This window comes from Bacillus sp. DX3.1 (assembly GCF_030292155.1).
In the GTDB taxonomy this organism is placed as follows: Bacteria; Bacillota; Bacilli; order Bacillales; family Bacillaceae_G; genus Bacillus_A.
On the sequence record NZ_CP128153.1, the window covers coordinates 4,833,358 to 4,891,028 of the forward strand.

At 38.2% G+C, this 57,671-nt stretch carries 47 protein-coding genes, 3 pseudogenes and 1 riboswitch (1 of these 51 running past the window's edge); of the genes and pseudogenes, 13 read left to right on the top strand and 37 right to left on the bottom strand.

Features of this window, described 5'->3' with window-relative positions; genetic code table 11:
• Window positions 1-244 precede the first annotated feature (244 nt).
• Window positions 245-358: riboswitch (TPP riboswitch) on the bottom strand.
• Window positions 359-628: 270 nt separating this feature from the next.
• Window positions 629-1,959, bottom strand: a protein-coding gene (locus tag QRE67_RS24360) for an IS3 family transposase (RefSeq protein ID WP_286122723.1) whose coding sequence is annotated in 2 segments (ribosomal slippage) — window positions 629-1,587 and window positions 1,587-1,959 — 1,332 coding nt in all. Because the reading frame shifts where the segments join, the coding sequence is not laid out codon by codon here.
• Between the two features lie 241 nt (window positions 1,960-2,200).
• On the opposite strand from QRE67_RS24360, the pseudogene QRE67_RS24365 reads away from it, so the two are divergent.
• Window positions 2,201-2,878 (top strand): annotated as a pseudogene (locus tag QRE67_RS24365) (N-acetylmuramoyl-L-alanine amidase family protein); the annotation flags it as partial.
• A 1,481-nt stretch (window positions 2,879-4,359) separates the two neighbouring features.
• Here QRE67_RS24365 and lldP read toward each other — a convergent pair.
• The 3 genes from lldP to QRE67_RS24380 form a co-directional block, all read right to left on the bottom strand.
• Window positions 4,360-6,021: an L-lactate permease gene (gene lldP, locus QRE67_RS24370; protein ID WP_286122724.1), complete on the bottom strand. Its 1,662-nt coding sequence runs from the start codon at window positions 6,019-6,021 to the stop codon at window positions 4,360-4,362.
• Between the two features lie 606 nt (window positions 6,022-6,627).
• A complete protein-coding gene (locus QRE67_RS24375) occupies window positions 6,628-7,122 on the bottom strand; it encodes a metal-binding protein (RefSeq protein ID WP_286122725.1) in 495 nt (164 codons plus the stop codon).
• Between the two features lie 49 nt (window positions 7,123-7,171).
• Window positions 7,172-7,537 (bottom strand): YkvA family protein, encoded by a 366-nt coding sequence (locus tag QRE67_RS24380; protein WP_286122726.1) that lies wholly within the window; start codon window positions 7,535-7,537, stop codon window positions 7,172-7,174.
• Window positions 7,538-8,083: 546 nt separating this feature from the next.
• Between QRE67_RS24380 and QRE67_RS24385 the strand changes: the two genes are divergently transcribed.
• From QRE67_RS24385 to QRE67_RS24405, 5 genes and pseudogenes are all read left to right on the top strand, one after another.
• Window positions 8,084-10,012 carry an LTA synthase family protein gene (locus QRE67_RS24385; protein ID WP_286122727.1) on the top strand — a complete coding sequence of 643 codons (1,929 nt, stop codon included), beginning with the start codon at window positions 8,084-8,086 and terminating at the stop codon, window positions 10,010-10,012.
• A gap of 881 nt (window positions 10,013-10,893) precedes the next feature.
• Window positions 10,894-11,766, top strand: coding sequence for a D-amino-acid transaminase (locus QRE67_RS24390; RefSeq protein ID WP_286122728.1), 873 nt, complete (start codon window positions 10,894-10,896; stop codon window positions 11,764-11,766).
• 326 nt (window positions 11,767-12,092) lie between these two features.
• Window positions 12,093-13,868: a C40 family peptidase gene (locus QRE67_RS24395; RefSeq protein WP_286122729.1), complete on the top strand. Its 1,776-nt coding sequence runs from the start codon at window positions 12,093-12,095 to the stop codon at window positions 13,866-13,868.
• Window positions 13,869-14,499: 631 nt separating this feature from the next.
• Complete coding sequence (locus QRE67_RS24400) at window positions 14,500-15,711, top strand: NupC/NupG family nucleoside CNT transporter (protein WP_286122730.1); 1,212 nt, start codon at window positions 14,500-14,502, stop codon at window positions 15,709-15,711.
• 35 nt (window positions 15,712-15,746) lie between these two features.
• Window positions 15,747-15,950, top strand: a pseudogene (locus QRE67_RS24405) (glycosyltransferase family 2 protein); the annotation flags it as partial.
• Window positions 15,951-16,108: 158 nt separating this feature from the next.
• On the opposite strand, the gene QRE67_RS24410 reads toward QRE67_RS24405, so the two are convergent.
• A complete protein-coding gene (locus tag QRE67_RS24410; RefSeq protein ID WP_286122731.1) occupies window positions 16,109-16,243 on the bottom strand; it encodes a hypothetical protein in 135 nt (44 codons plus the stop codon).
• A 293-nt stretch (window positions 16,244-16,536) separates the two neighbouring features.
• Window positions 16,537-18,066 (bottom strand): glycine betaine transporter OpuD, encoded by a 1,530-nt coding sequence (gene opuD, locus QRE67_RS24415; protein ID WP_286122732.1) that lies wholly within the window; start codon window positions 18,064-18,066, stop codon window positions 16,537-16,539.
• A gap of 620 nt (window positions 18,067-18,686) precedes the next feature.
• On the opposite strand from opuD, the gene QRE67_RS24420 reads away from it, so the two are divergent.
• Entirely contained in the window at window positions 18,687-19,562 is an 876-nt protein-coding gene (locus tag QRE67_RS24420) for a cell wall-binding protein EntA (RefSeq protein ID WP_286122733.1), read from the top strand.
• An 87-nt stretch (window positions 19,563-19,649) separates the two neighbouring features.
• A complete protein-coding gene (locus QRE67_RS24425) occupies window positions 19,650-19,961 on the top strand; it encodes a DUF3910 family protein (RefSeq protein WP_286122734.1) in 312 nt (103 codons plus the stop codon).
• Between the two features lie 56 nt (window positions 19,962-20,017).
• Here QRE67_RS24425 and QRE67_RS24430 read toward each other — a convergent pair whose 3' ends face one another.
• The 3 genes from QRE67_RS24430 to QRE67_RS24440 all read right to left on the bottom strand — a co-directional run bounded on the left by QRE67_RS24430 (window position 20,018) and on the right by QRE67_RS24440 (window position 24,266).
• Window positions 20,018-21,397 carry a zinc ribbon domain-containing protein gene (locus QRE67_RS24430; RefSeq protein ID WP_286122735.1) on the bottom strand — a complete coding sequence of 460 codons (1,380 nt, stop codon included), beginning with the start codon at window positions 21,395-21,397 and terminating at the stop codon, window positions 20,018-20,020.
• Between the two features lie 836 nt (window positions 21,398-22,233).
• On the bottom strand, window positions 22,234-23,769 hold the full coding sequence (locus tag QRE67_RS24435) for a zinc ribbon domain-containing protein (protein ID WP_286122736.1): 1,536 nt from the start codon (window positions 23,767-23,769) through the stop codon (window positions 22,234-22,236).
• A gap of 5 nt (window positions 23,770-23,774) precedes the next feature.
• Entirely contained in the window at window positions 23,775-24,266 is a 492-nt protein-coding gene (locus QRE67_RS24440) for a zinc ribbon domain-containing protein (protein ID WP_286122737.1), read from the bottom strand.
• 154 nt (window positions 24,267-24,420) lie between these two features.
• Between QRE67_RS24440 and QRE67_RS24445 the strand changes: the two genes are divergently transcribed.
• Together QRE67_RS24445 and QRE67_RS24450 are read left to right on the top strand one after the other, a co-directional pair.
• The gene (locus QRE67_RS24445) at window positions 24,421-26,040 is read left to right on the top strand and encodes an SWIM zinc finger family protein (RefSeq protein WP_286122738.1); all 1,620 of its coding nucleotides are present in this window, start codon (window positions 24,421-24,423) and stop codon (window positions 26,038-26,040) included.
• Window positions 26,024-28,780, top strand: a complete 2,757-nt coding sequence (locus QRE67_RS24450) for a DEAD/DEAH box helicase (protein ID WP_286122739.1) — start codon at window positions 26,024-26,026, stop codon at window positions 28,778-28,780. The genes QRE67_RS24445 and QRE67_RS24450 overlap by 17 nt, the downstream gene beginning before the upstream one ends.
• Before the next feature lie 243 nt (window positions 28,781-29,023).
• Here the strand turns inward: QRE67_RS24450 and QRE67_RS24455 are convergent, their stop codons facing one another.
• On the bottom strand, window positions 29,024-29,509 hold the full coding sequence (locus tag QRE67_RS24455; protein ID WP_286122740.1) for a VanZ family protein: 486 nt from the start codon (window positions 29,507-29,509) through the stop codon (window positions 29,024-29,026).
• Between the two features lie 121 nt (window positions 29,510-29,630).
• Between QRE67_RS24455 and QRE67_RS24460 the strand changes: the two genes are divergently transcribed.
• Both QRE67_RS24460 and QRE67_RS24465 read left to right on the top strand, forming a co-directional pair.
• A complete protein-coding gene (locus tag QRE67_RS24460; RefSeq protein WP_286122741.1) occupies window positions 29,631-29,855 on the top strand; it encodes a DUF1659 domain-containing protein in 225 nt (74 codons plus the stop codon).
• A 37-nt stretch (window positions 29,856-29,892) separates the two neighbouring features.
• Window positions 29,893-30,108: a DUF2922 domain-containing protein gene (locus QRE67_RS24465; RefSeq protein ID WP_286122742.1), complete on the top strand. Its 216-nt coding sequence runs from the start codon at window positions 29,893-29,895 to the stop codon at window positions 30,106-30,108.
• A 19-nt stretch (window positions 30,109-30,127) separates the two neighbouring features.
• On the opposite strand, the gene QRE67_RS24470 is transcribed toward QRE67_RS24465, so the two are convergent.
• Window positions 30,128-30,526: a DUF4359 domain-containing protein gene (locus QRE67_RS24470; RefSeq protein ID WP_286122743.1), complete on the bottom strand. Its 399-nt coding sequence runs from the start codon at window positions 30,524-30,526 to the stop codon at window positions 30,128-30,130.
• Window positions 30,527-30,719: 193 nt separating this feature from the next.
• Between QRE67_RS24470 and QRE67_RS24475 the strand changes: the two genes are divergently transcribed.
• Window positions 30,720-31,205 (top strand): competence protein ComK, encoded by a 486-nt coding sequence (locus QRE67_RS24475; RefSeq protein WP_286122744.1) that lies wholly within the window; start codon window positions 30,720-30,722, stop codon window positions 31,203-31,205.
• Window positions 31,206-31,254: 49 nt separating this feature from the next.
• Here QRE67_RS24475 and QRE67_RS24480 read toward each other — a convergent pair whose 3' ends face one another.
• The 26 genes and pseudogenes from QRE67_RS24480 to QRE67_RS24605 form a co-directional block, all read right to left on the bottom strand.
• A complete protein-coding gene (locus QRE67_RS24480; protein ID WP_286122745.1) occupies window positions 31,255-31,725 on the bottom strand; it encodes a sigma-70 family RNA polymerase sigma factor in 471 nt (156 codons plus the stop codon).
• Window positions 31,726-31,941: 216 nt separating this feature from the next.
• Window positions 31,942-32,616: a YknW family membrane protein gene (gene yknW, locus QRE67_RS24485; RefSeq protein ID WP_286122746.1), complete on the bottom strand. Its 675-nt coding sequence runs from the start codon at window positions 32,614-32,616 to the stop codon at window positions 31,942-31,944.
• Between the two features lie 329 nt (window positions 32,617-32,945).
• On the bottom strand, window positions 32,946-34,145 hold the full coding sequence (locus QRE67_RS24490; RefSeq protein ID WP_286122747.1) for an ABC transporter permease: 1,200 nt from the start codon (window positions 34,143-34,145) through the stop codon (window positions 32,946-32,948).
• Window positions 34,142-34,822 carry an ABC transporter ATP-binding protein gene (locus QRE67_RS24495; protein WP_286122748.1) on the bottom strand — a complete coding sequence of 227 codons (681 nt, stop codon included), beginning with the start codon at window positions 34,820-34,822 and terminating at the stop codon, window positions 34,142-34,144. Before QRE67_RS24495 ends, QRE67_RS24490 begins: the two co-directional genes overlap by 4 nt.
• A complete protein-coding gene (locus QRE67_RS24500; RefSeq protein ID WP_286122749.1) occupies window positions 34,819-36,009 on the bottom strand; it encodes an efflux RND transporter periplasmic adaptor subunit in 1,191 nt (396 codons plus the stop codon). The genes QRE67_RS24495 and QRE67_RS24500 overlap by 4 nt, the downstream gene beginning before the upstream one ends.
• 202 nt (window positions 36,010-36,211) lie before the next feature.
• Window positions 36,212-36,655, bottom strand: a complete 444-nt coding sequence (locus QRE67_RS24505) for a hypothetical protein (RefSeq protein ID WP_286122750.1) — start codon at window positions 36,653-36,655, stop codon at window positions 36,212-36,214.
• 247 nt (window positions 36,656-36,902) lie between these two features.
• On the bottom strand, window positions 36,903-38,243 hold the full coding sequence (locus tag QRE67_RS24510; protein ID WP_286122751.1) for an MFS transporter: 1,341 nt from the start codon (window positions 38,241-38,243) through the stop codon (window positions 36,903-36,905).
• A gap of 19 nt (window positions 38,244-38,262) precedes the next feature.
• Complete coding sequence (locus tag QRE67_RS24515) at window positions 38,263-39,297, bottom strand: ABC transporter substrate-binding protein (protein ID WP_286122752.1); 1,035 nt, start codon at window positions 39,295-39,297, stop codon at window positions 38,263-38,265.
• Window positions 39,294-40,076, bottom strand: coding sequence for a DUF3919 family protein (locus tag QRE67_RS24520; RefSeq protein ID WP_286122753.1), 783 nt, complete (start codon window positions 40,074-40,076; stop codon window positions 39,294-39,296). The genes QRE67_RS24515 and QRE67_RS24520 overlap by 4 nt, the downstream gene beginning before the upstream one ends.
• Before the next feature lie 66 nt (window positions 40,077-40,142).
• Complete coding sequence (locus QRE67_RS24525) at window positions 40,143-41,573, bottom strand: HAMP domain-containing sensor histidine kinase (protein ID WP_286122754.1); 1,431 nt, start codon at window positions 41,571-41,573, stop codon at window positions 40,143-40,145.
• 11 nt (window positions 41,574-41,584) lie between these two features.
• The gene (locus QRE67_RS24530) at window positions 41,585-42,256 is read right to left on the bottom strand and encodes a response regulator transcription factor (RefSeq protein WP_286122755.1); all 672 of its coding nucleotides are present in this window, start codon (window positions 42,254-42,256) and stop codon (window positions 41,585-41,587) included.
• Between the two features lie 121 nt (window positions 42,257-42,377).
• A complete protein-coding gene (gene manA / locus QRE67_RS24535) occupies window positions 42,378-43,322 on the bottom strand; it encodes a mannose-6-phosphate isomerase, class I (RefSeq protein WP_286122756.1) in 945 nt (314 codons plus the stop codon).
• An 18-nt stretch (window positions 43,323-43,340) separates the two neighbouring features.
• Window positions 43,341-45,290 (bottom strand): PTS fructose transporter subunit IIABC, encoded by a 1,950-nt coding sequence (locus QRE67_RS24540; RefSeq protein WP_286122757.1) that lies wholly within the window; start codon window positions 45,288-45,290, stop codon window positions 43,341-43,343.
• 154 nt (window positions 45,291-45,444) lie between these two features.
• Window positions 45,445-47,394, bottom strand: coding sequence for a BglG family transcription antiterminator (locus QRE67_RS24545; RefSeq protein WP_286122758.1), 1,950 nt, complete (start codon window positions 47,392-47,394; stop codon window positions 45,445-45,447).
• A 184-nt stretch (window positions 47,395-47,578) separates the two neighbouring features.
• Window positions 47,579-48,490, bottom strand: a complete 912-nt coding sequence (gene tagU, locus QRE67_RS24550) for a polyisoprenyl-teichoic acid--peptidoglycan teichoic acid transferase TagU (protein ID WP_286122759.1) — start codon at window positions 48,488-48,490, stop codon at window positions 47,579-47,581.
• A 247-nt stretch (window positions 48,491-48,737) separates the two neighbouring features.
• Window positions 48,738-49,754: a UDP-glucose 4-epimerase GalE gene (gene galE / locus QRE67_RS24555; protein WP_286122760.1), complete on the bottom strand. Its 1,017-nt coding sequence runs from the start codon at window positions 49,752-49,754 to the stop codon at window positions 48,738-48,740.
• Window positions 49,755-50,579: 825 nt separating this feature from the next.
• Window positions 50,580-50,750 (bottom strand): hypothetical protein, encoded by a 171-nt coding sequence (locus tag QRE67_RS24560; RefSeq protein WP_286125394.1) that lies wholly within the window; start codon window positions 50,748-50,750, stop codon window positions 50,580-50,582.
• Between the two features lie 168 nt (window positions 50,751-50,918).
• The gene (locus tag QRE67_RS24565) at window positions 50,919-51,608 is read right to left on the bottom strand and encodes a CpsD/CapB family tyrosine-protein kinase (protein WP_286122761.1); all 690 of its coding nucleotides are present in this window, start codon (window positions 51,606-51,608) and stop codon (window positions 50,919-50,921) included.
• A 358-nt stretch (window positions 51,609-51,966) separates the two neighbouring features.
• Window positions 51,967-52,062, bottom strand: a pseudogene (locus tag QRE67_RS28725) (3-hydroxyacyl-ACP dehydratase FabZ); the annotation flags it as partial.
• 107 nt (window positions 52,063-52,169) lie between these two features.
• Window positions 52,170-53,972: an ABC transporter ATP-binding protein gene (locus tag QRE67_RS24575; protein WP_286122762.1), complete on the bottom strand. Its 1,803-nt coding sequence runs from the start codon at window positions 53,970-53,972 to the stop codon at window positions 52,170-52,172.
• A 2-nt stretch (window positions 53,973-53,974) separates the two neighbouring features.
• Window positions 53,975-55,159 (bottom strand): nucleotidyltransferase domain-containing protein, encoded by a 1,185-nt coding sequence (locus QRE67_RS24580; protein ID WP_286122763.1) that lies wholly within the window; start codon window positions 55,157-55,159, stop codon window positions 53,975-53,977.
• Window positions 55,160-55,181: 22 nt separating this feature from the next.
• A complete protein-coding gene (locus tag QRE67_RS24585) occupies window positions 55,182-55,634 on the bottom strand; it encodes a lasso peptide biosynthesis B2 protein (RefSeq protein ID WP_286122764.1) in 453 nt (150 codons plus the stop codon).
• A gap of 237 nt (window positions 55,635-55,871) precedes the next feature.
• Window positions 55,872-56,171 carry a lasso peptide biosynthesis PqqD family chaperone gene (locus QRE67_RS24590; protein ID WP_286122765.1) on the bottom strand — a complete coding sequence of 100 codons (300 nt, stop codon included), beginning with the start codon at window positions 56,169-56,171 and terminating at the stop codon, window positions 55,872-55,874.
• Window positions 56,161-57,099, bottom strand: coding sequence for an aldolase (locus QRE67_RS24595; protein ID WP_286122766.1), 939 nt, complete (start codon window positions 57,097-57,099; stop codon window positions 56,161-56,163). The genes QRE67_RS24590 and QRE67_RS24595 overlap by 11 nt, the downstream gene beginning before the upstream one ends.
• Window positions 57,100-57,206: 107 nt before the next feature.
• Window positions 57,207-57,338: a paeninodin family lasso peptide gene (locus QRE67_RS24600; protein ID WP_286122767.1), complete on the bottom strand. Its 132-nt coding sequence runs from the start codon at window positions 57,336-57,338 to the stop codon at window positions 57,207-57,209.
• Window positions 57,339-57,352: 14 nt separating this feature from the next.
• Window positions 57,353-57,671 carry the 3' end of an asparagine synthase-related protein gene (locus QRE67_RS24605; RefSeq protein ID WP_286122768.1) on the bottom strand. 1,616 nt of this gene lie beyond the right edge of the window, so only the last 319 of its 1,935 coding nucleotides appear in the window; its start codon lies off the right edge, out of view — the gene reads right to left on this strand; the stop codon is at window positions 57,353-57,355.

Genomic DNA, 57,671 nt, shown 5'->3' on the forward strand with positions numbered 1-57,671 from the left:
ATTTCGCCGCTTCGGCTTTTCTTGAGATCCAGCTCCAGCGGCTAGAACAGTCGGTGGCTTCGCTTCTTCCGCTGAGGCAAACTACGCCTCTTCGGCTGAAGCTCCATCCCCCTCCTGTTCTGATCGAGCCGCTTCTGCTTTACACGTGACAAGGACGAGAATAAGAACTAGTGACCAGCGCATGCCAAAATAAAAAGAGCCAGGTCCATAGTAAAACAAGGACCTGGCTCATAAAGACATAGTTATGTAAAGCCGTTAACTTCCCTACGCTGGTACGAGCCAGATCAGGTCCAGAGGGTTAAGAAGTTCTCGCACTTCTCTCTCAGCCCAGCTTGCTTGGGCACCCCTAGTTTATCACTGATTTAATTTTCAATACTTTCTCATCATACATGATAATCTGAAAAATGCAAAGAGATTAAACCATTTTATCCCTCAACAAATATCACTGAAATGCGTTGGTTAATCGATATTCTTTGTCGAATGGCCGACATATACAAAAAGATGTCGCGATGTTACAAGAAATACTCAATCACAACACACCACTTAACAGTATTCCCTATATCTAGAAACCTAGAAAAGTCCCTTCAGATCTAAAATGTACCCTTTGTAAAGGACATTTAAAAAAAGCCTAGGCAGCTTGAAGAAGATGATCTCTGTATTGCACAGGAGTCATCTTTTTTAAATTCCATTGATATCTGTAATAATTGTAGTAGATCATATATTGTTTAATTTCTTTTTTTAATTCATCTAGAGTTGTACATGCTTGAATAGAAGCTTCATCTTTAAGATGGCCAAAGAAAGATTCTTGGGGAGCGTTATCCCAACAGTTTCCTCTTCTTGACATGGATTGTTGTAATCCTAGTTTCTTAACTGCTTTTTGAAAATTAGGGTGCGTATACTGAATTCCCTGATCTGAGTGAATCAAGGCATCTTTGGCTTTCTGAAAGTTTTTGTTCCTTTTTAACTTTAGAAGAGTATCTGTAGCTAATTTTACAGTCATACGTTCTGATATATGATGGGCTAAAATTTCATCAGTTGAACCATCTTTAATGACTGATAAGTAGGCTTTCTGACCTTTTCCATAAAATAAATATGTGATATCTGTTAGGAGGACTTTACCAGGGATTCCTTGCTTAAATTGGCGATTCAATAGGTTTGGCACAACTCGATGTTCTTTTGTAGCTTTCCTAATTCGTCTATAAGGATTTGCCTTTCTAATTGGGCATATAATGTCGTATTTCTTCATGATTCGTCGTATACGTTTCAAATTGTAGACAACCTGAAATTGACCCGCCAAAGTCATTTTGATTTGGCGAGCCCCTTTCTTACGACCTTTGAAATGGAAGGCTTTTAGGATGAGCCCTTTTACTACCTCATCCTTTTCATCTTTTTGATGTCTTCGTTCCTGTGATTTCACAGAGAAATAGTTATAATAACCGCTTCTTGAGACACCGGCTATTCCACATAGGTATTTCACCATATGTTTGAGTTGATATGTTTCTATCACTGAACAAATCAGGATATATTTTTGGCTAGAAAGAAGGACTACTTTTTTAGCCCCCTTTCTATCAAACGAATCTTTTTTAACAGTTCATTTTCTGCCTTTAGTAAGTTAATTTGAGCTTCTAAGCGAGCGTTTTTCTCCTCTAGAGTCAGTTCTCTTTCTCTAGAACGCTTTGAATTTCCAAATCTAGTGTCACGTAGGCCGCTAATCCCATTTTCATTGTAAGCCTTTTTCCATCTTTTACTCGCTGCCTTAATTCTATCCATTCCTAAGATTTCTACATCAAACCCACATTCTTCAAAGATTTGTCTTGGAAACTTGCCTTTCTCTTTTTCCTCAATACATATACGCTTAAATTTATCCGTATATGTGATACTTTTTGAACTGACAGATTTAACATATTGATTAGATGATAACAGCTTAATTTCTTTCTCTGTAAAAACCTTTTTACTCATAAATTTCCCCAGTCTTTATGTTTTTCTTAATTATATACAAAAACCCTATAGGGAGACTTTTTTAGTGTCTACTCTATAGGGTACATTTTAATCTCTGAAGGGACTTTTCATTCACATAATCGCTCATTATCAGAAGTAATATTAGGCTATTAAATCAATTTTCTATTAAACTACGTTTGTCCATTTCCTTTTTTTTGATTATTACATAAGATAGCATAAAAACATTAAAGGAGGACAAGCTTTGTTTAAATTATATTTAGATCCTGGGCATGGCGGTACTGATAGCGGCGCAATAGGGAATGGATTATTAGAGAAAGATCTCACTTTAGATATTGCTCTTCGCATTCGTTCTCTACTGCTAAATAATTATGAGAACGTTGATGTGAAGATGAGCCGTGAGACTGATGTATTTGTTTCATTAACTGAACGTACAAATGCGGCAAATACTTGGCAAGCAAATTATTTTCTCTCTATTCACATAAATTCTGCGGATAGTAATAGCGCAAAGGGATATGAAGATTTTATATATAATGGGCTTACCGATTCTTCACAAACAGCAACTTATCAAAATATCTTGCATGAAGAAATCACAAAAATAAATGAACTATTTGATAGAGGCAAAAAAAAGGCGGATTTTCATGTGCTGCGCGAAAGTTATATGCCAGCATTATTAACAGAAAATGGATTCATCACGAACGTAGAAGATGCTACAAATTTAAAAGATGCAAACTGGCGCCAAAAGGTTGCAGAAGGTCATGCAAATGGTTTAGCTAGAGCTTTTAATCTAACAAAAAAGTCGAATATCTATCGTGTCATTGTAGATGGGATTCAAGTAGGGGCTTACGCTAAGAAAGAAAATATATTAGCAACTGTTCAAGATAACTTAGACCAGTCCCAAGAAATTCTCATACAAAAAATTCAATCTCAACTGACTGTTGCACCACTTGCACCACCTGCACCACCTTCTTCACTTAGCCGATTTATGAGTACAGTGGACACAAGTACGCTTTATTTAGAGGGGAAGCAACTGGGAGAAGCTTCGGGGATGCGAGATGATATCGTGGTGTTAGACTTTGGTTGGCCTGAATATGTCAGGAAAACTAAAGTATACGGTACACTTCTTTTCAGCGGTTTTGGAGCGGGGAATACCTTTGCTTCGACCACGGACATCGCCAACGCGGTGAAAGCTTTTGCCCAGGGATATCATGATTATAATGTAAATGATTCACAGGTGGTCATTGCCATTGGAACAAATAATAAGAAAGGCGCTTCCTCTCAACACGCTCAAGCGTGGGCATCCATGGTTGAGCAGGTAAAATTATGGGTTCAAAGCCAGGGTTACTCTAACATCACAATAGCCGCTGCAAGCGATATGGAGATGGGATGGAATACTCCAAGAAACACACGAGCATGGGTTGATAGCTATAAATCATACTTTTTAAATAGCGGCAAACCTTTCATTACACTATACAATTATGGTGATGCAGCAGGATGCCCACCTTATGGAAATTGTAATAACGGATGGACTCAGGACGATGTCTGGTATATATCCTGGGGATCCGGGATTTCATCTCCACTTCCGGAAATCTATACCACAAATAGTGCACAGGCAAAAGAATGGGCCAACCTAGTTAAATACTCTTTCACGAAGAATCCTAGCAATCCTATGATTATCGCAGGAGTCATGACACAATACCAAGCCTGTCTGGACCAAGGTGGCTGTTCGGGGACGAACAATACACCTGAGCAAGGATGGACACAACTTTGGAATGCATTAAACTCCGACAGTCAAACCGCCCAAACACTCCTCAATCCTCAAACGCTTCGCTGGGTTACTGATATTACCTGGCAAAACTAAAATTGTGAGATTTATGGGGTTCTATATAAATACAAATTAAAAAATCGATATAAAGTGAAACTTTAATCAGTGGGGGTTTTCTTCATCCCCCACTGATTATTAGCCCTCACCAATCGGGCTTTTATGGGCAGTTTATCCCCCACCTAACTTCTTTGCTTTCTGCAGAAATTTGAGGTGGGGGTATTACTGCCCGCAAATAGCGGGATAAAACCCTTCTTTTTAGGTGGGAGAGAACATCCGGCCATGCATAGAAGCGGTCAGATCCTTTTCCTGCCCCATGCCAAGTGAAAACAAAGAGAGAAAACGAGTGCAGGTCACCTTTTGTTATCCATAGCCGCGCTATATGTCGAAAAATCAAAATGGATTTATATAGATGGATCAAAAAAATTGGAAGGATATTATTCGAGGATGAATAGTCTTTCATGCTGTGCATAGCCATCGAGTTAAGATTATGTATAAAAAAACAAGCCAGGTGCTTTCAGCACCTGGCTTGTTTTTGTTAAGTTGATGGCTATGCCCATCTAAAGGGCATCTTTTCTTGCTTAAGGTATCATCCACGTTAAATAGTATGCTTGTACATATGTCATAATACCCACAATAGTAACGAAGAATAAGCTATGTTTTACTGTAAATCGAAACAGGTCAGATTCTTTTCCTGCTAGTCCTACTGCCGCACACGCAATAGCAATCGATTGCGGTGAAATCATTTTACCCGTTACACCACCTGTTGTATTTGCAGCAACAAGTAATACTTCTTCTACGCCAACTTGCTGGGCTGTAATCGCTTGCAAGTTGGAGAATAATGCGTTGGCAGATGTGTCTGATCCAGTTAAGAATACACCAATCCAGCCAAGGAATGGCGAGAAGAATGGGAATAGGCTCCCTGTTCCTGCTAGCGCTAAAGCTAACGTAGATGATAACCCAGAATAATTTGCGATGAATGCAAAGCCTAATACAAAACCAATAGATAAGATTGGCATTTTTAACTCTTGCAATGTTTCTTTAAATGTTTCGGCTGCTTGTTTTGCGCTCATTTTGAGCACAAACATAGAAATGATACACGCAATTAAAATCGCTGTTCCCGTTGCCGATAAAATATCAAGCTTTAATACTGCATCATAAGGTGTTGGTTTATTTACAATTGGCTCTGCCTTCATAACCAAATTGTGCAGACCAGGAATTTCAAATTTAAAAACAAGACTTTCTAATGCCCCGCCCGGAACAAATAATGCTTTAAAGAAATTTTGACTCCAAATGACTACCATAACCGTTAAAATAATGAACGGTGACCAAGCCTTAACAACTTTTCCTGCTGTTAACTTCGGCATAGATGAAACCGTTGTTGTCGCCACAGCTTCTGCATTTGCCTGATTCGTTTGATAGATTTCTTTTGGCTGCCATACTTTTAGGAATAATGCTAAACAGACTAAGCTGACAAGTGCTGATGTAATGTCCGGAAGTTCCGGTCCTAAAAATGTCGCTGTAATAAACTGTGTAATTGCAAATGAACTACCGGCTACAAACAGTGCCGGCCATGTTTGTTTTACACCTTTGAAACCATCCATTAAAAATACGATAAAGAACGGCACAAACATGGATAAGAACGGTAATTGATGTCCTGCCATTTGTCCGATTTTATGCGGATCAATACCCGTTACTTGCCCCGCAACTGTAATCGGAATCCCCATCGCTCCGAATGCTACCGGTGCTGTATTGGCAATTAAACATAATCCTGCTGCATATAGTGGATTCAGTCCAAGCCCTGCAAGGAGCGCTGCTGTAATTGCTACTGGTGCACCAAATCCCGCTGCTCCTTCTAAAAATGCACCGAATGAGAAGCCGATTAAAATCACGAGTAGACGGTGGTCATTCGTAATGGAAAGAACTGATGCACGAATGACATCAAACTGTCCTGTTTTAACAGAAATTTTATATAAAAATACCGACATAATAATAATCCAAGCAATTGGCCATAACCCATATGTAAAGCCATATCCGGTTGCTGCCATCGCCATTGTAAACGGCATTTTATACGCAAAAAGCGCGACAAGAATTGTTAATACAACTGTGATAAATCCTGCAACATACCCCTTCATGCGAAAAACTGCTAACGCTAAGAAAAAAAAGATAATTGGAATAAGTGCTACTGCTGCAGAAACCCAGATATTCCCGAATGGGTCGTAAACTTGTGTCCATGTACTCATTGTCCTTCTCCCTTTCTGTAATCCTCCTGTTTTCAAATACCTATAACCTTATCAATAGACTATCCGGTCATCATACCTTTAAGCCCGAAAATAGAAAACGTTTTCTGAAAACGTTTTCTATTTTTACTTTACCATATCATTTTCGTTTTACAAAGATGTTTTTGACGAATTTTCTAATTTTTTCGTTAAATTAAGTGTTCTTTCATCCAAAACTATCTTTTTTATCATGATTGGAGCGTGATAACATACTATAGATTGGCTGCATACATTACTACCCATTAAGGTTTTATATTATTACAATCTTAATTTTCAGAACGCCCCACGTAATAGAGGTCAAAGAAAGATTCTAACAAAAGACTGTTTGTCGAGTTTTGGTGTTTCAACTTCACTTCATATATCAGCCGTTCTAAAACATACTCTCTATCAAAAGACATTTATATAGGAAAAAAAGCGATTTAATTCCTTTTTCGTTTTTTAAACAAACGTTTGATTAATTGTGAGAAAGGCTTATCAACACTACACATTTCGTCTTAAACAAACGTTTGATTAAAAGCCTCACTACCTGCTCAGCACGGTACAAAAAAGCACTTGCAATATGCAAGCGCTCTACCTTCTTCTTCTTTTTTTCTTTCTTCGCATAAGCCTTTTTCGGCGCGTATTCAATCGATCCGCCAAAATATGTAACGTACTTGCAGCGATGACACCAATAACAAATGTCACTAGAGAAACACCATGCTCCTTGGCAATCGCAAGTAGCTGTCCGTCTAATACCGTTTTATTTAAGATGTATAAAAACGGAGAAAAGACAATAAGCATGTACAGAATACGCAGCAAATCACCAAGAATAATCGTATGCGTTAACACAGAACGATGCGGCATTACAGTTTGATACGGATACCAAAAAATACGTAGCAAGCCCCATTTATTATAGGCTGAACTATGAATATCCAAATCGGGTGTTAAAAAAAACGTACCGGCTAAGAAGCCAATTGCAAAAGTAAGTAAAAAATCAAAATTTGTTAGTCCATACGAAACAAGCATAAACAAAACAATCGGAAGAGAAAGTAGGTTTATTTTTGTATGGGTTTTTCCTGATGGCATAGTCCACTTCCTTGCTTGTGTTTCCCCTGCCAACTTCAGCAGTTTTCACCTATTGATCTAATTTTTGATCGATAAACGATGTGTCTATATCAGAACCAAACCAACCTGCTAATTTCATCCGTGCTTTTTCTTTTACATCTTCATTTACATACATTGATGCTTGCAGAAGTGCAGCTGTTAGCGCACCTAAATCATCTGTATAACCAATGCCAGCTATAAAGTCAGGAATCGCATCAATTGGAGCAATAAAATAAGCAAGCGCCCCAATAATTGTCGCTTTTACACGCTTTGGAACATCTGGTCTTTGCAACACATACAGCAGCAATAAGCTCGCATAGACAACGGATTGTCCTGCTTGTTTTGCCACATGTTTCACTTTATTCCAAAACGCTTCGACTGAAAACTTTCGTTCCATGTAAAAGCCCCCTTGCTTTATGTTCTTCGTTTACGAGAAAGGTAGATGTATCTTCAAAAAGAAAAGATTTGCGTAGTCCCTATACAGTTCATCAAATATACACATAGCCCATCTATGAAAGTCTATTGTAACAGACAATAAACGAAGGAACAAGTGTTCGTAAGTGTTTTTCACTCTCATAATTTCATATTTCTCAATATGAAATGTTCTATTTCTCTTAAAATTCTCTCTTATCTTTGTTATATTTTCTAGTTGACGAGCATATAAACGAATGTTAAAGTTTTCTCTGTCAGCAACATTTAAAAATACAAAAACTGTAAAATGTTATAGGTTCCTAAGAAGTGAATTTTGTTGTATAATACAAAAATGACGTTATGCTTATGAACAACAAAAGACATGGCAGGAAAACAAAAGGGTATGCATAGTTAAAGTCGTATATGGGAGATATAAAAAATTCTACTCATGGCAAAGAAAACTATGTATTTTTTATTTTAGCAGTTTTCGCTCAAAAATCGACCAAGCCTGATAGAGAAAGGGTGAGAATGAATGAAGGAATCTTTAAAGTCACAGTTTGCAAATGTGCGCTTTACTTTGTTCGTTGCTTTGGCCGTATGGCTAAAAACTTACATTATTACGCGCACGAGCTTTGATTTAAAACTCGAATCTTTTATGCAAGAGTTTATCTTATTTATTAGTCCACTAGCAGCATCTTTACTTATAGTGGGCCTAGCATTATTTGCAAAAGGGAAAAAACGTAACTATATAGCACTTGGAATTGATTTTGTTTTAACAATCGTTCTTGTCGGTAACGTAATGTTCTACGGATTCTACAATGACTTCGTTACTTTACCGGTACTTGGGCAAACATCCAACTTTGGACAGCTCGGATCCAGTGTGAAAGAACTACTTAATTACAAAATCATCGTTGCATTTGCTGATATTGTTGTCTTTTCTGTTCTATTAAAGAAAAAGAAAAGCTTTGCAAAAACAGAACGTGTGTCACGTCCAATGCGTTCTCTATATTTCGTAACAACAGTAGCAGTTTTCTTCGTAAACTTAGGTCTTGCAGAAACAGAGCGTCCAGAACTATTAACACGCTCATTCGACCGCGTAATGCTCGTGAAAAACTTAGGTTTATATACACACCAAGTATACGACCTTGGCTTACAAGCAAAATCAAGTTCACAAAAGGCTTTTGCTGATGGTAGTAAATTACAAGAAACAGAAAACTATGTAAAAACAATACAAAGCAAGCCAGATCCAAATATGTTCGGCACTGCAAAAGGGAAAAACGTAATTGTCGTTTCTCTTGAATCACTGCAAACATTCTTAATTGGTGCAACTGTAAACGGTCAAGAAGTAACACCATTCTTAAACCAATTTACAAAAGAAAGCTATTACTTCGATAACTTTTTCCACCAAACAGGTCAAGGAAAAACATCGGATGCTGAATTCTTAGTAGATACATCCCTATATCCATTAGACCGCGGTGCTGTATTCTTTACACACGGTAATAACGAATATACGGCAACACCAGAAATTCTGCGTCAGCAAGGGTATTACACATCTGTATTCCATGCAAACAACGCAACATTCTGGAACCGTAACATTATGTATCCTGCACTTGGTTACGATCGTTACTATAACGAACTTGACTACAAAATTACACCAGAAACAAAATTAAACTGGGGATTAAAAGATATCGAGTACTTTAATCAATCAGTGGATATGTTAAAAGAAGTGAAACAACCATTCTATTCACGCTTTCTTAGCTTAACCAATCACTATCCATTTACGTACGACGATAACACAAAATTAATTGAACCTTATAACTCTGGTGATCGCGTATTTGACGATTACATGGTAACAGCACGTTACTTAGACGAAGCGATGAAAAACTTCATTGAACGTCTGAAAGCAGAAGGTCTTTATGATAATTCTGTCATCGTCTTCTACGGTGACCATTATGGTATTTCTGAAAATCATAACCGTGCGATGGCACAGTTCTTAGGAAAAGAAGAAATTACTACATTTGATCATATGAACTTACAACGTACACCAATGTTCATTCACGTTCCTGGTCAAACAGAAGGAAAAACAATTTCAAAACCAACTGGTGAAATTGATATTAAACCAACAATTCTAAACTTACTTGGTGTTGATTCAAGCAATGACATTCATTTTGGTCACGATGTATTCTCACCAGATAATACAGGATTCGTTGTCCTTCGCGATGGAAGCTTTGTAACAGACAAATATATGTATGCAAACAGTACATTCTACAACCGCACAACTGGTGAAGTAGTAGAGGTACCAAAAGCAGAAGCACAAGCAATGATTGATCGTGCACAAAATGAACTGCGCATGTCTGATAAACTCATTGAAGGAGATTTACTCCGCTTCTCTGAAAGCAACAAAATTAAAACGGGTCAAGTAAAAACAATTATTAAAGAAGACAAAAAAGGCGCTGAGTAATCTCAGTGTCTTTTTTTGCCTGTTCCATCTACGTTTAGCATTACATCACAGCAATAAAGTGAAACTTTGATTAGCTTAGGGGTCTTTATCCTCCATCTAACTATATAAATACAAATTAAAAAACCGACATAAACTCCTTCTTTTTAGATGGGAGAGAGCATCCGGCCATGCATAGAAGCGGTCAGATCCTTTTCCTGCCCCATGCCAAGTCAAAACAAAGAGAGAAAACGAGTGCAGGTCACCTTTTGTTATCCATAGCCGCGGCTATATGTCGAAAAATCAAAATGGATTTATATAACTTTTTGATTTCCTACTAAATTTTGAGATGGGGGTATTATTGCCAGCAAATAGCGGGATAAAATTACACAATCTTCACCAAATTTTTACAATAAATTCACGAAACTTCTCTATAATAAGACTTGTACACAATGTTCTGCTCATCCCCTACTTATCATTTCACAATTTTGTGGAAGGTCCCCTTTGGGAGGACGGTACCATTTGTGTAATAAGCTTTCTGATGTTGCTGAAAAGCAGCATCCATTGTCTGAGTAGAGCCGAGTCAGTTTACTGTTTATATTTCTAGGCTATACCAGGGCAATATCCCTATGCAACATAGCTACCCTCCTTAAGCAACATTCTATATGAATGTTGCTTTTTTTATGTACAAAAGCAGGATTCTCATTTCCCACTTGCGAATTTGTATATGCGAAATACAGTAAAATCCCCATCAATTAAGTAGCTTTCTGATGATTAGTTGAACCAATCGGGCTTTTACGAGCAGTTTATCCCCCAACAATCTTCTTCGATTTCCTTAGAATCTTGAGGTGGGGGTATTACTGCACGTTAATGCGGGATAAAATCGAGAAGGGACGGGAAGTAAAATGGCATACGAACGGTTTGTATTATGGAATGACGCAATTATCGATACAAATAAAAATCAACCTTACATACAATTAGAAGAGCGTGGTTTACAATTTGGAGACGGCATATATGAAGTAATCCGCATCTATAAAGGGTCCTTCCACCTATTAGATCCTCATCTAACAAGGCTATACCGCTCAATGGATGAAATAGAATTAACATTACCCTTCTCTAAAGCACAACTCATTACATTGCTCTACAAATTGCTTGAAAACAATAACTTTCAAGAGGATGGAATTGTCTACCTACAAGTTTCTCGAGGTGTTCAAGCTCGTGCACACGCATTCTCTTTTGATGTAACCCCAACAATCTATGCCTATATTGTGACAAAGGAACGCCCTGCTTTATGGATTGAATATGGCGTTCGTGCAATATCAGAGCCTGATGTACGCTGGCTTCGTTGTGATATTAAATCCCTTAACTTATTGCCGAATGTGTTAGCCCATACAAAAGCAGAACGAAAAGGATGTAAAGAAGCGCTCCTTGTTCGTAACGGAATCGTTACAGAAGGCAGCCACTCTAACTTTTTCCTTGTAAAAAATGGCGTACTCTATACACACCCTGCCAATCACTTAATCTTAAACGGTATTATTCGGCAGTACATTCTATCTTTAGCCAAAACACTGCAGATTCCCTTACAGGAGGAATTGTTCAGTATTCGTGATGTTTACAGTGCGGACGAATGCTTTTTTACAGGAACAACTTTGGAAATCCTGCCTATGACACACCTGGATGGAACAGCTATTCAAAATGGTCAAGTCGGTCCTATCACCAAATTACTACAAAAAACGTTTATCCAAAGCTTTTCTACTTCTCACATCCCTTTTCCTTAAAGTACGTGTTCAAAAAGGAGGATACGGAGTGTAGATGGAACTACATGAGTACCGGAGTGGCGACGTAACGAAGAAATACGACAGCTATCTTTACCGGACTTTTTGAACATCTTATTAAAACGGACATTCATGTCCTATCAATTCCTAATATATGTATTTCCATTAAAAATCAGGGTGGTATTTGGCACCTTGATTTTTTTTGTATTCTTTTTGTCATATTCGGATTCCTTCATAAGCCTTGACATCAATCGACAAGCACCTTAAAATTTTTAACAGTTGGTAAATATTTCATCAATTTAATTACAGACAGAAAGGAATCGACAAACATGAAAAAATACCTTGCCGGCCTTGCGGCAGTGTCTGTAGCAGGAGGAGCAGTTCCTACATTGGATACCGTTCAGGCATCAGCTAACGAAAATGCTCAACCACCTGTTACACAAACTGTTCAAGCAACGCCACAAAACAATTCAGATTACACAGTAACTGCTGACGTATTACACGTTCGCACAGGCTCTAGCACTTCTCATGACATTATCTCTCGTGTATATGAGGATCAAAAACTAAACGTAATTGGGGAAGAAAATGGTTGGTTCAAAATTAACCATAATGGAAAAACTGGTTACGTTAGTGGCGAATTTGTCGCAAAGAATGGTGCACAAGTAAGCACAAGCGGAAACAAAAAAGTAACTGCTGACGTATTGCGTGTTCGTACAAGCCCAAATACTTCTGGTTCTATTATGGGACGCGTATATGAAGGTCAAACGCTACAAATTGTTAGTGAGGAAAACGGCTGGTACAAAATTAACCATAATGGAAAAACTGGTTATGTTAGCGGACAATTTGTATCTGGTGATTCTTCAAATGCTGGTTCTACAAACAACAACAACAACAATACAGTTGTTCAACCAGCAAGCGGAAACTATACAGTAAATGTATCTTCCCTTCGTGTTCGTACAGGTCCTAGTACTTCTCATACCACTTTAGGTTCTGTTCATAAAGGACAAGTTGTAAAAGTTGTAGGCGAAGTTCAAGATTGGTTTAAAATCAACTATGCAGGACAAACAGCTTACGTTAGCAAGGACTACTTAACAAAAGGCGGTTCTAACACAGATATCGTTGACGGTAACAAACCAGATCAAGGACAAAATAATAATGTAACGGTTCAAACTGGCGGTACATATGTTGTAAATACAACATCTTTACGCGTTCGTACAGGTCCAGCTTCTTATCATAGTGTTATTGGCGGTGTATTAAATGGCCAAGCATTAGACGTAACTGGCGTTGAAAATGGTTGGTTCAAAATTAATCACCACGGAAAAACTGGCTATGTAAACAGCGAATTTGTGAAGTTCGTAAAAGGTGGAACAGTGAACCCGACTACACCTGAGCAACCAGAACAACCGGACCAAGGACAAGAACAAAAGCCACCAACAGTTGTTGGCGACTACTACATTAATGCAGCTGCATTAAATGTACGTAGTGGCGAAGGTACGAATTACAGTGTAATTGGTGCTCTTCCACAAGGTCAAAAAGTGCAAGTTCTATCTGAGCATTACGGATGGAGCAAAATTAACTATAACGGTCGTACTGGTTATGTAGGAACTCGTTTCCTATCTAAAACACCAGTTTCTGGTGTTCAAGAAAATAAACCTAACAAACCAGGTAGTGGAACAGACAACAACAACAACAACAATAACAATAACAATAATAATAACAATAATAATACAGGCAACAACGGTGGAGATACATCATCTCTACTTGGATATGCAAAATCGATGGCAGGCGTACCATATGTATGGGGCGGCACTTCTGCTAACGGTGTTGACTGCAGTGGTTACATTTTCCACGTATTTAACAAATTTGGTCACGATATTAGCCGTCAAAGTGTAGCAGGATATTGGAGCAGCTTCCAAAAAACTTCAAATCCACAACCAGGCGACTTAATCTATTTCCAAAACACTTATAAAGCTGGTCCTTCTCACATGGGTATCTACCTTGGTGGCGGATCATTTATTCAAGCTGGCGACAGTGGCGTAAAAGTAGCTTCATTAAGTAACTCTTATTGGAGCAGCCACTTCTTAGGTTACACAAAAGCTCCTTAAGTTATAGTTTAAGAGTCTTCTAGATTACTAGAAGGCTCTTTTTCTATTTTTATAGATTGTAAACCATTCCCGCACAGACTATATAAATACAAATTAAAAAACCGAAATAAAACCCTTCTTTTTAGGTGGGAGAGAGCATCCGGCCATGCATAGAAGCGGTCAGATCCTTTTCCTGCCCAGACATAGTGAAAACAAAGAGAGAAAACGAGTGCAGATCACCTTTTGTTATCCATAGCCGTGGCTTATATGTCGAAAAATCAAAATGGATATATACTCCGAATAAAGTGAAACTTTAATCAGTGGGGTTTTCTTCATCCCCCACTGATCATTAGTTGAACCAATCGGGCTTTTACGGGATAATGTTTGGCTTTTTCTTTATTTCATACACTATATTTCGCTCAAATATGCTATAACGCCGTAATAATCATGTATTTTTTCGAAAATCGTAACAAATTTCATTATTTTAGGATAGATATGTGCTTTTTTGTTGAATTTTCTTTCTATTTCAACTTTTTTGTAGACGTTTGACCTCCGATGTCTGGTGTGATACGTTACTTAAGATGCTATTTTCATGGAAGTATATACATCTACTATATATACTTCTGTACGATGAGAGAGGAGATTACACTGCATGAATGTTTTATGGGGAATTGGCGGCGTGCTTGGAATTTTAGCAATTGCTTTTTTACTATCTTCCAACCGCAAAGCTATTAATTGGCGCACAATTTCAATTGCGCTAGCACTACAAATGGCTTTTTCATTCATCGTTTTACGATGGGATGCCGGAAAAACAGGTTTAAAATATGCCGCTAACGGTGTTCAAAACCTAATCAACTTTTCTTATGAGGGGATTCGATTCGTTGCTGGCGATTTAGTAAACGCAAAAGGTCCTTGGGGATTTGTTTTTGTTATTCAAGCACTACTTCCAATTGTATTTATTAGTTCATTAGTAGCAATTTTATATTATTTCGGTATTATGCAATGGTTTATCAGTATCGTCGGTGGTGCACTAAGCAAACTTCTTGGTACTTCTAAAGCAGAAAGTTTAAATGCTGTAACAACTGTTTTCTTAGGACAAACAGAGGCACCAATTTTAATCAAACCTTACTTAACACGTTTAACAAATAGTGAATTCTTCGCAATTATGGTAAGCGGTATGACAGCCGTTGCTGGATCGGTTCTTGTCGGTTATGCAGCAATGGGAATTCCGCTGGAGCATTTATTGGCAGCAGCCATTATGGCAGCCCCATCAAGCTTATTAATCGCAAAACTAATTATGCCAGAAACAGAAAAAGTAAATAATGATGTAACGCTTTCTACAGAGCGTGAAGATGCAAACGTCATTGATGCAGCAGCACGCGGAGCATCTGAAGGAATTCAGCTCGTTATCAACGTTGCAGCAATGCTAATGGCATTCATTGCATTAATTGCCGTGCTAAACGGTCTTCTAGGATGGGTTGGATCTTGGTTCCACATTAAGCTTAGCCTAGATTTAATTCTTGGTTATCTATTATCTCCATTCGCCATCTTAATTGGTGTGTCACCAAGCGAAGCCGTACAAGCAGCTGGCTTCATTGGACAAAAACTTGCAATCAACGAATTCGTTGCGTATGCAAACTTAGGACCACACATGGCAGATTTCTCAGATAAAACAAATATGATTTTAACATTTGCAATCTGCGGTTTCGCAAACTTCTCTTCTATCGCAATCCAGTTAGGTGTAACAGGAACACTCGCTCCTTCACGCCGTAAACAGATTGCACAATTGGGAATTAAAGCAGTACTAGCAGGTACGCTAGCAAACTTCTTAAACGCAGCAGTTGCTGGTATGATGTTTTTATAGAAAATACAGAGCTGACCCGAATTTTCGGGTCAGCTTTTTTTATAGCCTATACCACATACACATCGCAGCTTTTTAGTGCACAAAGTGTCGAAAACACATTCACACCGCTGAACATATTCATCAGCATCATCATGTACTTCACCTACGCACAGCTCTTCACGTACCTATTCATCCGAAGTCTCATTCTATACTTGCGTGCCAAAAATAAAAAACAAATTATCGGAGGGAACTTCTGTTAGAGTACTGTTAAATATAAAAAATAAGCACAGAGCGCCGTATGCTCTGTGCTTATTTTTGTCTTGAAATATATATCGGACAATACCCCTTAGTCGAAAGCTATTTCACGTCCATCCCCCAACGAACGAGTTACTTTCATTTATATACGAAAAAGTGACCGCTATTTTTGTAAAACCAACTGCTTGTCTTGTTGTTCTGTATATTTCTCAGTTTTTGGTTCCGTGTTTTCTTGCACATTACGATGTGCCACACGTTTCAAACAAATATGCTTCCACTTTCTTTCGTAACGCTTCATTATTCTATATGTCCCCCTTGATACGCTTAAAACTCAGTTTGAAATCGCTTACAGGAAATAATATAACACATATACGGAAAAGTGACAACACATTTCCGACAATATTTTGTCAAAAATATGGATTGCTTTTGACAATATATTGATGATATTGAGGATATATCAGTGGTTCGACACGGCTTATCGATCATTCGACATTTTAGGACAATACACGTACAAAAAAAACGAGCTGATTCAAAATTAGCTCGTTTCTTCTATTATATGTCCCGCTATTTGCGGAAGTAATACCCCACTGATTAAAGTTTCACTTTATGATGATCGTGATGACGACCTTCCTTTTGCAATTCCTTAAATAACGAAACAACCATAAAGAAGATAACAAATACAAACGGAAAGGCTGCGATAATCGAAGCTGTTTGCAGCGCTGTTAATCCACCGACATATAGTAGAGTGGATGCTAATGCAGCCAGTACAATACCCCAAACTAATTTAATGCGATTTGGTGGGTTTAAACTCCCATTTGTCGTTAACATACCGAGAACAAATGTCGCAGAGTCTGCTGATGTAATGAAGAATGTTGAAATCAGTAGAATCGCTAGAACAGATAATGCTGGGCCAATACTACCCATTTCATGTAATACAGCAAACAGACCGACTTCTGTACCCATTTCTTTAATTTGACCATAAATATTTGCACCCTCAAATAGCTCCATATGAATACCTGTTCCACCAAATACAGAAAACCAAAGCGCACCGATCAGCGTTGGAACAAGTAATACACCGATTACAAACTCACGAATGGTACGCCCTTTTGAAACACGGGCAATGAATGTACCAACAAATGGTGACCATGCAATCCACCATGCCCAGTAGAAAATTGTCCATGACTGAATCCACTGGTTCCCGCCTTCATTTAACGGACTTAAGCGGAAGCTCATGCTTGGCAATTCTTGAATATACGAGCCAATTGTCGAAGTGAAATAATTCATAATAAAGTTTGTTGGACCAGCAAATAATAAAATACCCATAAGTGCAAAGGCCAATATAATATTTGCATTACTTAAATACTTAATTCCTTTATCTAATCCTGTTTGCGCCGATAACATATATAGAACCGTTACAATCGCAATAATAATGAGCTGCGTTGTTAATGAGTTTGGAATTGCCGTTAAGTAGCTGATGCCACCTGCAATTTGTTGTGCTCCTAGCCCTAAAGAAGTGGCAACACCAAATACTGTCGCAAATACAGCTAGTACATCAAATGTACGTGCAATACGTCCATTCTCACCGCTCTTAAATAAAGAACCAACTGTCGCACTAATTGTACTTGGCTTTCCTTTTCGGAATGTAAAATATGCGATACACAGTGCAACAAGTGCATATAAGCCCCATGGGTGTAATCCCCAGTGGAAGAATGAAAAACGAAGTGCAAGGCGCGCACTCTCCTCCGTTGTACTTTCTCCGAACGGCGGCGTGTATAAATGATTTAACGGTTCCGCAACGCCCCAGAACACCAAACCGATTCCCATACCCGCACTAAATAGCATAGCAAACCATGTCATATAACTATAATCTGGTTCATCATCATCTTTTCCTAAACGGATCGAACCATACTTTGAAACGATTAAAAAGATCGTAATTCCTAAGAAAATCGAAACAGAAATAATATAGAACCAACCGAACTTACTAACTAACACGGTTTGAATCGCAGTCGTTACATTGCCTAAACTACCTTTTCCCATTATAGATTCGGGAATAATCCCCCAAATTGTAAATGTCATACATAATGTTAATGAGACGATAAATGTTCTTGTCAGTTTTCTCATCAAATCCCCCTTTATAGGTTTCTTTTTTTTGTGAAATCAATTCAATTCCAATATGATAAATCGGATAAAGTGAAACATTGAAATTTTTTCAGTAGAGTCTTTTTCATCTCCTACCTAACCTCTTTACTTCCTGCCGGACTTTGAGGTATGGGGATAAATGCGGGTGGAAAGTAGAATTTTTCCCAAAAAATGGTGTGTCACAGTTATAAAAAGGGCAAATTTGTTCATTGCAACCCTTTCTTTTTGTAACAATTATGCGGTTATTTTGTCGGGATATAGTACTTCTTTGTGAATACATGAACAAATTGTTTATGTTTATATAACTATTTTAGACATAGATAGACATAATACTCAAGGAATGCAACACTTCAGTAAACCTTTTGTAACATCACAGAAACATTAGTATCTCTATTGAAAAAAACTACGCGTGTTACAAACGCGAAAGATGTCTTTTAAACTACCTAGGGCATTAGCTAGAAAACCGCTTTCTTTCATTCCTGTTTATATTACAAAGTATTAATGCCTTATTACGAATGGTTTGTAATTGTGTGATTTCCCAAATCGGCGAAAAAAGTGTTGCTATAATGAGGACACGAAAACAAAAGCATAGGAGGCTATTCATGAAAAAATTAATTGGTATAGCAACAGCAGCAGTTTTTGGTCTTGGGATTTTCACATCTTCTGCACAAGCAGAAACTATTGTCACAACAGACGTATTAAATGTACGCGAGAACCCAACTACTGAATCACAGGTTGTAGGAAAATTACTAGATGGTCATAAATTAGATGTTACAAATACACAAAACGGATGGTTACAAGTTAAATTAGACGGTAAAGACGCATTCGTAAGCTCAGAATTTACAAAAAGCATCTATTATGTAACAGCAAACGTATTAAATGTACGTGCTGAAGCAAACACAAACTCAGAAATTCTTGGTACGTTGAAAAAAGATGATATCATCGAAACAACAAATCAAGTACAGAACGGTTGGTTACAATTCGAATATAATGGAAAAACGGCTTACGTTCATGTTCCTTTCTTAACAGGTACAGCACCTGTTATTGAAAAACAAGAAACGCCAGCTCCTGCTAAAGCTGAAGCTCCAGCTAAAAAGGATCAGGCTCAAGCACAAGCGCAACCAGCAGCTAAGCCTACTGTAAAAGGAGCAACAAGCGCACCTGCAGGTGGCCGTGAGCTAACAGTTGAAGCTACAGCATATACAGCTCATCCAAGCGAAAATGGCGGCACATATGGTGGCCGTGTATTAACTGCAATGGGTCATGACCTAACAGCAAACCCGAACATGAAGGTGATTGCTGTTGACCCGAAAGTGATTCCACTTGGATCAAAAGTATGGGTAGAAGGATATGGAGAAGCAATCGCTGGTGACACTGGCGGTGCAATTAAAGGAAACCGTATCGACGTTCTACTTGGTTCTGATTCAGCTGCTGAAAAATGGGGTCGTAAATCTGTCAAAGTGAAAATTTTAAAATAATCAATTATTGCTAAATACTAAGCCAGCTCTCTTATATTGAGAGCTGGCTTTTATTTTTCTATAATAGAACAATAAGGAGGTCATGTAATGAATATAAACGCAAAAGTAGACTGGATTGGCACACCCAAACCATACATATACAAAGACGACGTAACATATGATGCGACCGCAATTGATTTTTCACTCGAACATGATGACAATCGCTATAAGTTCATCGTGTTCAAGCACGATACATCTGTTCAATATAAACTTGTGCAATACGGCATCAAACCGGGTTCCCAAAAACCATTTCCGATTGAGATTCCATTCCAAGCTGAAATGCTCCCGTTAATAGAAAAAATTCTACAAGATCCCTACGTACAAGCTATATTAGGGAGAAAGACCGACAGCCGTTCTTAAAGGATCAGATCACAAAAAAGACTACCTCTTTCTAGCAGAGATAGTCTTTTCGTACATTACTGCGTTGGCCCAGATATTTCTTCTGATTTCAATGTATTGTTTGCAGCAAGTGAATGATACAATAATTTCCCATCCCCATTTACTGTAACAATATGTTCGTTACTAAAGCTTTTGAATTTCACAGATCCATCACCGTAACGAATCTTATATTCTTCATATGTCGTTACTTTATATTTTGTGGAATCTTGGCGTTCAACGTTACGCACTTCAAATTTTAATAAATCCTCAGTAATTCCTTTTTTCTTTAAATACTGCAAGTAATCACGATCTTCTTTATATGATTTTCCGCTCTTATCATAATCATTTTCAATTAAGCTAAAGTCATTTAAAGAAATGGCACGCACACTGTTATAAATGTGCTTTCGAACAAAATCACCAACTGCAGTATCAGATGTCTGTTTTGGGAATTTTAAATAGTACGAGCTTTTGTCTCCAATCTTTATGCTTTCGCTTTTTATGACTCCAAAATCTGTTTGTTTTTCTAAATGTACTTCAACAGTTTCATCTGTCGGTACAGGACCAAGCTTATAACTACCATAATCTAGCTTTCCGTGCTTTTTACCATTTACGAAAACATCTGCATTATTTTCATCAGAGGAAATGGTAACATAGTTTCCTTTAAGCGATAATTTCACATCCACTTTTCCTTTTTTTTCTCCAGCTAACTCAATTTCCTTTTCTGTTTCCAGTTCAGTAAGCTCTGCCTTTGCTTTTGCTTTCACAACATACGTCCCAGGGAAATAAGGTCCGATTTCTTTAGAAGACTTTTCACTAGAAATATCAGTCGCTTTTTTACCATTTACATATACTTCAGCAGATTTTGCAGTTGTACTGACAGTCATGAAATACGACTTCATGCTGAACTTATATTTCGGATACAAGAACCACTCTTTCCCATCTTCTACAATTTGTCCATCCACAAAATTCTCTTTACTATCTACTAGTTTTTGATCGACCGTTTCCTTTTGTAAGTAAGATAATAAATTTTTATTGTAAGAAGGATTATCCTTTAAATAACGTAAATAGGATTTAATATCTTCTGTTGTTATTTTTAATCCCGGATTATCCGATTTTATAAAAGAATCAATTGCATTTACATCTTTTTTATTAAATGCTTCTATTAATGCATTGATTTGCTTTTCTTTTGAAAATTTATAGGCACCAAATTTATATGTACCAAACAATACAGCAACAAACAAGGCAAATACAAGCAAGAGCACGATGTTTTTCTTTTTCTTCTGCGGCTGTACTTCCCGTTTTACTTCCGCTCGCAAAACAGCTTCATTTTCTTCGATCACTTCCACCTTATTTCCGCATTCAGAACAAAAATTCAAGTGATCTGCGACCTGTTTTTTACAGTTTCCACAAAACTTCACAATGCTTTCCTGGTTTAAAAAATCATACTAAAATACACCAAAACGTAACATAACGCAGAAAAACCAGGATAAAATTCTACTTCTATAACGATTCTCACGTCTCATGCAGGAAAGAAACACTACGTCATATACCTATTATAGCGAACATTAGTCCTTTACGAAAAATTCCCGTTTTGATTTTTCTGATTTTTAAACCAGGTTCCACCTCCTTCTTTGTTATATAAACCCATTTTAATTTTTCGACATATAAGCCGCGGCTATGGATAACAAAAGGTGACCTGCACTCATTTTCTCTCTTTGTTTTCACTATGTCTGGGCAGGAATAGGATCTGACCGCTTCTATGCATGAACGGATGCTCTCTCCCACCTAACAAGAAGGGTTTTAATCGGGTTTTTAATTTGTATTTATATATAAACCCATTTTAATTTTTCGACATATAAGCCGCGGCTATGGATAACAAAAGGTGACCTGCACTCGTTTTCTCTCTTTGTTTTCACTTCGCATGGGGCAGGAATAGGATCTAACCGCTTCTATGCATGGCCGGATGCTCTCTCCCACCTAACAAGAAGGGTTTTATGTCGATTTTTCAATTTGTATTTATATATAAATACATTTTGATTTTTCGACATATAGCCGCGGCTATGGATAACAAAAGGTGACCTGCACTCGTTTTCTCTCTTTGTTTTCACTTCGCATGGGGCAGGAATAGGATCTAACCGCTTCTATGCATGAACGGATGCTCTCTCCCACCTTAAAAGAAGGGTTTTAGTCGGTTTTTAATTTGTATTTATATTTATATGATTCTATACATTTTTCGAAGAACGGTTGTAACCTCCTACTTTTTTGCTAATTTCATTCCAACAAAAGCAGCTGCATATGTCAGAATAAAGCTACCAAGTATTAAATACATAAAGCTGTTTTGCATGGACAACATTGTTCCACTCATCCCAAAAAGCTCTGTTGCATTCCCTTTAATATCTATTTGAATCTCAGAAAGAATATTCATCATAATCATCATAATTGTGTACGCACCGCTACATACAGCTAACGTTACATACATATTAGATGACGGCATCTTCGCTAATTTCTGTCCCACTCTAAACATAAAGAAGAATGGGATAATAAGGAGTAATAAGCCAAGGTGAAATTTACTATTTATCTCATCAAAACTTTCCATAACTAATGGCGGGGCACCTTCTGCAATTAAAATATCTTTTATCCCAACGCCACCAACAGACATACCTGATACGAATGAGAACTCCATTACGCTTTTGTCACCTGTTGTACTTATCTTAGACAGTTCCTTCTGTAACTCCGGAATCTTTATTTCTACTGGTGCAAGATGAGTCATGCTCCATACGTTTGGCGTTAGCTGCAGTGCTATCAGCGCACGCTGAGAAGTTGTAGGCGCTAAATCATCTAACGGTTTTGCACCATCTGATAGTGCAACGAGTGTAGTCACACAAAAAATAACAGCTGTCAGCAAAAAGCCTTTCACCATCGCTGCCATTCCATAATATAGTGATGCACCATATGGTAATAACTCCTGAAACACATCTGCTATATTGTTTCGGCCTGTATGTGCAATCAATCCGAATAGACTAAATAGCGTTCCATACATAAAGCCACTTAATAAACTTTTAAAAGAAGAGTATCCAACCGTTACAGTTCCTATTTCTGGGATTGCAACTGATTTTGATGCAATAAAGCTAATTACAAATAAGAATAATCCATAAATAATACCGACCGTTGCTGCTGTTACGATTTGTTCTCCAATCGTCTTTGCAACCTGTTGTTTACCTATCCAAATTCCTACTCCACATAAAGTAATAAACGGAATAATTAATAGTAAAAAGAACGGGGTATGCCAAGATAAAGACAGAATAATTCCACCCTCATCTCCTGCTGAAAAACCAAGTAAATGATAGCTTAATAGTGTAGAAGTTGTGCTAGCATAAAAATCTGGTAACATTTTTAAATCACTAGCAAATTCATGGAATATCTTTTCCATCATTTCTGAAAATACTAAACTGCCAATCCACCCTACAAGTAACATAAGAATGCTCGCGATAGCTCCGCCGATTATACCTGTTCTTAAGCCACCTTTATGTAAGGCTAATCCCACCTTAGAACCATTTTCCATACTAGGTAACTTTGCGATATGTTCTTTTTTCGTTACGGCAAATAAAGAATGACCACACGTTTGACAGTACAGATTATGCTGGGCATTTTCATTCCCGCAGCCGCGGCAATATTTGGATTTATCTTGCTCAAGAACGACTGCATCTGAAGCTGCCACCATCATACTTCCTTCGCTAGGACAGTAATTCACTTCTTCACCATGTTGATTCCCACACATGCGACAGTACACTTTAATCACTCCCTACCTTTCTTAACTCCACAAACGGGACAAAAGATGGAGTTTTTTGCTATGTGCTCGTTACATGACACACATGCTACCTTTTCAACACTACTCTCTACCGCTAGCATTGGATTTGGTTTTCCACATGTGCCACAAAACTTATCACTTATTGATAGAGAACCACCACATTCACATGTTGCTTTCTCTCCTTGTTGTTTTTGCAGTTCAACAATTCGTTTTCGTGCTTGATAAATTGCAACATCGAAATGTTGAATTGGAGCGACTAACTTCTTTAATGGTTCTTCCTTCACTCCAGTGTCTCGAAGCTGAACATACACCCTTTGGCCAAGTTCTAATAAAACTTCTGTTTTCTTATGGAGCTGCACTTGTATTTCCTTGTTCAATTGCGCAATTTCCTGTGCAATCTGCAGCTTCATCTTTCCTTGTTCAATGCCTTCTTGCAACTTATTCATACCGCTTCCTAATTTCGTCTGCAAGTCTGACAAACCAATCCCCTCCCAAACGGAAAAATTCATATATTTTACCAAATATATATTTCCGTGCTTTTCTAATTATGTACGAAGAAATTCATTTTTTCTGTTTTCACTGCTTTTTGTTTATAATGGTAAAGGAAAGAAATCTTTTGTACGGAGGAAAATTATGCTGCAACATTCAATTACGAAAGATGAGATTATGATGATCGCCAATGAATTTGTACAGGGACTTGATCCGCAGCAAGCAGCCGATCAAGAGCATGTCGCCAATGCACGCCAATTGTACCGCAGTGGTTTCGTCTATAACGTTGATTTCGACGGCTATACATTATCAGGAACCGTAGATGCGAATGGAAATGTATATAGCGTCCATATTCCCATTCGCAATGTCGCAGAAAGCTATTGCGATTGTTTTGCGCCGACGCAGTGTGAGCATATGCTCGCTGTATTATTGTCTGCAGCTTCTAGCTTCGGGCAAGTGGGAGATGTTTTAACATTATTTAAAAACAAAACGAAACCATCTCTCCCTCCAATCCGAACGGCGCGGCAAGTATTACAAGCTTCCTCATTTGAAGAGACAGACTATAAAAGTTGGCACTCGTATTTCAAATCTGAATATGACTCTTTTCAAAAGGAACAAGCACGGCTTTCGTATAAACAAATGTATTTTCTAATGAGCATCTTCACGGATTTTTATATGAAAATAGAACGAAAAGCACCGCGTATTGTCGCGATTCACGAGCTATTTAAATTGCACGGAGCACTCTTTTGCTTTCAGAAATTATTAGAAGAAATTCAAACTTTTGAGACGCAGAAAATCTATTCCTATCACCAACCCATTAACGTTGTTCGCCTTTTCGTCGATAAAGTAGAATCACTCGTACGCGATTTAAAATCAGAGTCGATTCCAGCTGAGTGTAAACCGATTTTAGAAGAAACTGCACGTATGGTGCATAACATTTTCTTCTCGACCGATACATTTTCACAGGAGCGATTCTTTATTTATCGGCACCTATGGGGTGAATTACTAACAGAACCGGCTTGGCTACAAGAAGAAGAGAAACAAATTGAAATGAAAATCCATCCGCTCTCAAAAGCATTAGCATCCTCACATCTTCTCTTCCTGCAACAAGAAGATAACGCCGCAATGCACTTGCTCGAAAAACAGCCTGCGCAGGTCGTTGGACTCTATTTTGACTGGCTGGAAGATTTGCTGAGTACAATGCAATGGGAGCGTGCCAAAAACTGGCTTTCTTTCACATATAAACAAGTGAAAGAAACGATGACAGATACGAAAGATGCCATTTTTGTAAAAGACATCGTCCGTTTATTTGTCATGATGTATGAAACATATGCGACGCACACAAATGAGCAGGCAGGCCTTGAAATGATCCTGCAAGAACTGTTGCCATACAGCTTCACAAGCTATGAACAATATGTATTAGCAAAAAAACAATATCATACGTGGACAGAACTTCACCTTCTGCACGGATTCGAAGCAATTGAGTTATTAAAAGAACCGCTAAAAGAAATCGAAAAAGAAGCACCTGAAGCAGCTCTTCCGCTCTATCATCTCGCCGCGGTGCAAGCGATTGAAGAAAGAAATCGGAAATCCTATCGCCGCGCGGTTCGTTACTTAAAAAAATTACGAATGCTCTATAAAAAATTGAAGCGAACGAATGAATGGGACGTTTTCATTGTACAAATTGCAAGCCTGCATTCACGCCTGCGGGCATTGCAGGAAGAACTGCGGAAAGGAAAGTTAATTAATGATCATACAAACTGAAGTAACCATTCGGCTCCAGCACATAAGTACAGGTTGGTTTCTTTGGGCAGAAGATGAAACTGGATCACCCTTACCTGTAGAGGATTGGAAGCACAGTGCCTTCACATGGCATTCTACATCCTTCTACGGTACCTTTTTGAAAGAAGGTACATATGAAGAGCGAATCGGCATTATGCTGACAAATATTCAAGCGTTTGAGTATATTGCCAAAAAACCGATGAACTCCTTTGCTAAATTACAAATGAATGGTCCCATTACTGCACTCACGCCAAACGCAAAAGAACTATGGGATGCTTATGTAGACGGAAACTTTTTACCTGATATGAAACATTGGAGCGAATATCCATCGTGGAAAGTTACAGGCGTCCCAAATGAAGATGAGATGATGGCAAATCTCTTCTCAGATGCCATTAATGAAACGATTCGCCAAGATGCTCGTTCAAGTGATACATGGGACGATGCAAAACGATTATATGAGCATTATGACTTTACGAAAAGACAACTGGAAACAGCGATGCATGAAGAGGATTGGCTGCGAAAAATTGGTTATATAGAAGACGACCTTCCGTTTACAATCGGCCTTCGCCTGCAAGAACCACAAGATGAATTTGAGATGTGGAAACTCGAGACCATTGCAACAACGAAACGTGGTGCACATCGAACATACGTATACGATGGTACCGATTCATTACCAAAGCGATGGCAAAGTTATGAACAGCGTATTATCGAAGCCCAAGAAGGCTTTGGCAAACTCGTACCGTGGTTACGAGAAGCTGACCAATTCCGGGATGAACTCTACGAAACGGAAGCGTGGAATTTTTTAACAGAAGCAAGTAACGAGTTACTCGCGGCTGGCGTTTCTATTTTACTACCATCTTGGTGGCAAAATTTAAAAGCTTCCAAACCGAAGCTACGTGTCCAATTGAAACAAAATACAAACCAGACGCAAGCCTTCTTTGGCATGAACACCCTTGTCGATTTTGACTGGCGTGTATCAACCAATGGGATTGACCTATCAGAAAAAGAATTTTTCGATCTCGTAGAACAAAATAAACGACTCTTCCATTTGAACGGTCAATGGATGCGACTTGATCCTGCCTTTATTGAAGAAGTGAAAAAGCTTATGAAGCGCGCTGATAAATACGGTCTCGAAATGAAGGACGTTCTGCAGCAGCACTTATCCAGCGCGGCAGAAACAGAAATCGTACAGGAAGACAATCCATTTTCAGACATTGAAATCGAGCTAGATGATTATTACGACGAGCTCTTTCAGAAATTGATACATATCGGGGACATTCCAAAGGTTTCCGTGCCAACTTCCTTGCAAGCCACACTTCGTCCGTATCAAGAGCAAGGTGTGGAGTGGCTTTTATATTTACGAGAGCTCGGGTTTGGGGCACTATTAGCAGATGATATGGGACTCGGAAAGAGCATTCAAACAATCACTTACTTGCTATACACAAAAGAAAACCGCCTGCAAACAGGTCCAGCACTGATTGTGGCACCTACATCTGTTCTTGGGAACTGGCAAAAGGAATTTGAGCGCTTTGCACCGAGCTTACGCGTTCAATTACACTATGGAAGCAATCGTTCCAAAGGCGAGACATTTAAAGGCTTTCTCCAAGATACAGATGTTGTGTTAACATCGTATGCACTTGCACAGCTTGATGAAGAAGAACTAAGTACGCAGTGCTGGGATTCGATTATTCTAGATGAGGCGCAGAATATTAAGAACCCGCATACGAAACAATCACGCGCCGTCCGCAACTTGCGAGCAAATCACAAAATTGCCTTAACGGGTACGCCAATGGAAAACCGTTTATCAGAGCTATGGTCCATTTTCGACTTCCTGAACCACGGTTATCTCGGAAGCTTATCACAGTTTCAGCGCCGCTTCGTAACGCCGATTGAAAAGGATCGTGATGAAGCGAAAATCCAGCAAGTGCAGCGGTTCATTTCACCATTTTTACTGCGCCGTACAAAGCAAGATCAAACGGTCGCATTAAACTTACCGGACAAACAAGAACAAAAGGCGTATTGTCCGCTAACAGGTGAACAAGCATCACTATACGAACAGCTCGTGCAGGATACGCTGAGAAATATTAAAGGATTAACCGGGATTGAACGACGCGGATTTATTTTACTTATGCTTAATAAGCTAAAACAAATTTGTAATCATCCCGCTCTTTACTTAAAAGAGGAAACACCAAAAGATGTCGTACAGCGATCCATGAAGACACAAACATTAATGGATCTCATTGAAAATATAAAAGATCAAAATGAAAGCTGCCTCATTTTCACGCAGTATATTGGGATGGGGAATATGCTAAAAACCATATTAGAAGAGAAGTTTGGACAGCGTGTTATCTTCTTAAATGGTAGTGTACCGAAGAAAGAGCGTGACAAGATGATTGAGCAGTTCCAAAACGGAACGTACGATATTTTCATCCTGTCATTAAAGGCCGGCGGAACAGGTCTAAACTTAACCGCAGCAAACCACGTCATTCATTATGACCGCTGGTGGAATCCGGCTGTAGAAAACCAAGCGACAGACCGTGCCCATCGCATCGGACAAAAGCGATTTGTACACGTTCATAAACTCATTACAACAGGAACACTTGAGGAAAAAATCGATGAAATGCTAGAGCGAAAACAATCGCTCAACAACGCGATTATCACAAGTGACAGTTGGATGACAGAACTATCAACAGATGAACTGAAAGAGCTACTTGGTGTATAGAAACTGGTGTGATATCGTATATTGTCGAACGGTCGATATATAAATCCATTTTAATTTTTCGACATATAGCCGCGGCTATGGATAACAGAAGGTGACCTGCACTCATTTTCTCTCTTTGTTTTCACTTGGCATGGGGCAGGAAAAGGATCTGACCGCTTCTATGCTCTCCCACCTAAAAAGGAGGGGTTTATGTCGGTTTTTTAATTTGTATTTATATAAAAAAGGAGCAATCCCTAATAGGGATCAGCTCCTTTTTCTTTTCCAAAACCAGTTACTTACTGTAATTCCCGTTAATCCACCGCACGTGTCCAGCAAAGAGTCTTGCCACATCGGTGTACGGTCACCTGTAAATGCTTGATGAATTTCATCAAGTGTTGCATACCCCGCAATGAAAAGAAGCGCAAATAAGAAGGAACGCTTTCTTGAAAATCCAGAGCACTGCAATGCATAATACGTGAGTGCCCCAAGCATAAAGAACACCATAAAATGAGCCCCTTTACGAAGGAAAAACTCAATAAAACCAGCAACACCTTTATTTTCAATGCTGACCGGCGTCCCTCCGCCATAATCGATAGATACCCATGAAAAGTAGTCTGTCACAAACTCTACATTGACATATTTTTCAATTTCTGGGCGCATATCCTGATTCTTATATGGCTGAGCAGAAGAATAAAAAATGATTCCCATCCATAATAAAACGGGAATCCAAAATAACCATTTACGATTCATTTCTAGAAGCTCCTCACTATTCACTCTCTTAATCTTCTAAGCGTACCAAAAAAAAGAAAAAATTTCACGCCAAAATTGGTCCACTCTCTCCTATATATATGACGAAAAGGAGGTGAAAAAGATGGCAATTCAAACGATTGTATCTGAAATGAGCTTACGCCTTGTATTTAACGGTGGTACAGACGAAAAAGGAAAAAGCATCATGAAAAACAAGCAATTTAAAAAAGTAAAACCAAATGCCGATTTAACGAAAGCGTATGAAGTTGCAAATGCACTCTCTTCGTTACAAGAATTACGACTTGATGCTGTTCAAATCCTTAGCACAGCGGATTTATCCAATCAATAAGGATGATTACAGTCCCCACAAAAGGAGGTGAACAGAAATGAAAGTACTTGAGCTTATTTTCTTGAACGAAGATGGGAAAACAACAACCTTTTCCATCGATAACCCAACGACACCTGTGAATACTGAAACAATCAACAGTGTCATGGACACCATTCTTGCATCGGATATTTTCTTATCTATTGGCCCGAACACCCGTAAAAAAGGAGCACGCCTCGTTGAAAAGACAGTATCAGAAGTAGCCGTTATGGCTTAAATGAAAAGAAGGAGCTGCATTATTTTGCAGTTCCTTCTTCTTTCTTCGGCATTTCAATTGGAATAAAAATATGCGAGAGTCCAATCGAAACATATTTATAATTTTTCTCTCCAATTGTAAACTCAGTCGTATATGTTGAGAAGAAAATATAATCGCTACGCTCCGTATAATGGTCAATTAATAATCTAACTTGCGGCTTTACATAATTTTTCGCTAGCTTCTTGCCAATTGTTGCTAGTTCACCGAAAAGTCCATCTGGATCTTCTTTTTCAATTGCTGTTAACTTCTCATTCACATCATTGCGCGTCATAAATTGCTTTGACGACCACTCTGTATAGTCCCCTTTACTCGGGTTACTATTTGCTAAATATACAAAAAAGAGAACAAGCAGTGCCACACTAATATATTTCCACTTCATACTTTATCACCGCCTAACTATTTCTATTTTTAAACATATGTACATACAATGCAAATTAGACAACTTCCCTTCCATAAATTAAATTCCTATTATAATACATTTTTATTAAATATTTACAATAAATTAAAACTATTTTCATATTTCATCGTTATAATAAAATATGTATTATACCATATTAAAGGAGGCTTTTACTTTGTATGATCTATTTAGTCTTGATACTATTTACAGTTCTACAATGATGCTGCAGCCTTATGGAGATCCTTTTTATCGTACAAAAATTCAAACGACACACGGTATTCTTTACTCGTTGAAAACACCAATAGACTTAATAAAAGAACTTATCATCGCTCACAATTCTTCTACATACGAAGGCAGACGAAAAGCAATTATGAAAAAATGGGACTTACAGCAAAATACACCGATCCCGATTGATCACCGTCATTTTATTTGTGCTATTCCTACAAAATCTCCTGCCGCTTGGGACTGTATTTGGGTCTTCTACAAATATATTAAGAAAATTAAAGAGTACGGAAGTAAGCAAACACGACTACATTTTTGCAACGGCGAAACCGAAATTCTTCCCATTACCTGTTATAAGATGAAACAACAATGGAGGAAAGCCGGTAACCTGTTAAGTCAAATGAATATGCAAGATGCCCAAACTCCCTTTGGGCACTAGCCATATAGAGAAGGGAGGCAAAGTATATACCTTTGTCTCCCTTCTTTTTTCATCGTACCGCCGCCCGCATTTTTTCCAGCGCTTGCCGATACACCCAGCGCGCTTGATGATAGGTCATCTCCATATCATCGGCAATTTCATGCATTTTCTTTCCTACATAAAAGCGTTCCCAGATCACATACTTCTCTTTCTCATCTAGCAAACTCATATATTCTTGCATGTCTGAAGACTCCTCCCCTCCACATACATTTTGCAAGATTTCCTGTTCTACACATGTATGACGATCTTGAAACCGTCGCTCTTTTTTTAATCTCTCTAATAAATATCCGCGCACCGTTACAAGTGCATAAGCAGAAAAGCTTCCCTTTTCCGCCTCATACTTTTCATACGCCCGCCAAAGTGCAATTAAACCACACTGGTAATACTCTTCATACTCTCGATAAATACAAAGCTTTTTCATCTGATTTTTAATCATCTTCTCATATAAGACAACTGTCTCCGTGAAAGTGACTGGCTTCATATCATGCCCGTTTCTAAAAGGTATACCTCTTTATTATTCCGCGGTACCTTTACAATATAAGAAGATATGAAAAAGTTCATGGGAGGTTATTTCAAATTCCGTATAGGGAATTTGAAATTTATCTAGATGAAATTTGAAATTCTACCTTATGTATTTGAAGTACAAGCACAAATAAAAAAGCGACTCTTGAGAGTCGCTTTTTTCAATACGTTACACTTATGCTTTTGGCGTAAGACCAGTTAGACTACTAAAGGCAACTGAAAGAATAAAGAAGACTACAACAAGAATAGTCGCTTGCTTCTTACTTAAACCAGCTGCAATGTGTAGACCTAATCCCGTTACAACTAAGCCCCAAATGCTAAAGATTTCAAACGCTGAACCAATGCCGTAAGCAAACGTACCTGGTTCAAATAAAGTACCTAAACTTGTATATGATGTAGTAGCATCTCCACCAAGTACCACTCTTAAAATCAAATTCACAACTACACCTAGATACGTAACTATACTTGCATATAAATAGATAGATAATAGCTTCATATAAGGAGTATCATTCCCCATAAGCATCATAATAATCTTATAGAATCCTGCTGCAATAAAGAACCATACTGCTGCACCTAAAAGACCTGTAATTGCCCCTGCACCAAGTGCAATATTGCGCATCATTCCAGCTGCTGCTTCATCCGGTGCGTTTCCTATTAATTCTGGGTTATTCATTGCTTGATAAGCAGTAACAGCACTCGCAATCGCTGCTATTACAATGAAAAGGAAAAATGCACCCCAAACCGGACTTTTCGTCTTCATTCTTTCAAACTGTAATCCTGGAGATGTAATCATTCCCAGTAATGACGGCTTTTCCCCGCCAACCTTCTGTGTATTGACATTCGGTTCCATTCTAAAAAACCCCCTTATATTTATATAACCCGTTCTAGCGGGCGGTTCACCTCCACTCGTAGTAGAGGTGAACCGCCCACTAGAACACTCTATATATGTGTATATAAATCCATTTTGATTTTCGACATATAAGCCCCGGCTATGGATAACAAAAGGTGACCTGCACTCGTTTTCTCTCTTTGTTTTCACTTGGCATGGGGCAGGAAAAGGATCTGACCGCTTCTATGCATGGCCGGATGCTCTCTCCCACCTAAAAAGAAGGAGTTTATATAGGTTTTTTAATTTGTATTTATATAGTAGAGGAAATCCTCCTCTACTACACTCTCAAACTATTCGTAACGAAGTGCCTCAATTGGATCTAGTTTCGCTGCTTTGTTCGCTGGAATTAATCCGAAAATGATGCCGAGTGTCATGGAGAATAACACGCCGCCGAGCACAACTTCCCATGAAACGAGTGGTGGCCATTTTGCAAATTTTGCAACGATATATGCGCCGCCATAGCCAAGCCCGATTCCAATTAATCCGCCAAGAAGTGTCAGCATTACCGCTTCAATTAAGAATTGCAGTAAGATTTTGCTACGCGTTGCACCAAGTGCTTTTCGCACCCCAATCTCGCGTGTACGTTCTGTCACTGACACGAGCATAATATTCATAACGCCAATGCCACCAACGACTAATGAAATGCCAGCAATACCGCCGATAATCATCGTCATAATACCAGTCATCTTCGAAATACCTTCTTGAATTTCTTTTAAATTCATCACTTCGTATTTACCGGAAACATCGCTTGGCTTACGACTATTTAATACGTCGGCTGCCTTTTTACCCGCTTTCTCCAGATCATCTACATTTTTCGCTTGAACCGAAATACTTTGAATTTCATCTGTTCCATATAAGGTTGGCCATAATGTAAGCGGAATCAATGCTTCTGAAGGACTCATTCCCATAAATTCATTATCCGACTTATATACACCAACAATTTGCATCGGTTGACCTTTCATCTCGATAATTTTGCCGACTGGATTTTCTTTTGGGAATACTTTTTCTTCCATACCTTTACTAATCATAACAACGTTGTTCCCTTGTTCAATATCCGTATCATGTAAGGAACGGCCTTTTAACACCTTCACCTTATTTACCGCAAAATATTCACTATCTAGCCCTGTAATGCTAACCATCTCTTTTTTATCATTGATATCGAATGTCTCCATGTTTGAGTTCGTTGTAATAACATGCGCAATTTCTGGAATCTTTTTCACTTCGAAAATATCTTCTTCAGTCAATGGTGGTTGTCCCATTGCTTCCATACCATATGGATCATTCATATCGACATTAAATTGAATGGGAACCGTACTATTACCATCACCAACGAATTGTGATTTTAACGCCGCTTCCCCGCCTTGTCCAATTGCGACAACCGTAATAATGGAGCCAACACCGATAATAATGCCAAGCATGGTAAGTGCCGAGCGCAGTTTATGAGCTAGAATAGAAGATAGCGCAATTTTTATACTATCTAGTAAACTCATACCGCACACCTTCTATCTTCAGTAATTTTCCCGTCTCTCAGAACAATGCGGCGCGAAGAATACGCTGCAACTTCCTCTTCATGCGTAACCATAACAATCGTCGTACCTTCCGCGTTTAACTTCGTAAAAATATCCATAACCTGCTGCCCAGATTTCGTATCAAGGGCACCAGTTGGCTCATCAGCCATAATAAACGTCGGATCATTCGCAATAGAACGAGCAATGGCTACACGCTGTTTTTGCCCACCTGATAGCTCACTTGGTAAATGACTTACTCGGTCTGACAATCCGACTTTTCCAAGTGCCTCAAGAGCCCGCTGGCGGCGCTCCGCTTTCTTTACACCGCCGTATATAAGCGGAAGCTCAACATTTTCTACTGCTGAAAGACGTGGTAGTAAGTTAAAATGTTGAAATACAAAGCCAATATACTCATTGCGAATAAGGGCAAGTTTCCCCTCATCTGCTGTTAAGATATTCACATCATTCAACATGTATTCACCTTCTGTTGGACGATCTAAACAACCTATTATATTCATAAGCGTCGATTTCCCAGAACCAGATGGTCCCATAATAGAAACAAACTCACCGCTTTGAATCGTTAAACTAATCCCATGCAAAATCGGTACAGCAAGATTACCTTGATAATACGTCTTGTAAATATTATTTAACGTAATCATTTTTCTTTCACTTCCATTCCGTCATACACGTTGTCGGAAGGATTTTTAACCACCTTTTGTCCTACTGTTACGCCTTCAGCTTCTGTCCAATCGCCGTCAGTAGAACCCTTTTTCACATTTTGTTTACGAAGCTTCCCTTTCTCTTCTATATAAACAAATGCATCACCATCTTTTTCTACAATGCTCTTACTAGGAACAGCAATCATCTTCTTGTTTTCTAAGCTTACTTGTAGTGAAACGTGATAGCCTGGAGATAAACCTTCTTGTCCATCTAAACTTGCTTTATATGTATATTGAGACATGTTTTGAGACCCTTCACCACCTGGTCCAGCTGCTTGTGCCACCTCGGCATTTGTCGGGAATTCGCTCACTTCTGTAATCTTTCCTGTCCACTTTTTCTTACCATTTGCTTTCGCAGTTGCGGTAAATGGTTGATCCTGTTGAATTTGTGATTTTTGGAGCTCTGTTAACGTTCCCTGAATTTGGAATGGATCTTTAGATGCAATTTGTAAAAATGATTTCCCTTGTCCACCCACTGCTTGCGTCGAACTTTGCGCCGCATCTTTATCTAGCTTTTGCACAACACCAGCGAAGTTACTATATATCGTTAGCTCACTTTGCTTTTTCTTTAACTCCTGCGATTGTAACTCTCCTTTTTCCTTCTCAAGCTCAGTTGTTTTCTGCTGTATTTCTAGTTCGCTTACTTGCTCATCTAACGGTTCTGTTACCTCTTTCCCCGCACCGCTATCTTTCGCTTTCTTAATTTCTTTCTTCAATGAATCTATTTTCTTTTTCCCTTGATCATAGCGCATAGAAGCCATTTTCTGATCAAGTTCAGCTTGCTTCATTTGTAAATTAATTTCTTCATTATCATAGGAAAATAATTTCGTTCCCTTTTCTACTTCTTGTCCTTCTTTAACCTCAATATCCTTCACTTTCCCCTTTGTCGGATCTGCATAGAAGCTTTCAATATTTCCAGGCTGTACCTGTCCCGAAATTAATTTCGTATTATTAAGCGTACGCTCTGTTACTTTTTCGAAGCTAACAGCGTCTGCTTTTGCCTCGCCCTTCTTTTTCCCTTGCATCACAAAAATATTGACGGCTGCAACGACGACGATTAAAGCAATAACCCCAATGATGATCCATTTCTTCTTCTTATTTGGAGTACGAACGGTATTTGGTAACATATTCTCGCTCCTTCTTATATCTTGATATGATGATTGTTTAATTGTATAAAACTTTCGAAAAATTATAAATAAATACCTTGCATTTATTAAGATTTTCTTACAAAGTTTTACACTTATGATTCTATTGTAACAAAAACACCAACTATTAGAAATGTAACTCTTTATATTTTAAGAAAACTTTAAGGAAGCTAAAAAACCCGCCTTACATAAGACGGGTAGGTCGTTTTCCCCAGGTTTCAGAATCACCAGACTCATCATCCATTGGGATATTCGTTATATCTTTTCGCATCTTCCGTGGAATGTTTTTTTCGACCATCTGATATGCTTCATACTCCGGTATTCGCATCGCTCTATGGAAATCTCCACCGAAATCCTCGCCTCGCATTTGCAGCATCCAACCTGTTGGACTATTACATTCTTCTCTAAATCTTTCTTTCGAATCTTCATCTGGAAACTCACATTTGTTCACATTCATATACGTCTCAATATTCATAGGAACCCACTCTTGCTCATAACCATCATCTACTAAACTAATCGAAATCCCAATGGGTGTACTACGGACGACAAACTCAAATGTACAGTCTTGCTGTGTGACAGTCGCTGAACATAAATAGAACGTTTCTACTTCAGATACAAAGATTCCCACTACTAGCATCCCCTTTTCTACATATAATTTGCCTTACTTCTACTAAATTTTAACATTTATTTTTGAAGATACTGTAAATTGATTGTTAACTTTCTATATATAACGTAAAAGAAAAGTAATATTTGCGGGAATCATTTGTTACACACAAGAAGTAATAGCATACAAAGTACCCTTTCCCTATTTTTAAACAAACGTTTGATTAAAAAAAGAGAACCTATCCATTGATAGATTCTCTTTACATATGCTATTAAGCAATTTGATCCTTAGGGCCTTTTTTCTCATGTCCACGCTGAACGATAAATAAGAATACTGTTGATAAAATACCGCCTGCTAATAATAAGATGAAGCAACCGTCCCAACCAGAGCGATCCACAATGACACCGATCACTGCGTTTGCTACAAGACTTCCTCCTACATAACCGAACAGACCACACATACCAACTGTTGTACCTACTGCAAATTTCGGTACTAATTCCATCGCGCTTAGGCCGATTAAAAACTGTGGTACGTAAATTAAGCAACCAATAATCGAAACCGCAATACTTACAACAAGTATGTTCGTAGCTTGCCAATATACTAACGTTCCAATAACAACACCGGCCATACTAATAATACATAATGGCATACGTTTTCCTTTAAATAATTTATCACTTAAGAAACCGACGATTAAGGAACTCGGAATCGCAGCCGCTTCAAATATAGAAAATGCTGCATGTGCCTCTGTTTTTGTAAATCCTTTAACAGTTGTTAAATAAATCGGTACCCAGTTAATAACGCCGAAACGAATTAAATATACAAATGCATTCGCAATACATAAATACCAAACAAATTTATTTTTTAATACATACTTTACCAAAATTTCTTTTGGTGACATTTTGCTGGCATTGTCTGCCTTCTCAAGATTTTCATAATCATTACGGTATTCATCAATTGGAGGAAGACCGACAGATTCTGGTGTATCCTTACCGTTAATCCAAACAAGGACTGCAATAACCATCGCAATAATTGCTGGGAAAATGAAGACGCCGCCTTGCCAATGATTTTCACCGAAAATACCAACACCAAGTCCTACAAGTGGTGGCACAAGCATCGCACCAATATTATGTGAAATATTCCACAGCCCTGTTTTTGTACCACGTTCTTTCTTCGAGAACCACTTTGTCATTACAATACTACAAGGTGGTGCTCCCATACCTTGCACAATGCCGTTAAACACAAGTAGTGTTACAATCATTCCAAATGAATTGGCGAAACCGAAACAAATATTTACAAGCCCTGATAAGAATAAACCAACCGCTATAAAGCGCTGGGCATGAGCCTTATCTGATAAATTCCCCATAAAGAATTTACTAAAACCATAAATAATTGCCGTTACTGATCCTAGTAATCCAATTTCCGCTGTACTAAACCCATAGTCTTTCATTAAATACGTACTTGATAAAGTAAAGTTACTGCGAACTAAATAATACGCTGCATATCCAACTGAAATACCTACTAACACACGAATACGTAAAATCATATATAACTTATCAATCATATGCTTCGGTAGTCGTTCGATTGATGGCGGTGCCTTAAGCCAATTAAACATAGTATCTCTTCTCCTTTTCTCACTTTAGAGAGAGACGTTGTCTATTCCATATCTCGATGACTCCACTATCTGATACATTCTTGTTCGTTCTTCTAACAGGCTGACCTTCTATTTCTTTCTGATTCTTCCCAAGCATCGTTGGTACGCCAAACGAAACTTTTTCTAAAATATGCCCCGCTTCTTCTGATAAACAATAATCAATAAATAAATCCGCAATAATACCACTCGGTGCATGTTTCAGTTTCGAAATCGCATTGACAGATAACCCTGTTTGCTCAGGTACTTTACTCAAAATCGGAAAGCCTTGTTTTTGAAGCATCCGCTGGTCTCCCATGAAGTTAATCCCAATCATATATTCACCGCTTGCTACATACTCAGCAGGCATATAACCATTCACCGTTACTTCTGTAACTTGCCCTGCAAGGCTCTTTACGTAACTCCGAGCTTCTTCCTCACCAAATGTATCGATAAGTGATTGGAACAACGTATATGCTGTTCCCGAAACATTTGGATCAGGCATGACAATCTTTCCGGCATACGCAGGGTTTAATAAGTCCTTCCACCCTGATGGGTATGGAAGTCCAAGTGGCGCTATTTCCGTATTCCATCGCTCTTTATTAATCGCGATTGCCAGTTGCTCCACTTCATAGCCATACCAAAAGCCATCCTTATCTTTAGCAGCTTTTGCAATGCGATTGGTATGCTGGCTAGTAACAGGTATAGATAAATTTTTCTGCTTCATCATTTGATGCGCATCTACTGTACCACCAATGATGATATCTGCCTTCGGATTTCTCGCTTCTTCTTCTACTCTTCTGAGAAGTTCTTCTGTAGAAAGACGAATAAATTCATACGTACACCCTCGTGACTTACAAAACGATGATAACAGTGCTTCACCGACTTCTTCACGAGCCGCTACATACGCAACAAGATGACGATCCTTCAAAATCGGAAGACCATTTTTACTATATTTGATAGAGGTTGTATCTCGAGAGCAACTAGACATCGCTCCTCCGATCATTAGCAAAAAGAAGAAAAAGGCTATCTTTCTCATGAAACATTCTCCTTTACCAATAGAGCTGTCAGGGAGCCTTTCATATACATCACATTCCCATTATTATCGCCAAGATATTGCACAACAAAGTAAGAAGGATATACAGAAATCGTAAGAATATCTTCACGTTCATTCTTTACATGCTTTCCTGTTTTGTAAGCAGTAATATACGCAACTGGGGCCTTCTGCGATTGCAGTAGCTTCTGAATTTCCCCGTAGTCTGTAATTTGCTTTGCCTGCCGAATCGAATCAAGTAGTAGCGTAAGATCAGTAGTATGTACCACATCATCTTGCCGCACGACGACCTCCTTTGCTGCCGCAAAGAAATCGCTAATAGACTCTGGCGTATAATACAGGCTTAACAAATAGGTTTGAAACGCCGAAATCATTGGATCCGTACCATTCTTTCCGTATACGTTTTCCTCATACTGGAACAAGTCACCTACTGCAAAAGTACGCCTATGTCCATTCAAGTACGTTACTTCTCCAGTAAATACTTGTTCGTGGATCTTCGCTTCCGTTTGTTCCATTCGAATTCGATCGAAGAATGAAACAATCGCATGTAGACGAACTTCATCTGTTACAACTACTTCTCCCCACTTTTCATGCTTTACTCTTACTTCAGTAGGAAGAGATTCATTCGCTCCTTCTAAAACGGCCTGCTTGTCGTCCACAATTGTAACGTGGTTGTACAGCTGCTTCTCTATCACATAAAACAATATGAGAGAAGTAATCATACAAAAGACAAACAAGAGAATTTGAAATGATAGCCTTTTCATTTCTGCCTACCTCCAAGATAAAAAAACGTTGTTTCGAAAATACCGCATAATTGTTTCATAAATGTATCATTTAACCGCTTTCAATTTTTTTATATCTTTCATGCGCCTTGGTAAAAGAAATGTGAGATATACCATCGTTCCCATTTCCTCACTACTTTCAATTCGCATATTCCCACCTTGCTTATTCATAATCTCCTGACAGATGAACAAACCGTATCCATTTCCATAACTAGAAGCAAGCACTTTCCCTTTTGGAGAACGATTCCATTCTACAAGTATCGCTTCATCCATGCCAATCCCATCATCATGGATGAGAACCTTCGCCTCATGTTCGTTTACAACTACATTCATCCTCATTTGTGAGGCATCACTATATTTAATCGCATTATCAAACACATTCAAGAAAATCTGTTTTGTCTTATCAAAATCAGCAACAACATGCACTTCATCTAATTCATTAACAACTTCAATCTCATACTGCTGAAGACGGGGTTTCACAATAGAAATTGCCTCTTCCACAAGCCCCTTTATATCCACAATCGTTGGCGACACTTCAAACGTACTTGTTCCATACTTAGAAGATTGTAATAGTTCCTCAACTAACGACAATAAACGCTGGCTTTCAATTGAAATATAATGAAGGCTTTCCTTTACATTCCGCTCCTGCTTTAGCTTCGGGATTAAATCCACATAACCAATAATAGCGGTAAGCGGCGTTTTTAATTCATGCGTAATCCGGTCCAAGAAGTCCTTTTGCTTCTCTTTCTCTTCTCTTAGCTGCGCCATATGCAGCTCAATCGCATCAGCCATTGCATTAAAAGAAGCTGATAACTGGGAGATTTCTACGTATTCTGTTAGCTCAATTTTACTTTTATAATCCCCATTCGCGAGCCGCTTTGCCATTTGCCTTAACTGATCAATTGGCCTATGAAGAGATTTCGCTAACCGAATCGCAAAGAAAATTCCGCCCGCGACTAAACAAATGGATGTAATGAGAAACGTCCAACTCACATTCGTTAAAACCTCTTTCTCATCTTGCAGTTCATTAATAAAACGGATTGCTCCAATCACTTCATTCTCATGATAAACAGGGCTTGAAAATAATAAGAGCGGCGCTGGATCAACATCTTCAAAAACATATGCCTTCTTTCCTCGTAACGACTGTTTGATATCTACATTCTTATGAAGCAAGGCTCCTTTTTGCGTATCGGCAACGACATCTCCATTCTTCCCAATCATCTGAACGCGGACATCCATCCGCTTCGCTAAATAAGAAGCAATCAAGAGCGAATTCGGCCCTAATGTCTCCACTTCCGCTTCTTTCTCTAAATAATTCATCGTATAAATTTGTGCTTCTATACTTAATTTTTCTAATGAATCCGCTGCATTATGATACATATTCTTTTCGAGCGAGATGTAAATCACCGTATAAAGAAGGAGCAGAATTGGAATCAATAATCCGACTATACCAAATACCATATTTCGTTTTAACGACATCTTATCACCTTTTAACAATCTAGCTTATAACCAACGCCATAAACGGTCTTAATGGTCTCTCCGCTGCTTCCAAGCTTTTTCCGCAGACGCTGCACCATAATATCAACGGCTCTCGTATTTCCGCTATACTCAAACCCCCATACTTTCTCTAACAGCTCATCTCTCATAAACACACGCTGCGGGTTGGAGGCAAATAGCTGACATAAATTGAACTCACGGTACGTTAAATCAATTTCTTGTCCGCTCACACGTAGCTTCCGTTCCTTTGGACAAATCATTAATTCGCCAGCTTGAATCACTGCATGATTACGAGGCGTTTCTTGCTTCCTTACACGCCGTGCCATATTTTTAATACGAAGAATTAGTTCCGCATGATGAAACGGCTTCGTCACATAATCATCCGCCCCAAGCTGTAACCCAAGCAATTTATCATTCATCTGGCTCTTCGCCGTTAACATTAACACCGGAATATCCCGCTGCTTCTCCCGAAACACACGAAGAAGCTCATAACCATCTGTATCTGGGAGCATCACATCTAAGATTAAAACATCCGGCTGCTCTTCCCACCTTTGCAGCGCCTCTTTACCATCGGCTGCGGTGAGCACTTCATATCCTTCCATCTCTAGCTGCATGCGAATTAAATTCCGAATGCTTGATTCATCATCGACTACGAGTATTTTCATAGGTATCCTCCTTTCACGGTACATTTTAGTATAGCAAATATCATATACAAAAAGAGAGGAGATTGTCGAACATACGTTGAACGACAATTCCCTCTCCATTTTTTACAATATAATAGATCTATTACATACTTGCAGTGATAAATTCTGCACTACCTATAAGCTCATATTCTCCAAATCCATTCGGTAATATAAAATGATCTCCTTTTTTAAAGAAGTATCTTCCCTCTTCGTTGATTAGCTCACCTTCCCCATCAATTACACTGACAAGTAGGAACGGCTTTTGCTGTTTCAAACTAGTAGAACCGTTTAATTCCCATTTTTGCACTGAAAAGTAGGGACATTCAATAAAGGTTGTTACACTCAAATCCTCTATTTTTTCATAGTGAGCCTTTACTTGATTAGATGTGAAAGGTACTTCTGTGACTTCGATACTCTTTTGCAGATGAAGTTCACGTAAATTTCCTTCCGAATCTCTTCTATCATAATCATATAATCGGTAAGTCGTATCAGAATTTTGTTGTGTTTCTAGGATCACGATTCCTTCACCGATTGCATGAACAGTGCCACTTGGGACATAGAAGAAGTCCCCAGGGTTCACCTTCACACGGTGTAACAGCTTATTCCATTCTTCATTTTCGACCATAGCTATTAATTCTTCTTTTGTTTTAGCATGATGTCCATAAATAATTTCTGCATTTTCTTTACAATCAATAATGTACCAACATTCCGTTTTTCCTAGTTCTCCGTTCTCATTCATGCTGGCATACTCGTCATTCGGATGCACTTGAACAGATAGATCCTGGTTGGCATCTAAAATTTTTGTTAGAAGAGGAAATCGCTCTCCCTTCACGTCTCCAAATAAAGTTCGATGCTCTTTCCACAATTCACCTAGAGACAGCCCTTCAAACTTTCCATTTTTAACAATACTTTGTCCATTCTGATGCGCTGCAAAAGCCCAGCATTCTCCAGTTTGATCGGATGAAATCTCATAACCAAAAGAAGTTAATTTTGTTCCACCCCAAATTCTTTCTTTAAAAACAGGTGCAAAAAATAATGGTTCAATCATGATTAAAATCCCTCCACTCTATACGATGTCATCTAGTAGCTTATATGCTTCTTCTTTTGTTTGGACGGATAATAACCGTTCTCTATAGCTGTCATCCATAAGTTTTCGAGAAAGCATTTGAAGGATTTTCAAATGTTCATTTCCTTCGCTTTCTTTTGGTACAGCAATCATAAATATTAATTTCGCTTCAGTTCCATCAAGGCTTTTCCAATCTACTCCGGATTTTTTGATTCCAAATACTACACTTGGTTTCTTAACAGCATCTGATTTCCCATGAGGAATGGCAATATTCATACCAATACCTGTCGTACTTTCCTGTTCACGATTCATAATGGCTTGCTTGAACTCCGACTGAGAATGTAAAGCCCCAACATGAGTTAACTTTTGAATCATTTCATCAATGATATCATCACGTGTTTCCCCTGCTAAATCAGTATCAATAAGCTCTAAACTTGTGATATCTGTTAGTTTTTTAATTTCTACCTGTTCTACTTGGCTTTTTTCTGTTTGATCTTGAACTTGTGGTATTTCTTTTGTTGCCGAAACTTCTTTCATTTCTTCTACTTCTGGCGTATCTACCTTAGAAATATCTTTTTTCAACGCATTCACTACAATGGCAGTTACAAGTGAACCTGCAATCACAGCAATAAAGAACATAAGTACATTATCTACTGCTCCTAATACTGCAACAATTGGACCACCGTGTGCTACTCTATCTCCTACATGACCGATCATTGCAATCACAGCACCTGTCATAGAACCAGCCATAATACTTGGAATGACACGAAGTGGATCTTGTGCCGCAAATGGGATAGCACCTTCTGTGATACCGAATAACCCCATTGTAAATGATGCTTTCCCCATTTCTCTTTCTGACTCTTGGAATTTTCTCTTTCCTAAGAACGTAGCAAGTCCCATTCCAATTGGTGGAATACAGATTGCCGCAGCGATTGGACCCATAATTTCATAATTTCCTTCTCCAATCATTGCTGAGCCAAATAAAAATGCAACCTTATTTACTGGGCCGCCCATATCAAAAGAAATCATAGCCCCTAAAATTAACGCTAAAAGAATGGAGCTTGTTCCTTGCATACCCGCTAACCATGCTGTTAATGTTTCAAAAACTTGTGCTACTGGTGCACCGATAATAAATACAAATGCTAACCCTACAGTCAGTGAAGCAAATATCGGAATTATAATAATTGGCATAATTGGTTGAATTGCTTTTGGAACTTTTAATTTTTTAATCCCTAATGCTACATAACCAGCTAAGAAACCAGCGATAATTCCGCCAAGAAAACCAGCACCACTTTCACTTCCATAAAAACTTCCTGTTGCTGCAATATATCCACCGATCATCCCAGGAACAAGACCAGGTTTATCGGCTATACTATACGCGATATATCCAGCTAAAATTGGAACCATGAACGCAAATGAAGCACCACCAATTTGTTCAATCGTCTTCCAGAAAGACCCTTCGGGAATAACTAAACCTCCAGGTGTTTTTTCGCCTCCAAGCGTTAACGCAATCGCAATCAATAACCCACCAACCACGATGAATGGAACCATAAAAGATACACCATTCATTAAGTGACGATAAATAGGATTTTGTTTTTTCTCCTGTTGATTGCTTTCTACCGTTTTTGAATTTGATTGATAAATAGGTACATCACCATTTGCTACTCTCTGAATTAATTCTTCTGGTTTTCGGATACCATCTTGAACCCCGACAACCAACAATCTTTTTCCTACAAATCTATCTTTATTTACTGCTCTATCTGCAGCAATAATAATGCCATCTGCTTCGCGAATATCTTGTTCGGTAAGCTCATTTTCTACCCCTATACCACCTTGGGTTTCAACCTTCATTACAACCCCTAGTTTATCCGCTGCTTTTTGCAAATTTTCCGCTGCCATATAAGTATGGGCAATCCCATTTGGACACGATGTAACCGCTAACAGTTTCATTTTAATCCCCCTCACACCATTTTGTAAGCGCCTACAATTACTATATAGCAACATAGTAAGGACAAAAGTTTCGTTTTTTACCGTAGCTTCCGGAAAAATTGACCTTTTACCTTATCAAACAGAAAAAGCAAGGCTACTGAGCCTCACTTTTCCTTTAATCATGTAAATAAGATAAAAATTTCATAACATTTGTTTCCCTCGTAAGTGTTTGAATAAAAGCTGGTTGTTCGCTTATAAAAGATAGCTCACGAAACAATTGTTTCGTCTCCTCTTGTCCATCACCCTTAACAGCTAGCATAAATACGAGTGTCACTTTTTCCGATCCCCAATCAAGAGGCTCTTTTAATGTAGCAATGGCAATCGCTGACTGTTTAATAAATTTGGGATTACCATGAGGAATCGCAATACCTGCCCCAATAGTCGTTGCCGACATTTTTTCTCTTATAATTGCATTGTCAGCATACTCCTTTTCCACATAACCTTTGTCATACAAGGCTTTCGCTAATTTCTCAATTAACTCATAACGATGTTCGACATCCTGTTGTAAAAAAACTAAAAAAGGAGTTGTGTAATTGAGCATAGCAGACTCTTTTTGTTCTTTACGAATCGGTGCATCAAGTTGTTTCATAAAATCCGCCAGTTTCTTTTCTTCCGTCGATTCTAATAGTGGAGATACAACCAGATGAGGAATCCTTAACTGTGGAAGCGAGATAGTAGAAATAACAAGATCCACATCTTGATGTTGCATTAAATAATCCCCTAAATCAGCTTTTGCTATGGACCCCATCACATGAACATTCGAAAACTTTCGCTCAATCTTTGTCCGCAATAACTGGGACATTCCAATCCCCATATGACAAACAATAATTACATTTTTAGGCTTTCCTCTAGTATTATTTAATCGTTCGATAGATGCTTGAAAATGTAGTGTTAAATAAGCTGCTTCTTCTTCTGGAATATAAAGTTTAAACAAACGATTTATTTCCTCTAGTACTTGAATCAACATGTCAAACATATATGGATACATTTTTTTAATATCATTTAGCATCGGATTTGATACAGAAAGATTATAATTCAAGCGATTTAATGTCGTATATAAATGAACCTTCAATCCATCTATTAATATTTGATCCTTACTAAAATCAATCATATTTAACTGGGACATACTTTTCAGTAAATGTAACACAACCTTAGAAAGAATAGGATTACTTTCAGCAAGCCTATCTCCTTGCCATGCTCTATCTTGATAACGGAATTTCCCGCCCAAAATATGCACTGTTAAATAGGTCACTTCTTCTTCTGTGAAATGAATAGTGAAAACAAATTCCAATCGCTTTAGAAACTCAAGTGTCCATTCATATTCTTTCGTTTCTTGTATAATCGTAATTTCCTTTTTAGAAACTGAAATCGGTTGTTTTAGTTTCGTTCGCCGAACCATAAGCAGCGTATGCAAGAGTAAACTTTCAAATGCATCATCTGTAAAAAAGATAGAATGCCGTTTTTGTAACGCTTTCAATTCATTCATTGCGAATTCAACCTCGTGATTTAGAAATTGCTTTTTAATAAATTGATTCGTAAGTTCTGGGTTGTTAATCAAATCCGATAATCTAGCCAATGCTTTTCTTTTATTTTTTTCATGGCCTTCAATTGTTAAGCCTACTCGTTGTTTTGAAACTAATGCTAAATCCACACGGTTCAGCCACTTCTCAATTTTATCTAAATCTTTCTTTATAGTTGCTCTATTTACAAAATGTTGAGTAGCCATATCTTGTGCTGTAACTGGTTTTACATTCATCAACAAGTTATACGCAATTTGCAGAGCTCTTTCTTCGTCAGATTCATACTTAGGACGATTATTTACGCTATAAAGTCCATTAAACAGCTTTATTCTTTCACCTTCTTCAATATTTAAATACACTCCTAATCCAGGTTTCCTAACAAGAAGTGCATTTGAATATTTCACAAGATAATCTTCAATCGCTTTAAAATCATTACGAATTGTTTTTTCAGAGCAACTCACTCTATCCGCAAGATCTTGCACCAATACATGTCCATCAGATTCAGATAACAAAACATATAAAATTTCTTGTTGTCTCTTATTCATCAGCTTCACTCGTCTCATATATCCTTTACAAACAGTATGTTACTAACTTAATTCATATATCATACCATATAGTCAGATTGGTGAATCACTGGATTTCATAGTTTTAAATTTGTTCACTTTTATTCATTCCATCACAAACAAGCCCAACTTCTCATAAGAGATAATTGAGCTTGTTATATACATGTCACTGCTTTGGCAACTCTAAATGTTCTCTTAACTTATTAGAAAGGTCTTGACGATCTTTCTCTGGTACGAAGTAATACCAAATACCACCTTGCTTATGACCATCTCCAGGAATTTGAATCTCTTCTTTATTTTGCATCGCAGATTTATAATTACTCTGCATATCAAACATTTGATCTTGCGTTAAATTTGTTTTGACGTTTTTCTCAACTGCTTGTAACATATCGCCAAGTTTTGTTAGGGACGATACGCTTGCCCCTTTACTAATAACAGCTTCTAACACTTGACGCTGACGCATTTGACGACCAAAATCACCGCGTGCATCTTGCTTACGCATACGCGTATACTTTAACGCTTGCTTGCCATTTAAATGAATATTCCCTTTCTCAAATGACATGCCTTCTAATGTAAACGCCAAGTCGTTATAAACATCGACACCGCCAACAGCGTCAACAATATCACGGAAACCTTCCATATTGACTTCAATATAATAATCAACCGGAACATCTAAGAAATTTTCAACCGTATTTACAGTCATATTAATTCCGCCAAATGCATAGGCGTGATTAATTTTGTCTTTCTTTCCTTTTCCAACAATCTCTGTATATGTGTCACGAGGAATACTTACAATTTTCATCGAACTGTCTTTTGGATTTAACGTCAATAACATTAACGAATCCGCACGCCCTTTATCTGTGCCGCGCTCATCAGCACCGAGCAATAAGATGGAAACGGGCTTAACTTCCCCTAACTCCACATCAGTAGGTCGCTTCACAGAATGATCTCGTTCAAGCGGACTATATACTTTATTTAGCGTACCTGAAACAGAAGAATACATATAATATGCATAACCGCCACCCGCAATTACAAGCACACCGATAATACCAAGTATCCAAAATAGAATCTTCTTCATAGCGGTAACCTTCTTTCTAGAATCAGCCTTAATCGTCCCATGCAGGAACAAAGTACCAAGTCCATCATACATGGAAAGAAATTCCACAACCAACTTATATTATGTTTCAACATATTTACATATATATTTCCCCATATGATGTCTTGCCTATACAAAAGAACTCCCCGCTTTATCCAGCGTATGGATAAAGCGGGGAGTTCCTTTTACTATGTAATACAAAGAAAGCCAAATATTCGACCCAAATATACTATACTTCTTGGTAGCCATTCTTATTGCTTGATTGCCATTTCCATGAATCGGTACACATTTCTTCAAGGCCACGCTTTGCTTCCCATCCTAATTCTTGTTTTGCCTTAGAAGGGTCTGCAAAACACACAGCAACATCCCCAGGTCTACGCTCTGTAATTTTATAAGGGATTGCTTTTCCCGAAACCTTTTCAAATGCCTGTACCATTTCTAAGACGCTATAACCGATACCTGTGCCAAGATTATATGCATCTACTCCAGCTGTTCGTAATACTTTTTCAAGGGCTTTAACATGTCCATCAGCAAGGTCAACAACGTGGATATAATCACGGACACCTGTTCCATCTTTTGTCGGATAGTCGTTACCAAATACACTTAACTCTGCTAACTGGCCTACCGCCACTTGTGCTACATATGGCATTAGGTTATTCGGAATTCCGTTTGGATCTTCCCCGATATAACCACTAGTATGTGCACCAAATGGATTGAAGTAACGAAGTAATGCGATACTCCACTCGGAATCAGCTACAACCACGTCACGCATAATTTGTTCGATCATCAATTTTGTTTGACCATACGGGTTTGTTGCGCTTAATGGAAATTCTTCCGTAATCGGTGATGTTTCCGGGATACCGTACACAGTTGCCGATGAACTGAAAATCATCTTCTTCACATTATGTTTTTGCATTACATCACATAATACTAATGTACTTGTAATATTGTTATGGTAATATGTAAGTGGAATTTTCACAGATTCTCCAACCGCTTTTAAACCAGCAAAATGAATAACTGCTTCGATTGTATTTTTTTCAAAAATCGCATCAATTGCCTCGCAATCAAGAAGATCTTCTTTATAAAACTTAAATTGTTTTCCTGTTATTTCTTTCACTCTGTTTAACGATTCTATTGAACTATTAGAAAGGTTGTCAACTACTACGATATCATAACCACTATTTAATAATTCCACGCATGTATGACTACCAATATATCCTGCTCCACCTGTTACAAGTATTGCCATAATTATAGCCCTCCGTATTATATTTACTTTTTATTTCTCGGTCTTTCATTACTTATTTTTATATCTCCATATACTTCCTATCATTTCACATCAAAAAAGCCCACTTGAACAAATGAAAATCGGGCTCCTCACTTCATCTACGATTTTTTCTCTAAGTTCGGCTTAGACATAAGTTTTGTATATACAATAAATCGATCTGAAGTATGGCCAATATTCCCAAACGAATATCATGTCGTTTTACCGTCATTCGTACCTGCAAGAATTTCACTCACCTTTGAAATTCATGGTTATTTCTCCTTTTTATAACAATCCTATAATTTAAATATATCATAATGAATCCTGTTAAAGATAACTTAATAACAATTTTTAAATGTAAATATCTTATAAAGTGAAACTTTGATCAGTGGGGGTTTTCTTCATCCCCCACTGATCATTAGCCCTCACGAATCGGGCTTTTACGGGCAGTTTATCCCCCACCTAACTTCTTTGCTTTTTGCTGAACTTTGAGGTGGAGATAAACTTCCATCTCAAGATGGATACCAATATATATAAATCCATTTTGTTTTTTCGACATATAAGCCGCGGCTATGGATAACAAAAGGTAACCTGCACTCGTTTTCTCTCTTTGTTTTCACTTGGCATGGGCAGGAAAAGGATTTGACCGCTTCTATGCATGGCCAGATGCTCTCTCCCACCTAAAAAGAAGGGTTTTATGTTGTTTTTTAATTTGTATTTATATAGCATGCTCCGCCGATTGCTAGTACCCTCTGTTCACTGACTTGAAATAAAAAAGTGCATTCCTGCTAGGAATGCACTTTTTATCATTTATTTTGATAAAGTATGTTTTGCTAACTCTTCTTTAACAGTAGCAATGACTTTTGCTTGGCCCTCTACTGTCATGCTTGAACCAGAAGGTAAACATAACCCTTGGCTAAACAGCTTATCAGAAATACTTTCTGCCGGATTGATATAGACACCATTTTGATTTTCCGACATATAGCCGCGGCTATAGATAACAAAAGGTAACCTGCACTCATTTTCTCTCTTTGTTTTCACTATATCTGGGCAGGAACAGGATCTGACCGCTTCTATGCATGGCCGGATGCTCTTCTCCCACCTAAAAAGAAAGGTTTTATGTCGGTTTTTTAATTTGTATTTATCTATTTAGTTCGAACCGTAATAGTAATACCCTGATTCGGCTTGTTCTTTATCATTTAAAATGACGCCAAGTAATTTACCCTTTGCACCATCTAATATCTGTTTTGCCTTCAACGCTGTACCTTTTTCTGTTTCTTCACTACGTACAACAAGTATAGAAGCATCACATTGATTCGCTAAAATTTGCGCGTCCGTAACCGGTAAAAGTGGGGGAGTATCAAAAATAACCAGATCATACATGCCATATGCCTCTGAAAGTAATCCTTCCATTGAGCTTGCTCCAAGCAATTCTGCTGGGTTTGGTGGGATTGATCCACATGGTAAAAAGTCTAAGTTACCAACGCTTGTCTTTTCTACGCACATCTCCAGTTTTTTACTACGTGTTAATACGTCCGCTAGACCGAAAAGATTATCGATTTGCAGCATTTGATGCAAGACTGGCTTACGTAAATCCGCATCGATCAGTAACACCTTTTTTCCTTGTTGCGCAAAGACAATCGCAATATTAGCAACTGTTGTTGTTTTTCCTTCCTTCGAATTTGCTGATGTTACAAGAAACGAACGAATCTTCTTATCAACAGATGCAAATTCAATGTTTGTTCGTATATTTCGGTACTGCTCTGAAACAGCTGATTTCGGCTTTTCATATGCAATAAGCTGCCGACGCCCACGAAATGCTTTCTTCTTAAAAACCAATTTTCTGCCCCCTGACTTTCTTCGTTGCTGTTAAACTACTACTTTTCACACTGCTTTCTTCCACGTGAGAAAACACCCCAAACCTATATAAATCCATTTTGATTTTTCGACATATAGCCGCGGCTATGGATAACAAAAGGTAACCCGCACTCGGTTTCTCTCTTTGTTTTCACTTCGCATGGGGCAGGAAAAGGATCTGACCGCTTCTATGCACGGCCGGATGCTCTCTCCCACCTAAAAAGAAGGGGTTTATGTCGGTTTTTTAATTTGTATTTATATAAAATTACGAATCCTCCATACAAAAAGACGACCGTTACCTTTTAAGGAACCTGTCATCATTTTTGCTAAATTATAGCTATCCTTTTCCAATCGGTCCACGTATGCGTGTCATTTTAACTTCTAAACGAAGCTGATCACCTGGACGTACTTGGCGTTTGAGACGGCAGTTATCCACCTCTTCTACATTTTTTAAATCTTGAGATGAGGTATTACTGCCCGTTAATGCGGGATAAAAGCAGTGCATTTCCCGCCTTTATCAGTCAAAACCATAGATGCCAATACTCAAAGGCTTACCTCGGCTTGTTTTCCCAATAAACTGCTGAACAAACCGTTTTTATCTGTCGCCAGTTGAGCAAAACTGCCATTCTGAATGATTTGCCCCTGGTCCATTACAATTACCTGATCGGCTTTACGTATAGTAGATAATCTGTGTGCAATGACAATAATTGTCATGCTTCCTTTCAGTCTTTCCAATGCCTCTTGAATTTTCGTTTCATTTTCAGCATCTAGTGCACTGGTCGCCTCATCCAATACTAAAATGGACGGCTTTCGAAGTATCGCTCTAGCTAAAACAAGCCGTTGCCGTTCTCCTCCTGAAAGTCTGACTCCCCTATCGCCGATAAGTGTATCCAATCCTTGCGGAAGCTTGCTAACAAACTCAGCAGAAGCAGAAAAATCCAATGCTTCCCAAATTTGCTCTTCGCTTGCATTTGGCTCAACCATTCTCAAATTGTCTCTTATACTAGCATTAAATAAAAATGGATCTTGAGGAACATAGCTAATGGATTTCCTCAATGATAATAGGTCCTTACTTGTTAAAGGTTTATTATCTATTAATAACTGTCCGCTCTCTGGTTGCATAAGTCCCATTACAATATCGATTAATGTACTCTTCCCAGCGCCGGAACGCCCTGAGATAGCTGTCATACAGTTGGATGGAATGCACAAATTGATATTTTTCAGGGAGTATACAGAATCCTGTTTATTGTAACGAAAAGAGATATTTCGGCACTCAATTGATTGTTCTATCTGAATTGGATTCACACAATTATAATTCTGCTCTACATCTTTTAATTCCATACTTTTCCTACACTCTTCTTGTAATTCCAGCATATCTTTAAACGCAGAAAGATTCGATGCAATTTGTTCCAGGTTTGCTTGTATGCCTGAAAATCGCGGCCACAATCGAGAAAATATAAGAATAATTAATAATAATTGCTCAGTTTGCGTCTGAAACAGCTTAACCGATAACAAAATAAGAAAAGCAATGCAAACCGCTGATGCAATCTTATAAAAAAGCTGGGAATTATTTCTCACCGTAGTATATGCAAACTGCTCACGTTCCACATCTTCTATCCAATTACGTAGCCACATAATACGGGATTGTTCTAGGAGATTGCTCTTTATATCTTTAATCCCATTAAAATGATCCGTTATACCTGCAAGATAAGATTTTGCATTCTTTGAGGTCCGACCACCTAACCGTTTCGATTTTTTAATAAATCTTCGGGAAAAAAAGGCAAGCACAACACCACAACATAACACAAAGATTGTTATATCTGCCGATAACCAAAAAGCGAAACCAATCTGTATAAATGTAAAAACCAATGAAGTAAGCAATTGTAAAAACAAGTTCGTACCTGCGCTGACACGGCCCAATTCTGTTGTCAAAGAGTTAATCAGATCAGATTTCCTCTTTCTCACAAAAAAACTCCAATTGGCTTGCAACAGCTCACGGTAAGTTTCCATTCTCAAATGGTTAATAAAACGTATATGAATTTTCGCATTGCGAATCGTAATGTTTCTTTGCAAAATCGCTTGCCCCACAACCAGTACGATATATATTCCTAATACAAGTGGTAATCCTAAATTTGTTGGAAGATCACTTAGAAATCCTAATGCTCCTGAAAGCGGGCTTGCTGCTTCATTCATCTTTGCAATTCCGCTAATACTGATCATAGGGATTAATAGTAAAATGCCGATTCCTTCTACAAGACTGACCGATACCATTCCCAAGAGATTAACAATGAGAATGTTTCCAGTAAAAGAGTATAACTGCTTGATAAAATATAAAATATTTCTCATCTTCACATCTCCTTATGACCCGTCATTTTCCTCCACATCCATAAAATAGGTCGTAAAGGGAAATATAACACATGCAATTGTTTTGGCAATGGTAAAGTTTCCACATCCTGAGGATAAGGATACAACCAGCTAAGATGAAACAGTAACTTTTGAGAGTTTGTCTTTAACGAATATAAATACCGTTCATGATATTTTGAAACTTCTTCTGGAACTGGATCTGTATGCAGATTAATCATATTTTCCAAGTAATATATCGCAATTTGCGCTAATTGCGTGAATCGTTCCCCTGACATGAATACTTTTGCCTCTTCTGTTGCCGGAGTATTGAGCAGCTGGGAAGATAAAACAAGTGCCTGACCTACCAAATGATTACATTGATATTTTTTCAACAAGAAATTAAGTTCTTTCCAATCCATCTCTTGCCTTACAATACGATCAATGTCTGTTAACCATCGAAGTCTAGACCACCCATGTCTAGTACCATGACAAACAAGAAACATAAACAAATCCTCTCTACCTAGAAAATAGACAGGATAATTTGTGATAGGGCTAGTTCTTTTTCGTTTCCATAACTCATCGAAGCGCGGTTCCTTTCCCGGGCCTGGGTGTAGTCGCCAATGAATCTCCAATTTCACTTTACTCATCGGATGCATGTAAGTTGTATGGTGGCGTCTCCACTTCCATTCATTCATAACCGTCGGAAAATCATCCTCTTTGACATAACCATTCTTCACAAGTAACTCGTTCACTTTTCCAAGATCATCCATAGAGACAAGAACATCCAGGTCTCCTGATGTTCGAAGGGAAATATCTCCATATAAATCTACACCAAGAATAGGTCCCTTCAAAAATAGGAGACGGAGCTGGTTTTCAGCAAATAATTTACTTACCTTTCCCATTTCTCCACTCAAATGAAGCATGTGGAATGTATTCCTTTTGGAGTATGCACTTAACGCTTGTACGACATGTGAAGGAACTAGCTGTTTATCAATGTCCTTCATTTTTGTATAAATAAGGGGGTACATGCGATGATGCAGCGCCAGTTTCACAAATTTGTTCCAATCAATATCGATAAACCAATCTTTTTGGATTGTTTGTATCTCTTTATCTTCTTTCTTTATAATTTCAAGTAACAATTTCAATTCTTTAGGTAAATGGCTCAAATCAAGATTACAACCGGTATCCATCTCATTCTCCTTCAAGATATTCTTACCCTATTCTTCTTGCAAATTTACCAACAACAGTGAATCTCTTCATTTCTTCTGCGCCAGTAATATAAAAGGGCCCGCTGCGCAACCACGCATGGGCAATCATGTTTCCTGTCTCATCTCTCGCGGTTCCTAAATAAAGCGTACTTTCAATATGACGCTTCTCCAGCATTTTCATTGCAGCAATAGCTTTAACGAGACACTGGCTTTCCCAAAATGTATAACGACTCATCATATGCACTGCTTGAGAAATTTTCCTTAACATAATCTTGTCCGATTCATCATAGTTTAAAGATGTTTCTGCCATATGAATTCCCAATATAGGAGCAGCTTTAGAAAACGGTATACTTTTCAGAATACGAGCCCAACCTAAATAAAAGAAAGCTTCTACAAGTAACACCTTTGTTCCCGTATCGAACGACAAGAAAGCTTTTGCTTTATTTATGATATTCATCGATCCTACTCCTAATCTATTAAATCTGGAACATTCAGCTATATATATCCATTTTGATTTTTCGACATATAACCGCGGCTATGGATAACAAAGGTGACCTGCACTCATTTTCTCTCTTTGTTTTCACTTCGCATGGGGCAGAAAAAGGATCTGACCGCTTCTATGCATGGCCGGATGCTCTCTCCCACCTAAAAAGAAGGGTTTATGTCGGTTTTTTAATTTGTATTTATATACAAATCAACCTTTCTCATTGATCAAGATTAATCCTTCTGAATACAAATGGTTTAGGAAAGAGAGTACTTGTTTCTTACACTCTGCTTCTTCAATCGCATATCGGGACATTAATATATTAACTAGTTGATCAACTGATATTAATTCATTAATTAAATCCCAAATTTCACCGCCTAGTCCTCCTAAATTGTAGTATTTTCCATTATGGATGCTCATCATCACTTTCTCTCCATCCATATCGCTCACTACATTTTCTTGTCCCTGTACGATAAAACTGTTTAATGAAATTTCTTGTTTACTCATCATTTTTTTCCTCCTCTTTTAAAGACTCTAGAATTGTGGATACTAAATCATGCACCGTAAATTTTGAAATAGGGCGCCTCAATTGAAACATATCTACCTTGTTTACGATACTTGTAGATTGCATAAAATGCCAGTCCATCATTCCTAACCGCGGGATTAATGAGTTCCGATATGTATGACGAAGCAATGTACGCAGTCTTTCTAATCCTTCAATCTGGTGGATTTCGACATCCTCATTTTCTACTTTCACTAACTCAAATATACCTGCCAATGGTAACGATTCATTAAGAAATTTAGATGAAACTGGTACAGCATATTTAGTTTCTCTTTCAAATAAAGGCTGATAATGCGTTGTTTCCATTCCAAACTGATCAAGACTCTCTTTCCATAGCTTTTGTTGCGGGTAAGATGGTGTAACAAAAGGAATATTATCCTCAGAAAGAGATACAGCGATTACATCATCGCTTAAAAGTTGATATCCTTTTCTTAGCAGAGCCGATGCAAGGGTTGACTTCCCAGCTCCCGATCTTCCTACAAAAGCATATGCCTTTCCATTGATGGCTATTACACTTCCATGCAGGGGAAGTATTTTTCTCTGCATCAATAATGCACCCATACAAGTCCCAAGAATATAAAGTCGAATCTTATCTTGGTCAGACCCTTCCATAGGTGAAACAATAATTTTTTCTCCATTTCGGATACAAAACGTAGCAGTTTCGGGGATTTGGAACATAATTAATTCTTCTTCGACTACGAATACTGACTTTTTGGAGGACAACTCACTCCATAACTTGGACAAGTCTGCAGTTTCGATCCTTACGTCTACTTCATTTTCATAATTGCTTACTTGAGGCAATTCCGGTAGAGGAATCTCACTTAATAGGGTTAATCCGAAGGCTTTGTAAATCTCTTTCTTTACAGTATGTATCATCTTTCTCACTCCAAATAGTTGAAAAATTGATTAAAAAAAACCCTTATACCGTTTTTAAACTATATAAGGGCTGTAAAGCATATAAATCTCATTTAAATATTAGTGCATTAGCTGTGGTGAAGTGCGCCTTGCTCATCTTCATCTTCAAAAATTTGGTCGACTTGGGAAAGTCCTGGTCCAGCCATTGTCATGTTGATATCAAGTACTTCTAATACTGGTGATTGCCATTCCTTTTTCATAGTATCACCTCCTTTCAAATAAATTTCTTGATGAATCGATACACGATAAGACTACGCATTAAAATTCTAAAATCTGGATCGAATGCATATTCCGGTTGTGGTTTTCCTTGCATCTTCAAAATTGCGTTCTTAATAACTTCTATATTGAAAAACTCAGAGGCCACAGGGTCCGCACTAAGCTGCTGAAGTTCTCCGATAAATATTTCCCAAGAGGGAACCATGCGGTGAATCACATCAGCACTTTGTATACCCCGGCGCTGATTCAGCCTTACCTTGTCAGGAAGAAAACCTTTTGTCGCTCTTCGGATAAGTGCTCGGTTTAAACCATTTTGA

Coding starts and splice junctions, on each gene's coding strand:
- lldP (WP_286122724.1), bottom strand. CDS start 6,021: ATGAGTACATGGACACAAGTTTACGACCCATTCGGGAATATCTGGGTT.
- QRE67_RS24375 (WP_286122725.1), bottom strand. CDS start 7,122: ATGCCATCAGGAAAAACCCATACAAAAATAAACCTACTTTCTCTTCCG.
- QRE67_RS24380 (WP_286122726.1), bottom strand. CDS start 7,537: ATGGAACGAAAGTTTTCAGTCGAAGCGTTTTGGAATAAAGTGAAACAT.
- QRE67_RS24385 (WP_286122727.1), top strand. CDS start 8,084: ATGAAGGAATCTTTAAAGTCACAGTTTGCAAATGTGCGCTTTACTTTG.
- QRE67_RS24390 (WP_286122728.1), top strand. CDS start 10,894: ATGGCATACGAACGGTTTGTATTATGGAATGACGCAATTATCGATACA.
- QRE67_RS24395 (WP_286122729.1), top strand. CDS start 12,093: ATGAAAAAATACCTTGCCGGCCTTGCGGCAGTGTCTGTAGCAGGAGGA.
- QRE67_RS24400 (WP_286122730.1), top strand. CDS start 14,500: ATGAATGTTTTATGGGGAATTGGCGGCGTGCTTGGAATTTTAGCAATT.
- QRE67_RS24410 (WP_286122731.1), bottom strand. CDS start 16,243: ATGAAGCGTTACGAAAGAAAGTGGAAGCATATTTGTTTGAAACGTGTG.
- opuD (WP_286122732.1), bottom strand. CDS start 18,066: ATGAGAAAACTGACAAGAACATTTATCGTCTCATTAACATTATGTATG.
- QRE67_RS24420 (WP_286122733.1), top strand. CDS start 18,687: ATGAAAAAATTAATTGGTATAGCAACAGCAGCAGTTTTTGGTCTTGGG.
- QRE67_RS24425 (WP_286122734.1), top strand. CDS start 19,650: ATGAATATAAACGCAAAAGTAGACTGGATTGGCACACCCAAACCATAC.
- QRE67_RS24445 (WP_286122738.1), top strand. CDS start 24,421: ATGCTGCAACATTCAATTACGAAAGATGAGATTATGATGATCGCCAAT.
- QRE67_RS24450 (WP_286122739.1), top strand. CDS start 26,024: ATGATCATACAAACTGAAGTAACCATTCGGCTCCAGCACATAAGTACA.
- QRE67_RS24455 (WP_286122740.1), bottom strand. CDS start 29,509: ATGAATCGTAAATGGTTATTTTGGATTCCCGTTTTATTATGGATGGGA.
- QRE67_RS24460 (WP_286122741.1), top strand. CDS start 29,631: ATGGCAATTCAAACGATTGTATCTGAAATGAGCTTACGCCTTGTATTT.
- QRE67_RS24465 (WP_286122742.1), top strand. CDS start 29,893: ATGAAAGTACTTGAGCTTATTTTCTTGAACGAAGATGGGAAAACAACA.
- QRE67_RS24470 (WP_286122743.1), bottom strand. CDS start 30,526: ATGAAGTGGAAATATATTAGTGTGGCACTGCTTGTTCTCTTTTTTGTA.
- QRE67_RS24480 (WP_286122745.1), bottom strand. CDS start 31,725: ATGAAGCCAGTCACTTTCACGGAGACAGTTGTCTTATATGAGAAGATG.
- yknW (WP_286122746.1), bottom strand. CDS start 32,616: ATGGAACCGAATGTCAATACACAGAAGGTTGGCGGGGAAAAGCCGTCA.
- QRE67_RS24490 (WP_286122747.1), bottom strand. CDS start 34,145: ATGAGTTTACTAGATAGTATAAAAATTGCGCTATCTTCTATTCTAGCT.
- QRE67_RS24495 (WP_286122748.1), bottom strand. CDS start 34,822: ATGATTACGTTAAATAATATTTACAAGACGTATTATCAAGGTAATCTT.
- QRE67_RS24500 (WP_286122749.1), bottom strand. CDS start 36,009: ATGTTACCAAATACCGTTCGTACTCCAAATAAGAAGAAGAAATGGATC.
- QRE67_RS24510 (WP_286122751.1), bottom strand. CDS start 38,243: ATGTTTAATTGGCTTAAGGCACCGCCATCAATCGAACGACTACCGAAG.
- QRE67_RS24515 (WP_286122752.1), bottom strand. CDS start 39,297: ATGAGAAAGATAGCCTTTTTCTTCTTTTTGCTAATGATCGGAGGAGCG.
- QRE67_RS24520 (WP_286122753.1), bottom strand. CDS start 40,076: ATGAAAAGGCTATCATTTCAAATTCTCTTGTTTGTCTTTTGTATGATT.
- QRE67_RS24525 (WP_286122754.1), bottom strand. CDS start 41,573: ATGTCGTTAAAACGAAATATGGTATTTGGTATAGTCGGATTATTGATT.
- QRE67_RS24530 (WP_286122755.1), bottom strand. CDS start 42,256: ATGAAAATACTCGTAGTCGATGATGAATCAAGCATTCGGAATTTAATT.
- manA (WP_286122756.1), bottom strand. CDS start 43,322: ATGATTGAACCATTATTTTTTGCACCTGTTTTTAAAGAAAGAATTTGG.
- QRE67_RS24540 (WP_286122757.1), bottom strand. CDS start 45,290: ATGAAACTGTTAGCGGTTACATCGTGTCCAAATGGGATTGCCCATACT.
- QRE67_RS24545 (WP_286122758.1), bottom strand. CDS start 47,394: ATGAATAAGAGACAACAAGAAATTTTATATGTTTTGTTATCTGAATCT.
- tagU (WP_286122759.1), bottom strand. CDS start 48,490: ATGAAGAAGATTCTATTTTGGATACTTGGTATTATCGGTGTGCTTGTA.
- galE (WP_286122760.1), bottom strand. CDS start 49,754: ATGGCAATACTTGTAACAGGTGGAGCAGGATATATTGGTAGTCATACA.
- QRE67_RS24560 (WP_286125394.1), bottom strand. CDS start 50,750: ATGTCGGAAAATCAAAATGGTGTCTATATCAATCCGGCAGAAAGTATT.
- QRE67_RS24575 (WP_286122762.1), bottom strand. CDS start 53,972: ATGAGAAATATTTTATATTTTATCAAGCAGTTATACTCTTTTACTGGA.
- QRE67_RS24580 (WP_286122763.1), bottom strand. CDS start 55,159: ATGGATACCGGTTGTAATCTTGATTTGAGCCATTTACCTAAAGAATTG.
- QRE67_RS24585 (WP_286122764.1), bottom strand. CDS start 55,634: ATGAATATCATAAATAAAGCAAAAGCTTTCTTGTCGTTCGATACGGGA.
- QRE67_RS24590 (WP_286122765.1), bottom strand. CDS start 56,171: ATGATGAGTAAACAAGAAATTTCATTAAACAGTTTTATCGTACAGGGA.
- QRE67_RS24595 (WP_286122766.1), bottom strand. CDS start 57,099: ATGATACATACTGTAAAGAAAGAGATTTACAAAGCCTTCGGATTAACC.
- QRE67_RS24600 (WP_286122767.1), bottom strand. CDS start 57,338: ATGAAAAAGGAATGGCAATCACCAGTATTAGAAGTACTTGATATCAAC.